Genomic DNA, 57,671 nt, shown 5'->3' on the forward strand with positions numbered 1-57,671 from the left:
CCGCCGTGGCCTGCCTCGCCGAACACGGCTGGGCGGGCTCCACGGTCTCCGTCGTCGCCGAACGCGCCGGCGTCTCCCGGGGCGCAGCCCAGCACCACTTCCCGACCCGCGAGGACCTCTTCACGGCGGCGGTCGAGTACGTCGCCGAAGAACGCTCCACCGCCCTGCGCGCCCTCTTCCCCGACGGCGCCGCCGACCGCCGCGCCGTCGTCGCCGCCCTCGTCGACCTCTACACCGGCCCCCTCTTCCGCGCCGCCCTGCACCTCTGGGTCGCCGCCTCCAACGAGGACCAGCTCCGCCCGAGGGTCACCGAACTGGAGGCCCGCGTCGGCCGCGAGACCCACCGCATCGCGGTCGACCTCCTCGGCGCCGACGAGTCACGGCCGGGCGTGCGCGAGACGGTCCAGGGCCTGCTGGACATGGCCCGGGGCCTGGGCCTGGCCAACCTCCTCACGGACGACGCGGTGCGCCGGGAGCGGGTGGTGGCGCAGTGGGGGGCGCTGATGGAGGAGACGCTCGGCTGAGGCGTCGGCCTCAGGGACTGAGCCGCTCCACCCGCCAGCTGCCGTCCGGCTCCGCCACGTAACGGAGCCGGTCGTGGAGACGGTTCTCGCGGCCCTGCCAGAACTCGACCGCCTGCGGGGCGATACGGAAGCCGCCCCAGTGCGGCGGGACCGGGACCTGCTCGCCCTCCGGGTAGCGGGCGCTCAACTCCGCGTACGAGGACTCCAGCTCGGTGCGGGAGCGGATGACCGAGGACTGGGCACTGGCCCAGGCGCCGAGCTGGGAGCCGTGCGGGCGGGTGCGGAAGTACGCGGCGGTCTCGTCGCGGCCCGTGCGCCGCGCCGTGCCCGTGACGATGACCTGCCGGGCCTGCGGATGCCACGGGAAGAGCAGCGAGACATACGGGTTGGCGGCCAGCTCGCGGGCCTTGCGGGAGTCGTAGTTGGTGTAGAAGACGAAGCCCTGCTCGTCGTACTGCTTCAGCAGCACCGTGCGCGAACTGGGGCGGCCCTCGGCGTCCGCGGTGGAGACGACCATCGCGTTCGGCTCGTGCACGAAACCGTGCACCGCGGCCTGCGCCGCCTGCTTGAACCAGCGGGCGAACTGGTCCATCGGGTGCGGGGCGAGGTCCGCCTCGTCCAGACCCTCGGCGCGGTAGTGCGCGCGCATCGCGGCGGGGTCGTCGGCGATTTCTTCGGCGGCGGCCTCGGCTGCCTCGGCTGCGCGCTGGACGATGGGCTCGGCGGCGGATTCATCCGGGAAGCGGTCGTTCACGCGGTCATCCTGCCGTATGTGCCCCCGCCTTCGGCGGGCGTGTGCTTCATCACTGCGTGGCACTCAGTGCCGCGCACTCTCCCCAAAGGTGGCACTCGGGGATATCGTGCTGCTGCCGTTCCGGTTGGGATGACCGCCAGCCGCACGGGGCATCACCGGGGTGACCGCTTCGGACCGCGAGTCGGCGAGGACCCTTCGAAAGGCTCCCCAGAGTCTTCGAGAGTCTTCGAAAGCGACCGTGGAACCGGACCGGCGGGCGAACGCCCATCGACCGCCACCCACGTCTGACACATGGTCGCGAACACCACGTACACCACGAGCAGCATGTACGCCACGCAACCCCACAACACCATCTGTCGCACACATCACGAGGAGCCGCCTGATGTCCGACTTCGTACCCGGACTCGAGGGAGTCATCGCGTTCGAGACGGAGATCGCCGAACCGGATAAGGAGGGCGGCGCACTCCGGTACCGAGGCGTCGACATCGAGGATCTGGTCGGCCACGTCTCCTTCGGCAACGTCTGGGGGCTGCTCGTCGACGGCGCCTTCAAACCCGGCCTGCCGCCCGCCGAACCGTTCCCGATCCCCGTCCACTCCGGCGACATCCGCGTCGACGTCCAGTCCGCGCTCGCCATGCTGGCCCCCGTCTGGGGCCTCAAGCCACTCCTCGACATCGACGAGCAGCAGGCCCGCGAGGACCTCGCCCGCGCCGCCGTCATGGCCCTCTCCTACGTCGCCCAGTCCGCCCGCGGCCAGGGCCTGCCCATGGTCCCGCAGCACGAGATCGACAAGGCGCAGTCCGTCGTGGAGCGGTTCATGATCCGCTGGCGCGGAGAGCCGGACCCCAAGCACGTGGCGGCCGTGGACGCCTACTGGACCTCCGCGGCGGAGCACGGCATGAACGCCTCCACGTTCACGGCCCGCGTCATCGCGTCGACGGGCGCGGATGTCGCCGCGGCGCTCTCGGGCGCCGTCGGGGCCATGTCGGGCCCCCTGCACGGTGGCGCGCCCTCCCGCGTCCTCGGCATGATCGAGGAGATCGAACGCACCGGAGACGCCGAGGCCTACGTCAAGCAGGCCCTCGACAAGGGCGAACGCCTCATGGGCTTCGGCCACCGCGTCTACCGCGCCGAGGACCCGCGCGCGAGGGTCCTGCGCCGCACCGCCCGCGATCTCGGTGCCCCCCGCTTCGAGATCGCCGAAGCCCTGGAGCAGGCCGCGCTCGCCGAACTCCACGCCCGCCGCCCGGACCGCGTCCTGGCGACGAACGTCGAGTTCTGGGCCGCCATCGTCCTCGACTTCGCCGAGGTCCCGGCCCATATGTTCACGTCGATGTTCACCTGCGCCCGCACCGCGGGCTGGTCGGCGCACATCCTGGAACAGAAGCGCACGGGCCGCCTCGTCCGCCCCTCCGCGCGCTACGTGGGCCCCGGCTCGCGCAGCCCCCAGGAAATCGAGGGCTACGAGGACATCGCGCACTGAGGATCGGTCGCACAGGGAAGCAGGTCGCACCGAGGACCTCGTGGCGCCGAGGACCTCGTGGCGCCGAGGAGAGAGGTCCTCGCCGTACGCCGGTCATCACGCGGGCGTGAGCAGCTCCGCGTGATGACGGGCGGCGACCAGCGGATGCGCCCGCAGTTTGCCCTTCAGCTCATTCCTGCCGTACTCGGCGAAGAGCGGATTCGCCGGATCCGTCGTCACCCCGGGCGCGGCGGACGCGTGAGGGAAGGGCAACGGCTCGATCCGCGCGTCGAGCCGCGGGTTGTAGAAGAACGGCACGGAGAACCGCTCGGTGGCTCCGGCCGGACTGACCACCCGGTGGTTGGTGGCGATCAGATACCCGTTGGTGGCCACTTCCAGCAGCTCACCCAGATTGACGACGAAGGCCCCCGGCAGCGGCGGCACATCGTGGAACAGCCCGTCCTCCCGCTGCACCTGGAGCCCACCCACCTGGTCCTGCAGCAGCAGCGTCAGAAACCCGTAGTCCTTGTGCGCGCCGACCCCCTGATCGCCGCCGTCACCCGCACTCCCCGGGTACCGCACCAGCTTCAGATGCGGATGAGCCCGCTGCCCGAAGACCGGCTCGTAGAAGTCGCCGGGCGCGCCGATGGCGACGAGCAGCTCACGCAGCAGCCGCGCCGCGACGGCACTGAGCCGGTCGATCCAGGCCAGCGCGGCGACCCGCAGCTCCGGCAGGGCGTCCGGCCACTGGTTCGGCCCCTCCAGCCACCAGTACGCGGGCTCACCCGGCCCGGGTGTCCGAGCCGCCCGTTCAGCCCCTATGTCGAGCTGGTCCCGCCAGTCCCGGCTCCCTCCCGTCAGCTCGTCGCCCGTACGCGTATACCCCCGGAAATGCGGCGAGTTCACGTTGTCGATCGCGAGCCGATCGGCTTCGGGAAGCGCGAAGAACCGATGCATGGCACGAAGCAGAGCGCCGGTCTCGGCCTCTGTCACACCGTGCCCGACGAGCTGGAAGAACCCCACGTCGTGCGCGGCGCTGTGCAACTGCGTGTGCAGCAGTGCACGGGCCTGGGGACCGCGGTCGGCCGCGGAGAGATCAATGATCGGAAGCTGCTGGTACTGGTGTGGCTGCTGGTGCTGAGAAGACGTGTTCGTCGTCATGAGTCGCGTCCGCAGGTGTACGGGGCCCGGGCAGCCGCCAAGGGTGGGGCGGGACCACGGGTGCCAAGTGGAAGAGAGAAACGGCGCGAGAAGCGCACAAGGGGGCTGGGTCAGGCAGAACGCCGACAGCCCATGCTCGTGACGCGCACGAAGTCCACGTGACGGCGTCGAACGAGCATCGGAAGCATGGCCCCAGAGTACTGCGGGGCGCCCGTTGCTCCTGTGCCCCACCTCACACCGCACCTGAAACGCAGACGACCCGCGAGCTCGGGTCTCCCCGCCTCACGGCGGAGAAGCCGGCCGGACGTACCGGCGAGCTCGCGGGTCGGGTGACTGCTTGGGATTGGGGCCGGCTGCACGCACGGTTCACGCGCTGGTCCGGCACCGCACTGGATGTGGTGACGGGCCGCTAGCCCGCAGCCACCTCGCGTGTCCGGGATTCATACATGTACCCGATCACCTCCTTTCGGCGTGGGCCACACTTTAGGAACCGATTGGACACGGCTCAACCGATTTTTCGAGACGGTGACGCTACGGACTCTGGCTGAGCGCTGTACCCGTACCCGTCGCCGCGCTGCAAGAGCCGCAGGTTCCAGTGAGAGACGTTGATCCGGCCTTCCGGCGTCGCGAGGCTGTGCTGCCCCCGGGCTCGGACGGAGACGCGTCCAGTCCAGGTGCCTGCCCATTTGCCGGTGGGGATGGTGGCGCGTACAAGATCCCCGGTGACGTATCCGAAGTGCTGCTTTGCGCGGACCCGCCGGAGACGAGGGAACCCGAACCGGTCCGGAGTGGTGCGGGTGTACGAGCCGCGCCCGGTCGCCTTGGCGATGAGGATCTGCTTCGGCAGTCGGGTGATCGTGTCGCCGGTCTCGTGATCCAGGCGTCCGACGCAGAGGGCGTCCAAGGTGTGGGTCTTGTCCAGTCCCATGGCGGTGCGGTTCCACTTCGTGCGGCCGCCTGACCATGCGTGAACGGGTTTGCCGAGGGCACTCAGTGCCTCGGTGAGTCGCCAGCGGGTCGCGTTCATGGCGGCGGCGTCATGGAGGGGCGTCTTGGCTTGTCGAAGGATCTTCGAGAGACGGTCCGGTTGGTGGGCCAGGAAGACGTGTACGGAGGTGCTGCCCTTGGCCTGGTTGCAAGCCACACAGGCGAGGACGAGGTTCGAGATGCGGTTCGAGCCGCCGCGACTGCGGGGCCTGAGGTGGTCGATGTTCAGGGGGACGTCGGTGGCGTCGCAGTAGGCGCAGGCGCGGTTCCACCTGGCGTGGAGGTAGGCGCGGGCTTCTGTCCCGGCGAGCGTGCCCTGCTGGTATTCGGCCTCGGTCAGGTCTCTACCTGCGCTCATGGAGTGGGTGTCGAAGGCGACGCGTTCTACGTGGATCTCCGTGACGGGTGCGTAGCGGCACAGACGGGTGGCGCGGGAGACGGTGGTGTCGACGCGGTGGCGCAAAGAGGGCGGCAGCCAGGCTCCGGGGCGGGTTCGGTTGTCCGAGCGGGAAGCTCGATAGCGGCAGTTGGCAGACCGGCGTCTGCGGCGGTAACCGGCGCGTTGCTGCATGCACAGGTGGATCTGATCGCCGCGGTGCTGGAGTTCGACCGAGACCAGGCCGCGTCGGACGGTGACAGCGGTGCCGTGCTCATCGGTCTCCTTCTTCTCGTCGGTGAGGGAGAGGCCTGTGCCCTTCGAGCCGGGATCGATGCGCAACTGCACGCCGTCGACCTCTGACTCGGCGAGCGGGCGGTCCTTCAGGCGGATGGTGAAGGGGACCTGCCGGACGACCACGGCTCGGCCCTTGTGGAGTAGTTCGCGGGCACGGGCGGGGTGGCAGGGCATGAGCGGCTGCCCGTCCTTGGAGAGGACGAAGACCCTGGATGCGCCGATGCCACCCGCCTACGTGCGTTCGTGTGTGGGAGAGTCACCGCTCCCGTTCTCTGCCGTCCCCACCGCCGCGGCGATGCTTTCGGCGTGACGCCGACGGGGTCCGGTGCCGTTCCCGTCGGTCTCCCCTCGCCCATGTTTCCTGCCGGTGCCCCGCGCGGTGGCGGCGTGTCCGTGAGCCGTTTCGTCCCTGCTCCCAGGGGTGTCTGCTCCCACGGATTCCAGAGCGGGCTGCTGAGGAAGCACAGCCCGGTGGGTCTGCTCGCCTGCAGGAAACGTAGTCGTCGAGGGCACCTCCCTGATCTTGCGGATCGTGATGACTTGGGCTGGCCACTCAGGTTGTCCGCAGTACGGAGTGCGGTCGGGGAGCGAGTGGCCTCCCTTCTCGTGTGCGCCAGCCACGCTAGCGATCAGGGCCCGCTGGACGGCCAACCCCATCCGAATGCACTCATCCGTGCGAATTGATCCAAGATGTCGAACGTCCAGTCGGTGCGGCTGCTATTTCGGCCACTCCAGCACCCTCAGCTCAGGCCACTCCCGCGCCCACCGTCCTGCCTTCGCCTCGTACACCTCCCGCGGTGCGAGCACCGGATTCGGTCGGACCACGAGGTTGAACACGTCGGCCAGCCCATGCGGCGCATAGACCCGCCACCGCCCGTCGGGCTCCAGCCGCACCCCCAGACAGCACGTCGTCGACGCGAAGGAGTCGATGGCGGACTCGACGGAGTCGTGGGGTGGGCAGGGGACGCCGAACTTGTCCGCGTACCAGAGGTGGACTCGGGCCTCGTTGCGTATCTCGACGTCGGCGGGAAGATCGCCGTAGGCCTCGCGGCCGCCGCGGATTGCGGCGTCCTCGGCCTCCCAGGAGAGGTCGGTGTCGTCGTAGTAGAAGACGTCGTAGTCCTTGATGCCGTGGGTCGGGGGTCGGTCCGTGACGACGTTCCAGACGGTCTGGAACAGGCAGCCGGCGGTCACGTACCAGTGGGGCAGGGCCAGGGCGGCGGTGCGTTCGAGGACGGCCAGGAGCACCTCGTTGCGGGAGAGCGTCGTGCGGAGTGCGGTGAGCTGGGCGTCCAGGGGCAGGCGGGCGAGTGGTGGGGGTGTCCTGGGGCGTGGTTCGTGGGGCGGGCGGGGTGGAAATCCGGCGTACAACGATTTCGTCCAATCTTTGGGGAACGAGGTGTGGGCTGGGTCACGTTCGAGTTGAATGATGACGAGTGAGCGAACTGTCGCGTCGTACGTGCGGACGCAGCCTGCAGGGGGTCCAGGTGAGTGCTTCCCGGCGTAGTGGGACCACCGATGAGCTGGGGCCGGATGAGCCCGAGCGGGATGGTTCGGATCTGCTTGCCGCGCTGCTGGACGGGATGGACGCGGCGCTGTGTGCCTTCGATGCCGAGGGGGTCGTGACCCACTGGAATCGGGAGGCCGAGCGGATTCTGGGGTGGACCGCGGCCGAGGCCGTGGGGCGGCAGGGGTTCGCCGGGTGGGCCGTGCGGACCGCGGACGCCGAGGAGGTCGAGGAGCGGCTGCTGTCCGTCATGCAGTCCCCTGGGCGGCAGGTGCACGAGTTCGCCCTGCTGACCAAGGACGGGGGGCGGGTGCTCGTACGGACCCAGTCCGCCGCCGTGCGGGGCCCGGACGGAAAGCCCGCGGGGGTGTACTGCGCCTTCAGCGAGGTGCACGCACAGATCGATCTCGAGCGGTCCATCGCGCTGAGCGAGGCGTTGTTCGAGGACGCCAGCTGGGGTGTGGTGCTCGTCGACGCCGACCTGCGGCCTGCCGTCGTCAATGCGCATGCGGCGCGGGCTCTGGGCACCGGGCGTACCTCGGTGCTCGGGCGGCCTCTCGGGGACCTGCTCTCCCAGGGCGTGGAGGAGCTGGAGAGCGCGCTCACGCATGTGCTCGCGGAAGGCGCGCCGCCCGCGCCCGCCGAGATGTGGGTGAGTGTGCGGACGGCGGAGGGCGAGAAGCGGCGGTGCTGGCGCAGTGGGTTCCTGCGGCTCGCCTCGCCGCTCGCGGAGGAGCCCGTACCGCTGGGTGTCGGGTGGCTCTTCCAGGACGTGACCGAGGCCAAGCAGACCGAGCAGGAGGCGGCGCTGCTGCGCTTCCGGGCCAATCAGCTGCACCGGGCGGCGCGGGCTGCGGCCGAGTGCGAGGACCCGGCGGAGGTCGCCACCGTCCACCTCGACTTCGCGCTCGCCGGTTTCGCCGACCACGCGCTGATCGACCGCGTGGCGGGGGGTTCGGCCTGGGACGGTGAGGGGCCCGTGCGGCTCGTACGGGCCGCCGCCACGCCCTCCGGCGCGCCGGGGCCGAGTGTGCTCACCGGGAAGGCGGGGCTGCCGGTCCGGTACGCGGAGGGACATCCCGCCTTGCAGTGCGTGGAGCGCGCCGGGTCCGTACGGGCCAGCGCGGGAGCCGCCGCTGCCGAGCAGGCGCGTGACTGGGCGGTGGCGCGGCAGTGGCCGCCGGACTCGGTGCACGCGCTGTGCGCGGTGCTGCGGAGCCGGGGGCGGACGCTGGGGGTCGTGACGTTCCTGCGGGGGCCGGGGCGCAGCCAGTTCGAGCGGGCGGACGCGACCTACGCGGAGGACGTGGCCGTACGGATCGCCATGGCGCTGGACCTGGAGGGCGTGCTGGGGCTCGGGTGACGCGGTTGCCGGGGGCCGGGACTGGGGCTCTTTGTGGGGCGGGTGCCGCCCCTGGCGGCGACACGCATGGCCACGGCATACGACCGCTCCAGGCGGGCCGCCGCCGCTCACAGCACGCCTGCTCACAGCACGCCTGCTCACAGCACGCCTGCCCACAGATACGCCGACCGAAGGGCGGCTCGGCGGCGCTGGAAGACGGCGGCTCAGCGGCGGTAGAAGATTCGGTCCCCGTATTCCGTCATCACGCGGCTGTTCCACTCGTGTCCGCCGTCCACGTTGCCCGAGCGGAGGAGGGGTGGCTCGATGCCACGGTGGGCGAGGGCGCCGGCGGCCGTGGCCATGACGGCCTGGAGGAGGGCCGTCGTGACGACGGTGGAGGCGGGGGCGAAGGGGGCCTCGATCGCGTCGAGGGTGAGTTCCGCGTCGCCGACCGCGATCTTCGAGTCGAGGACGATGTCGCAGTGGTCCTTCAGATACGTCCCCGAGACATGCCGGGACTTCGTCTCGGTGGCGTACGCCACCGAGGTGACGCCGATGACCTTCACCCCCAGCGCGCGGGCGTTCACGGCCATCTCGACGGGGAGCGCGTTGCGGCCGGAGAGCGAGATGATCACAAGTACGTCGCCGGAGCGGAGCGGGCTGGAGTCCAGGACGGCGCTCGCGAGGCCGTCGACGCGCTCCAGGGCGGAGCCGAGCGTCGCGGGCATGACGTCGACGCCGACGACACCCGGTACGGCGAGCAGGTTCATCAGGGCGAGGCCGCCGGCGCGGTAGACGATGTCCTGCGCGGCGAGCGAGGAGTGTCCGGCGCCGAAGGCGAAGAGGCGTCCGCCGTCGGCGACGGTGTCGGCGATCAGGGTTCCGGCCGCCTCGATGTCCCCGGCGTCCTCGTCCCGGACCCGCTGCAGCAGGCCGATGGCGGCGTCGAAGAACTGCCCGGCCAGCATGCTGTCGCTCATCGGCGAAGCCCCTTAGAAGTCTCGTCGGCGTCGGGTGGGCGTCGTGTCGCGGATCACGTTGCGGTCTGGACCAGTGCCCTGTCAATACGGCCCGCGGGGGCGACACTGGGCTCGGGGCGCCCCGCCACATCCGCCCCGGCCGGGCCCCGGGCCCGTACAGCCGCAGGGGCACTCGCAGCCGCGTGGTTTTCACGGCGAGGCACGGTTGTCAGTGGTATGCGTCAGAATTGGGTTCAGGGCCAGCGCACACGCCGGTGAGCCATCGAGTCTCCGGCAGAGCTAATCGAGGGGCACGAATGTCCGGACTGATCGACACCACGGAGATGTATCTCCGCACCATCCTCGAGCTGGAGGAGGAAGGCGTGGTCCCCATGCGCGCCCGGATCGCGGAGCGGCTCGACCAGAGCGGCCCGACGGTCAGCCAGACGGTGGCGCGGATGGAGCGCGACGGCCTGGTGGCGGTCGCCAGCGACCGGCACCTGGAGCTCACCGAGGAGGGACGGCGGCTGGCCACGCGTGTCATGCGCAAGCACCGCCTCGCGGAGTGCCTGCTCGTCGACGTGATCGGTCTGGAGTGGGAGCAGGTGCACGCCGAGGCGTGTCGCTGGGAGCACGTGATGAGCGAGGCCGTCGAGCGGCGGGTCCTCGAGCTGCTGCGCCACCCGACCGAGTCGCCGTACGGGAATCCGATCCCGGGCCTGGAGGAGCTGGGCGAGAAGGACGGCGCCGACCCGTTCCTGGACGAGGGCATGGTGTCGCTGGCCGAGCTCGACCCGGGGCACGACGGCAAGACCGTGGTCGTACGGCGTATCGGTGAGCCGATCCAGACGGACGCGCAGCTGATGTACACGCTGCGGCGGGCGGGCGTGCAGCCCGGCTCCGTGGTGAGCGTGACCGAATCGGCGGGCGGGGTCCTCGTGGGCAGTGGCGGCGAGGCCGCGGAGCTGGAGGCGGACGTTGCCTCCCATGTATTCGTCGCCAAGCGCTAGCACCGGCGGCGAGGGGTCGTCGGGCGCCGGCACCTGATCATCGCCGGGCGCCGCTCCCCGTGTGATCGGCACCCGGCACCGGTACCCGCGAGGGGCAGCTCCCGGGCGCCGGCCGTGGGGGCCGGCATTCGCCGTCCCCGCGATCGGTACCCGGGCGCACGCCGTCGGCTTCCACGCCGGCTCCGAGCGCCCGCCGCGCAAGCTCGCCCACGCGACCGGGTGCATGTCAACTCCCGCGACGCCAGAGCAAGTTGTGTTGATTCCGCGACCTCACTGAAACCAAGATTCAGTGTGTGGAATCGCAGCGCCGGGACCGTTTGCGTGCGAGGCTGTCGCGTGAGGCATATGACCTGAGGGCTCTTGACCGTGTCCGAGAGCGATGGTGCGCGGTCGGGGAGGGGGCGGGGAGGATGTGCCGTAGATGTGGAGAGGGCCCCGGCGCCATCCGGCGCCGGGGCCTGTCCTCCCCTGTGCTGACCCGGAGCCCCGAGCTCTCAGGGTCATTCCCCTCGGACCGGTATCCCCGAGCGGTCCGCCTCCCGCTGAAGATCTCCCCTCGGCGGCGGCGGTCAATCCCCGATCATGGTCACTCGAATGAGGGGTGTTGCCGCCAGGAAGGCCATTTTCGAAACCTCATTCGATAACGTGGCGGTGCAGAAGGGGTACACGTAGAGCAGCACCAGTAGCAGGAGCAGCGGTACGACAGCGGTAGGAAGCGGTACGAGTGGACCGGCCGGTTCGAGCGGGAGCGAGCCGGTCCGAGCGAGCTAGGGGGGTGCCATTACCGATGGTGCGTCGCATCGACGTGACGGGAGCAGGCGGCGTACGCCTCGCTGCGTGGGAGTTCGCCGATCCTCCGAAGGCGGATCCCTCCAGGACCGGCGAGGCGGCCTCGGGAGCCCCCGGAGTCCTGTTACTGCACGGCCTGATGGGCCGCGCCTCGCACTGGGCGTCCACCGCCCGCTGGCTCTCCGAGCGACATCGTGCCATCGCCGTCGACCAGCGCGGCCACGGCCAGAGCGACAAGCCGCCGGAGGCGGAGTACACCCGCGAGGCGTACGTCGAGGACGCCGAGGCCGCACTCGAGCAGCTCGGCCTCGCTCCCGCCGTTCTCATCGGCCATGCCATGGGTGCGCTGACCGCCTGGCAGCTCGCCGCGAAGCGACCCGATCTCGTGCACGGACTGATCATCTGCGACATGCGGGCGTCGGCGTTAGGGGCCGCGTCGCAGCGCGAGTGGGAGGACTGGTTCAAGGCCTGGCCGGTGCCCTTCGCCACGATCGCCGACGTACGGAAGTGGTTCGGTGAGGACGATCCCTGGGTGGAGCGGCCGAATCCGTCCCGGGGGGAGTTCTACGCCGAGGTGATGCACGAGTCTGCGGACGGATGGCGTCCGGTCTTCGAGACCGAGCAGATGCTCAAGTCCCGGCAGACCTGGGTGTACGACGCGCACTGGGAGGAGCTCGCCCAGGTGCGGTGCCCCGCGCTCGTCGTGCGAGGGCTGGACGGGGAGCTGGGGCGGGCCGAGTCGCAGGAGATGGTCCGGGTGCTGCCGAACGGGCAGTATGCGGAGGTGGCCGATGCGGGGCACCTTGTGCACTACGACCAGCCGGAGGCCTGGCGCGCGGCGATCGAGCCGTTTCTGGACGGGGTCCTTACGGGGAGCTGAGCGCTGCTTGTGGGGGGTCCGGTGCTCGGGGGTTGTCGTAGGGGGTACCCGCGAAGCCCGGCGCCGGAGGCGCCGTAGGGGGTGGGACGGTGAGCCCGCGCTCACGGGGTGCCACCCTCTGCAGGACGGGTGCCGCTCCAGCGGCATGACTGCCCGCGGGGTGAGCGGGGCAGCGGTGCCGCCCAGCGGCGCGATTGCCCGCGGTGACGCGACCTCACCCTTTGCTGACCGCCGCCAGGATCTCCGGCAGCCGTCGTGCCGTCCGCGGCGCCGCCAGCCGTAGCCCCAGCACCGTGATCAGGGCCCCGTACCCGGCGCCCAGTGGCAGCAGCAGCCAGGTCCACTCGTCGCCGTCCGCCGTGACGTTCCCCCAGATGGTGAGAGCGATGACGGGGGCGGCGAGCAGGGCCGCTGAGACCATGCCGCCGAAGATGGAGATCCAGGCGAGGCCGGTCTGGCCGGGGGCGACGTTCTTGTAGCCCTCCTGGGGGATCGAGTACGGGAAGCGGGCCGAGGACCACGCGCCGGTGGCCAGCATCGCGCCGAGCAGCGCGAAGGAGAGGCCGAGCACCTCGGGCAGCTTGGGCCAGTCGCCGAGCATCGCGGTCGTCAGGACGGTCACGAGGGTCGCGTACGGCAGGGTGATCACCAGGAGTGCCAGCGCGCGCCCACGGAGTTCGACGTATGCGTCCCGGGTGGACGAGATCGTCATCGCGACGATCCAGAACGCGGACGTGTCCTGCCCGAACTGGTTGTACATCTGGATCCCGAGCATCCCCGCCGCGAAGCACGCGAAGTAGATCGAGCCGGTGCCCTGGAGCGCGTTGAAGACCGGCACGATCAGGCCGATGGCCAGCGATGTCACCCACGCCGCCTTGGTCTTCGGGTCGCGCCACACATAGCGCAGGCTGCGCTCCATGACCGTGCCGGTGCGGCCCGAGGGCAGCAGCCGGCCGAGCCCCGAGGAGCCCCGCTCCCGCGCGGCGGGCTCGGCCGCCTGCACGGTGGACCCGTCAGGCGAGGTCATCAGCCGGGTCAGATGACGGGACCACAGCGCCAGCAGACCGACCAACGTGGCCACAGCGAGGACGAGTTGGGCGATGCCCACTCCGTACGACCCCTCGCTGACCGAGTCCACCGCACCGATCGCCGAGGCGGGCGGCAGCCACCGCAGTACGTCCGCCACGGGGTCGAGCTTCGACAGGCCGCCCGCCGAACCGAGCCGCTGCGCGCCGAAGTTGACCAGTTGTGCGCCGATCGCGATCACCAGGCCGCTGAGCACCGCCAGATCGCGGCCCTTGCGGCTGGACAGCAGCCGGATGTTGGCGGCCGCGACGGCCCGTGCGAGGGCCACGCAGACGAGCAGGGCCACGACGACGGCGACCACGGCGGTGACGTACGCCGCCGCGCCGTGTGCCACGGAGATCACGGAACCGATGAGCAGGCACAGGGTGAAGACCGGCCCGATGCCGACCAGCGAGGCCGCGAGCAGCGCCCGTACGAGCGGACGCGGGCGCAGCGGCAGCATCACCAGCCGCGTGGGGTCGAGCGTCTCGTCGCCGCTGGGGAAGAACAGCGGCATCACGGCCCAGCCGAGCGCCAGGACCGCGACGAGCAGCACGGCGACGGCGGTGGCGTGCGCGTTGCCGCGCAGCGCGATCAGGCCGAGCAGCTGGAGGGCGGCGAAGAGCAGGACGAGGACGACGGAGGTGACGTACGCGGCCCGCCGTCCGGCGGACTGCCGCAACCCGTTGCGCAGGAGCGACAGCTTCAGCCGTACGACCACGGGGGTGATCGACACGGCGGAGACACCGGCGTTGCTGCTCATCGCGCGGCCCCACCGCCCAGCCAGTCGAGATCGGCCCCGGCGGTGCGGCCGTGCGCGCCGACCAGCTCGAGGAAGGCCTGCTGGAGGGAGGGCGCGCCGCCGCGCACCTCCGCGAGCGGACCGTGTGCGCGGATGCGCCCCGCGGCCATGACGGCGACCCAGTCGCACAGCGACTCGACCAGCTCCATCACGTGGGAGGAGAAGACGACCGTGGCGCCCGAACCGGTGTACCGCTCCAGGACGCCGCGGATGGTCTGCGCGGAGACCGGGTCGACACCCTCGAACGGCTCGTCGAGGAAGAGGACTTCGGGGTTGTGGAGGAGGGCGCAGGCCAGGCCGATCTTCTTGCGCATGCCGGTGGAGTAGTCGACGACGAGTTTGTGCTGGGCGCCCGCGAGGTCGAGGACGTCGAGGAGCTGGGTGGCGCGCTTGTCGACCTCGGCGCCGTGCAGACCGCGCAACCGGCCGGTGTAAGCGAGGAGTTCGCGCCCGGAGAGCCGCTCGAAGAGCCGCAGTCCCTCGGGCAGCACGCCGATGCGGGCCTTCACCTGCACCGGGTCGCGCCACACGTCGTGGCCGACGACCTCGACGGTGCCCTGGTCGGGCCTGAGCAGCCCGGTCACCATCGAGAGGGTGGTGGTCTTCCCGGCTCCGTTCGGACCGACGAGCCCGATGAACCGGCCCGCGGGCAGCTCCAGATCGATCCCGGCGACGGCGACCTGCTCCCCGAACCGCTTCCACAGCCCGCGCACACGTACGGCGGGCACAGCTTCCCCAGCTCCCTCGGTCATGCAAGCACCCTAAGGGGGAGCGCCCTGCTTTCAGGGGCGCGGGGAACCGTGTGAGCAACCACGGACCCACCGCGCCCCCCCAAAGGACCGGGCCGGGCAGGACGGACCGCTGCGGCTACCGATCCCGCCCGCACGCATAGGCGAGCGGTGAGATCAACTCCTCCGCGTCCGGAAGCCAGCGATTCGCGGGCGTCGGCCGGCAGGCCCACTGAACGGCGCCCCGGGACCCGTACCGCGTGGGGGGCGCCGCCACATACGCCCCCTCCCCGAGGGCGACCAGATCGAGGGCGGCCGGCGGCCACCCCAACTTCCGTACCAGATCGGGAACCTTCGTGGCGGCGCCCGGCAGCACGAAGAAATGCATGCGGCCGTCCGGCGTGCAGGTCACCGGACCGAGGGTCAGCTCCATCCGCTCCATCCGGGCAAGAGCGAGGAACCCGGCCGTCTCGGGCACATCGATCGCATCGAACGTCCGACCCGTGGGCAGCAGAATCGACGCCGCCGGCTGCTTCGACCACATCCGCCGCGCGACGGTCGCACTGCCTGTCGCCTGCGTCACCCAGTCCTCGCGCGCTGGATGCGCGCCGGGCGCGGCGCACGCGGGCTCGCCGCAGGAGCAGTGCTGCACCCCGTCGACGGCTTCCAGCCAGGTGCCCGGGAACACGTCCCAGTGGCGCTCCTCGGCATAGCGCACGGCGGTTTCCTGCAGCGGTTCGCCGCGCTGCTTGGGGATCTGTGCGGTCTCGGTGCCTGCGATGGTCTTTTCCACGCTGAACTCAACTCCCGGGTCCACCTCGGGTTACGGGGGACACGCGCGCGGGGGAGGAGCATCAATTCCGTACGTGGGGCGCATGGATGCACGTGTGGGGGCGCGCATGCGCAACGGCAGCGGGGTGTGGGTAACCAGGGGAGGGGTCGGGCAGCCGCCTTTACCCCGGCAATCCTCATATGTCTCGCATTTTCGGTATGTCGGCGGGGCATTGATCTTCATGGCCAACTTCTTTCGGTGCGGTCGGCCGGTGAAGACACGTCAACTCGGTGCGTGGGCAGGCACCGCAGCCACAGGGGGTACGCCATGGCCGCAAGGCCTCTCGTCGCCAGGCAGCCGAACGAACGGTTGCAGGCGCTCATTCAGGAAGCGGGCTGCTCGAACGCCGGGCTGGCTCGCCGGGTCAACATGTGCGGCGCGGAGCACGGTCTCGATCTGCGCTACGACAAGACGTCCGTGGCGCGCTGGCTGCGTGGGCAGCAGCCACGCGGACGGGCTCCGGCGATCATCGCCGAGGCGCTCGGCCGCAAGCTGGGCCGTACGGTCACGATCGACGAGATCGGGATGGCCAACGGCAAGAACCTCGCGTCCGGCGTCGGTCTCCAGTTCTCGCCGACCGTGCTGGGGGCCATCGAGCAGGTCTGCGAGCTGTGGCGCAGCGACGTAGGCCGCAGGGACTTCCTCTCCGGCTCCTCCGTCGCCGCCTCCGCGCTCGTCGAGCCGAGCCGCGACTGGCTGATCTCCGCGCCGGACTCCCAGGTGGCGCGCTCGGCGGGTCCGCGCGTCGGGCTCTCGGACGTGGCGGCGGTCCGCGCGATGACCCAGGCGCTGGTCGACCTGGACCACCAGTACGGCAGCGGCCATGTGCGCCCGGTCGTCGTGCACTACCTCAACAGCGTGGTCTCCGGGCTGCTCGCGGGCTCCTACCGGGAGGCGGTCGGGCGCGAACTGTTCGCCGCGGTCTCGCGACTGACGGAACTCGCCGGCTACATGGCCATCGACACCGGCCAGCCGGGGCTCGCCCAGCGGTACTACATCCAGGCGCTGCGGCTCGCGCAGGCGGCCGGGGACCGCGGGTACGGCGGATACGTGCTGGCCGCGTCGATGAGCCACCTGGCGGCCCAGCTCGGCAACCCGCGCGAGATCGCGCAGTTGGCGCGCGCGGCGCAGGAGGGGGCGCGCGGGCGGGTGACACCGCGTGCGGAGTCGATGTTCTACGCCGCGGAGGCGCGCGGGCACGCGCTGCTGGGCGACGCGCGTGCCGCCCAGGTGGCGTCCGGGCGCGCCGTCACCGCCCTGGAGTCGGCCGACCCGGCGTCCGGGGATGACCCGACGTGGATCGCGCACTTCGACGAGGCCTATCTGGCCGACGAGTTGGCGCACTGCCACCGGGACCTGGGCCAGTCGGAGGCCGCCGCACGGTGCGCGGAGGAGTCCCTCGCCGGGCACCCCGAGTCGCGGGCCCGCCGCCGGGCGATCGGTTTCGTGCTGCTCGCCACGGCGCAGGTCCAGCAGCGCGAGGTGGAACAGGCCTGCCACACGGGCCTGCGCGCGGTGGAGCTGCTGGGCACCCTCCGCTCCAACCGGGGCGCCGAGTACCTCGACGACTTCCAGCAGCGGCTGGAGCCGTACCGGGACGAGCCGGTGGTGCGGGAGTTCGGGGCGCGCATGGAGTTGCAGGCGGCCGCCTGAGCGCACGGGTGCGAGAGGGCGTGGAAGAAGGTCCGCGCGCGGGCGTGAACATACGACACGCGCAGGTGTGAACGCCGGGCAAACGCGGGCGCCGGGAGGGGGAGGAGGCATATACAGCGCCCCGGGGGACGTTTTTGTTACCCCTGTCACAGGGGGCGGAGGTCACGTCCTGTGCTGCGTGGCACCTGGTTGTCGGGACCCGGTAGCGTGAGCCGACGATTCCGAAGGTCCCCCATTAGTAGGAGTCCCGGTGACGCAGAGTGGACAGGGCGATGAGCCCTCGGCGCAGCCCGCGCGCGAAGGCATCGTGCTGCCCTCCGACGGCGGCGAGCCGCTGCTGCCGGGTACAACAGGCGACCGTACGAGCCCGGCCGGCGGCCAGGCCTGGGGCCAGCCGTGGGGCCCTGAGCAGCCGGCCGCCCCCGCCCCGCAGCCCGACCAGGGCTGGGGAGCGCAGGTGAACGGGGCCCAGCCGTGGGGGGCCGCCGAGCAGCCCCAGTCCACCGCTCCCGCCCCGGACTGGGGCACCCCCGAGGCCTCCCAGGGCTGGGCGGCGCAGCAGCAGCCGGGCGCGGGCGACTATCAGCAGCAGAGCTTCGCGCCGCAGCCGGCGCCCGGTGCCGGTCCGCTGCCGCCCGAGGGCGCCCAGGCGCCGTCGTACGGCGCGCAGGGCGGTTTCGCGCCGGAGGCGCAGGGCGCGCACGCGGGCGCCGGATACGGCGGGTACGCGGCCCAGGGCCGGCAGGGCCAGCAGGCCGCGCACCCCTCGGACCCCGGGAACGCTCTTCCTCAGGCGCCGGACGCGTATGGAACCTCCGGTTCCTCGCCCTCCCTGCCGCCCGCGCCGCTGCCGCCGGCCGCCGATGACGGTGCGACGCAGTTCATACCGCCCGTCCCCGCCCCGGCCGATGAGGGCGCCACCCAGTACATCCCGCTGGTCGGCCCGGGTGCGCTGCCGCCCGAGGTGCCCGCCGACGCGACGCAGTTCCTCGGGCAGGCGCCGCAGGGCGGCCCCGGAGCCGGGCCGCTGCCCGCCGTGGCGCACCCGGACGCCGAGGCCACGCAGTTCATCGCCCCCGTGCCCGCGCAGCCGAGTGCGGCGCCGTACGGCATACGCCCGGGCGGGCCGGAGGACCGGCAGCCCCCCGCGGAGTTCGACAGCCTGTTCCGCAGCGAGCCGGAAGGGCCCGCCTCGACGCAGCAGATGCCGCGCTTCGACCCGTCGGCGCAGGACCCGTACGGCGGTGCGCAAGCCGCGTACGGTGCTCAGGCTCCCTACGGGGCGCACGCCCCCGGCGCGCCGGGAGGCCGGGCCGCCGCACGGCGTGGCGGTGGGTCCGACGGCGACGGTGGCGGCGGACGCGGTGGCCGCAGCGGCTCGCGCGTCCCGCTGATCGCGGCCGTCGGTATCGGTATCGCTGTTCTCGGCATCGGCGCCGGAGCGCTGCTCAGCGGCGGCGACGGGTCCGACAGCAAGAGCGACGGCAGCAAGACCGTGTCGGCCACGGCCCCCACCACTGCGGCCTCGCCGGCCGCCGACCCGGCCAAGGCGCAGGCCGTCGAGCTGGACAAGCTCCTGGCGGACAGCAGCAGCAGCCGCGACTCGGTGATCAACGCCGTGGCGGACGTGAAGACGTGCGACAACCTGGGCAAGGCGGCCAGTGACCTACGTGACGCGGCCAAGCAGCGCGGCGAACTGGTCACCCGGCTCGCCGCCCTTCCCGTCGACAAGCTGCCCAATCACGCCCAGCTGACCACCGCGCTCACCAACGGCTGGAAGGCCTCCGCGTCGGCCGACAACCACTACGCGGCCTGGGCCGACCAGGTCGACGGCAGGAAGGGCTGCAGGAAGGGCCACGCCCGCACCACCCCGCAGCGTCAGGCCGGCGACCAGGCCAGCGGCACGGCGTCCACGGAGAAGGAGAAGGCCGCCAAGCTCTGGAACGCCATCGCCTCCAAGTACGGACTGACGCAGCGGTCGCGGACCCAGCTCTGAACCGTCGCCGGGCTCCTCGGGCACTCCGAGAAGCCCGGCGTCCCTCAGTCCGCGTTCTCCAGGGTCTTCGACACATTGACGAACCCGCGCCGTGCCGACACCAGCTGACCCTGGCGTACGACCTGGAAGGTCACGTCGGCGTTGACCAGGCGCGGGAAGTCGACGGCGGCAATCAGGTCCTCGAAGCGCCAGCTGAGCGTCGGGGTGAGCCCGCCCGTGGTCACCTTGAGGCCGTCGTCGAGGGTGCGCCGGATCGCGTGCGCGGACACCTCGTCGGCGCCGAGCGATTCGATGGCCGCCTTCAGCACGGTGTACGCGATCCAGGTGGTCTGCACTCCGGCGTCCGCGGGGTCGATCCGGTTGTCGCCGAAGGCCTGCTCCTTGATCACCTTGCGCATCGCGTCCCAGCGCGGGTCGTTCGAGTTCGGGTACCAGCCGGTGACGTCCGAGCCCTCGTACGGGCTCGACTTGCCGCCGGTGGCGTCGATCACCGACTGGTCGATGCTGCCGAGGACGGTGCCCGTGCGCACCTTCGCGTAGTCCTCGCGGTCGCGCCGGAAGGAGTCCATGAAGGTGTCGGTGCGGTCGCCGAGCGCGGGCACCACACAGCCCCGCTTGAGCGGGTCGCTGGTCGCGCGCTCGAGCGCCTGCTGGGTCTGCCGCGAGTATTCGGTCGCGTCGTCGGCGGCCCGCTGGTCCGCGGCGGACGTGTGGCCCTCCGACTTCAGGCCGGAGTTGAGCAGGCCGGGGAGCTCGTCGCCCGCGGTGGTGTCGGGGCGGACGAGCGCGACCGGGCCGCAGTCCTTTCCGAGCTGTTCGCCGAGGCCGGCCAGCAGCGCGGGTTCGCCACCGTTCACGGGGTAGGAGAGCGGGCTGGTGAACTCGTCGTCGGTGACGCCGTAGCCGCCGATGTAGGGGATGCCGGCGCTTTCCAGCGGGGCGAGGAATGTCCGGCCGTGCTGGCTGTAGGAGCCGACGACCGCGACGACGTTCTCGTCGACCGCGCGCTGGGCACACTTCGCGGCGTCCACGAAGTCGTTGTGGTCGTTGCAGGTGAGGACCTTGAGCTTGTGACCGTTGATGCCGCCGTGGCTGTTGACCCAGCGGGCGTACGCCTTGGCCATCGCGGGCATGCCGGGTTTGTTCGTCGCGGCCGTCTTCTCGGGCGCCCAGGTCATGACGGTGACGGGGTCGCCCCCGGAGCCCCCCGTGGCACCAGGGACGACCCCGCATCCGACGGCGATCGACGCACACGCGGCCAGCGCGCCCGCGGACAGCAACGTGGCCTTGACGGGCCGGGGGAGGATGGGTGAGCTGGTGCGAGTGCGTCGCCTGCCGGTCATGGACAAGCACGATTCCGTCACATCGCCAACCCAGGAGTGACCCGCGGTCAACGATGGGTGACGTAGAGGTGAATTGCGGGGGTGGATGATCTGTTTTTCACAGGGAACGTACGATCGGTGACCGTGCAAGGTTCGGAGAACTCTTCCCGTCGCGGCCGTCGCTCATCCACCATGGGCGGCATGCCACTGAACGACATGCCGTGGTGGCGCTGGCGCAGCAATGTGCGCTCCGCGCTGCACATGCTCTCCGACCCCGCCTTCCAACGTGACGTCTGGCTCGCCGGTGTCGACGGGTACGGGGACGTCACCGACGCCGTGTACCGCCTGGTCGAGGACACCTGGCTGGACAACTGGTCCGCCGAGAAGTACGTCGGCACGATCTTCCGGGACTCCCAGGAGGCGGCCCTCGTCGACACCGCCGTGCTGCGCGTCCTGCGGATCATGCACCAGGTCGGGCCCGACGCGCCCGTCTCCGCATACCTGGACCACCAGGCCTGGCCGGAGGCCGTCCGCGCCGCCCGTGACGCACACGTGCGCCTGGCGGCGAGCGACGGGGAGGATCCCGACGCTCCGCCGCGGACGCTCGAAGTACTGCGGATCCTGACGCGGTCGGCGTAGCGGCTCTCGGGTGATCGCCGAGGGCGTCCGCGTGGCGGCTCTCGGGCGAGCCCCCAGGGCGTCCGCGTGGCGGGACGGTCGCCCGCCCCGCGCGCCTGGTATGGGACCCTGTCCTGCATGAATGAGGAGTCCGTCCGCGGGGCCGCGCCCGCCGCCGAGCAGTACGTCCTGACCATCTCGTGCCCGGACAAGCCGGGCATCGTGCACGCCGTGTCGAGCTACCTCTTCATGACCGGCTGCAACATCGAGGACAGTCAGCAGTTCGGCGACCACGACACGGGACTGTTCTTCATGCGGGTCCACTTCTCGGCGGAGGCGCCGGTGACCGTGGAGAAGCTGCGCGCGAGCTTCGCGGCGGTCGGTGACTCCTTCCGCATGGACTGGCAGATCCACCGGGTCGAGGACCGGATGCGGGTCGTCCTCATGGTCAGCAAGTTCGGCCACTGTCTGAACGACCTGCTCTTCCGCGCGCGGATCGGCGCGCTGCCGGTCGAGATCGCCGCCGTGGTCTCCAATCACACCGATTTCGCCGAGCTCGTGGCTTCGTACGACATCCCCTTCCACCACATCCCGGTGACGAAGGAGACGAAGGCGGAGGCCGAGGCGCAGCTGTTGGAGCTGGTTCGCGGCGAGAACGTCGAACTCGTCGTCCTCGCCCGCTATATGCAGGTGCTGTCGGACGACCTGTGCAAGCAGCTCAGCGGCCGGATCATCAACATCCACCACTCCTTCCTGCCGAGCTTCAAGGGCGCGAAGCCGTATCACCAGGCGCACGCCCGGGGTGTGAAACTCATCGGCGCCACCGCGCACTATGTGACGGCCGACCTCGACGAGGGGCCGATCATCGAGCAGGAGGTCGAGCGGGTCGCTCACGATGTGACTCCCGATCAGCTGGTCGCCATCGGGCGCGACGTGGAGTGCCAGGCGCTGGCGCGGGCGGTGAAGTGGCACGCGGAGCGTCGCATCCTGCTGAACGGCCGCCGCACGGTGGTGTTCGCGTAGGAGGGTGCGGGGTGCGTTTCGCCCCCGCTGCCCCGCTTGACTGCCTGCCTGCCGCCCCGCTGCCCTTGGCCGCCTGCCGCCCCGGACCCGCACACGCGGGTCGGTCGATCCCGTCAGTGGCTGCCGCCACTAGGGGGTTTCTGATGGATCTCCGCGGCGTCGCGAGCGGCAGTGTTCCGAACCAGCCCTGTATCCCTTGGGCGTTACGTGAGGCGAGGGAAGGCTGGAGACGATGATTGAGCGAAGGAAATTCCTCATGGCCGGTGGCCTGGGGGCTGCGGCCATGCTTCCACAGGGTGTTCTGGGAGCGCGGACGTATGCGGCGACGGCGCACCCGCCGGCAGGGTGTGAGGACCCGGCAGGGACGCCGAACACCCCTCCGCTGAAGAGGTTCGTCGACCCGCTGCCCAGGCCGATGGCGGCCATCCCGGATCGTTCCGTCTATCCGGGCGCCGACTACTACGAGTTCACGATGCGTCAGGGCACGTGGCAGTTCCACCGAGATCTCGGGCCCTCACCGGTGTGGGGTTACTGGGCCGCGAACCCGAACGATCCCCACAAGCCGATCGGCATGGGCTATCTCGGGCCGACCTTGAACACGACCAGGGACCACCCGACGGTCGTCAAGTGGCGCAACGAGCTGCCGACCACCCACATGTTCCAGCACGTGATCGACCTGATTCGCAAGCCGGACCCGGAGCTGACCCCGATCCCTCCGCCTCCCTACAAGTCCGTCCAGCCCTTTCCCGCGGACATCGACGTGTGGAACGTCGTGCACCAGCACGGCGGTTACACAGCACCACAGTCCGACGGCCTGCCGATGCAGTCGTTCAGTCCGGAGGGCTTCCATGCCGAGGGCTACACCACCCTGGACCCGGGCCGGGCCAAGCCCAACGAAGCGATCTACGGCTACACCAACCATGACCATTCGTGCATGCTCTGGTATCACGATCACGCCATGGGGATGAGCGCCATCAACGTCTATGCGGGCCTCGCCGGCCTCTACTTCGTTCGTGACCCCGCCGACGAGCGGCTCGGTCTGCCGCGAGGCGAATTCGAGGTCCCCCTCATCCTGCAGGACCGGACCTTCAACGCGGACGGCTCGCTCGCCTACACCATGACCAACAGGGAAGGCGAGGACACCCCGGTCGTCAACGGGAAGGCATATCCTTTCCTGGAGGTCGAACAGCGACGCTACCGCCTGCGCATTCTCAACGCTTCGAACGAGCGCTTCTGGCGGCTGAGGTTCGACGTTCCCAGAGACGTACTTCTCCAGCCCCAGCTGCCGTTCTGGCTGATCGGCACGGACGGCGGCTTCCGCGCTCCGTTGCAGATGCTGGACTTCCTGATCGGTCCGGCCGAGCGGTACGACCTGATCGTCGACTTCAGCAAGATTCCCGTGAACAAGCACGTCACATTGACGAACTACCCGGGAACGCAGGTTCACTCCCCCGGCATCCCCGGCTGCGGACCGGAAATCGCGGACATCATGCGATTCAAGGTCACCAAGCCACCGTCCGGAGGTGGGGACAGGTCGACGCCGCCCGAGAAGCTCAAGCTGCAGGCGGTCCCGCCCATCAAGCCGAAACCGCACACCCGCCGGCGGGAATGGGTCGTGTACCAGCACCAGCTCTTCAGGACGATGACGTTCAACGCGATGCCGTTCATGGAGCCGTCCCAGGACTTCATCAAAGAGGGCTCGACCGAGATCTGGGAGTACATCAATCCCAACCACGACGCCCACCCGATGCATGTCCACCTCGTCAACTTCCAGGTGTTGAACAGGCAGCCGATCGACGCGGCCGCCTACCAGAAGCAATACGACAAGTGGGTCTACGGTGGCCGCAAACCGGAGGACTACCCGGTGCTGGCCAACTACTTCACCGGCCCACCGATCCCGCCGGACCCGGACGAAGCGCTGTCCTACAAGGACACGGTCAAGGCCCCCGCGCAGATGGTGACCAGGATCATCATCCAGGAGTTCATCCCGCCGACGGATGAGATCGCGTCGATTCCGGGCAGCGGCGCCAAGCTCCCGGCGACGTACATCCACCACTGCCACCTTCTCGAACACGAAGACGACGACCTGATGCGCCCCTGGACGATCGTCCGGGCCGACACCCCTTACGGGACTGGCGTCGCCCATGACCAGCGCGATCTCGGTCAGGCCGCAGGACACGGCGCCGGGCGGCATCCGGGCAGGAGCACGGATCCAAAACCGTGAGCGGGTGAGGCGACGTCCGGTTGGCCCGGTCCGTACGCGACGAACTCTGGTTGGTGCGGGCGACCGCTCAAGTCGCCTGCACCGCCCGGAGCTTCGACGTGCTGCCTGTCTGCCACCGTCTGCCTGATCAAGTCGCCCACCCGGCCGCACCGTGTGCTCACGGATCTGTCGCCCACCCGTCCGCACCGTGCGCTCACGGATCTGCCGCCCACCCGTCCGCACCGTGTGCTCACGGATCTGCCGCAGCGGTCGGCCACGCCGGCCGGTCCGCGACGCCGGTGCGGGAAGCGTCAGGGGGCGCGGGAGCGAGAACCTACATCCGGCTCAACGACGCCGCCGCGAACAGCACCTCGCTGATCGCCTCGCGGTCCCCGTCCTGCCCGGCGGCCGCCTCCTCGGGCGACACATGCCCGGCCGCCAGTCGGCAGAACTCCACCCCGTCCAGCGCGACGTGCGCCACCTCGCGATCGGCGGAGCCCGCCGTACCGGGGGAGTCGAGCGGGATCAGCCAGTCGCCGCCCCCGGAACCCTCGATCTCGAGCCGCAGGCTCCGTCCCGGCGCGCCCGCCGCCACAAGGTGCCGGGTCGGCGCGGTGGAGAGCCCAGCTCGTCGGCGGGCGGCCAGCGACCCCGGCAGCATCCGCGCCGCGAGGTCGATCATCCGGTGGAGATGCCGCGGCGCCGGCGGCTCGTAGGGATAGTCCACCGCGTCCGCGATGTCCCCTGCGTGGACCCAGCACTCGAAGGCCCGGTCCAGCATCGAGTCGCGCAGCGGCAGTTCGAAGCCGCCGTACGGCACGGTCAGCCGGCCGGAACCGCCACCCGCGAACGACACCGTACGCACCAGGTTGTGGCTCTGCTCCCGCCAGGGCCCGCGCACGGACCGGGTGGGCGGGAAGTGCGAGCCGCGCCAGTACGCCTCGGTGCGCCCCTCGGGGGTCGGGTCCTCGGAGGCCGGGCCGGTCGGGCCGAGCGGGTCATCCAGGCCCAGCGCGAGGGCGACCAGCCCGTCGACGCTGAGCAGATGCGCGATGACTCCCGCGACCGTCGTACGACGGCTCACGGGCGTGGCGCCGTCGAACCAGCGCAGCCGCACGGGCGCGTGCCACTCGGCACCGCCTATGTCCTGCAGCAGGGCGTCGAGACGTGCGGTCTCCGCGTCGTACGGAGCCGCCCACTCGGGAACCGGAATCCTGGGCGGGCGCCGGTCGAGGCAGCCCTCCAGCACCCGGGTGCGCAGCGTCGGGTCGAGGTCGAGGCTCTCGGGCGGGTGCAGCAGCCCGACCGCCCCGCGCAGCCGCAGCGCCTCGTCCGCGCAGGACCCGCAGTCCCCGAGGTGCTCCTCGACGGCCGCGGTCTCCTCGGCCGAGCAGGCGGCCAGCGCCCACGCGCCGAGCAGTGACTTCAGCACCCGGTGTTCGAGGACGAGCGGCGTCGGCGTCGGCGCCGGAGCGGCGGCCGGCTCGGGCAGAGGCCGCCCGGTGTCCTCTACGGAGGAACGCGGCGGCGGTATCCGCGGCGGCTTCCCCGGCTCCTCACCGTTGCCCTGGTCGGACCCGCCCGGCCCCTCCGGTCCCCGGGGTCCCTGGGGACCTCCAGGTCCCTGGGACCCTTCGCCTCCGTCGGCCGAGACCTCCTCCGGCTCTACGCCGCCATCCCCGGCGCCCGCCTGCCCCTCGTACGCACCGTCCTTCTCGTACCCGTCCTTCTCGTACCCGTCCTCTTCGTACCCGTCCTCCTCGTACCCTTCATGCCCCTGCTCCTCATACCCGTCGCGCTCTCCGAGCGCCACGAACCGGTCCGCTCCTCCGTTCACCGCGCACCCCCGTATTCGGGCGGTGCGCCGGCGGGGCCGGCGTCGTGGGCGGTGGACAGGAGCTGGAGGCCGAGGCGGAGCCGGCGGCGGGCCTCGTCCTCGGTGACGCCGAGGTCGGCGGCGGCCTGACGGTAGTCACGGCGCTGGAAGTAGGCGAGCTCCAGGGCGGCGCGCAGCGGGGCGGGCATGGACGTGACGATGTAGTCCGCACGGGCGGCGACGGACGCGCTGCGCACCTTCCGTTCCAGCTCCTCGGTGGTGCCGTGACCGCCACGGGCGAGCGCGGCGGTCTCGGTCGCGCGCAGCCGCTGTACGGCGAGGCGGTGGGTCAGCGTGGCGACCCAGGAACGCATCGGGCCCTGCTTGGGGTCGTAGGCGTCGGCGTTCTCCCAGATGTGGGCGAACACCTCGCGGGTGATGCCGTCGGCGGCCCGCTCGTCCCCGAGCACGCGGTGGGCGAGGCCGTGCACGAGCGACGCGAACCGGTCGTAGAGCTCACCGAGCGCGGCCGCCTCTCCGCGTGCGAGCCGCTGCTGCATCCTGCGGTCCCAGCGGGGCGGTGCGTCCTTCTTCGCCATGCGGCCCCCTCACCCCTGGTCGTGCCCGGCGCCTGTCCCTGTGCTCGGCCTCTGTGGTGCTGTACAGCCTGTGCGCACTACTGCCTCGAATGTAGTCGGCACGTCTGACAGCGCACGCCCCTTTACGTCATTGCGCGCCCCCGGACAGGCCGTAGATGGTAGAAGCCCATCGTCTTCCCCATCGAATCCGATCGAATCAGACCGTACGAGTCCGAAACAGATCGCTCGCTACACAATTTCGACCGTGGACCGACGTTTCTTCGTTCGCGGACCGGTGTTTCATGGAACGACGGCGGGGCAGCCGCGCTGGAGGGAAGCGTAGGGACTGCTTCCGTTTCCGGTGGGTGAGGCGAGCGAGAGGCGTAGCGGTGACGCTCAAAATGACCGACGGCGAAGAGGGCGGGTGGGCCGTGCTGCGGGTGTCGGGCGAGCTGGATCTCGTGACGTCCCCGGTGCTGCGCCAGCGAGTGCATGACGCGGTGGCCGACGGACGCCACAGCCTCGTCCTCGACCTCTCCGAGGTCCTCTTCTGCGATTCCAGCGGTGTCGGCGTGCTCATCGCCACCCGTCGGCTCATCCGCTCGTGCCAGGGTCGGCTGCGGCTGATCCTGCCCGCCCAGGGCGCGCTCGACGGCTCCCACGTCAATCGTGTCCTCGCGGCCCTCGGCGTCCGCCGCCTCTTCGACGTGTACCCGGACGTCCCCACGGCCGTCGCCGACGAGTCGAGCCCCCTCTCGGCGTGACGTCTCCCACACGCCCCGCGACACATCGCCACACAGTTGTCCCAGAATTCCCGCAGTCTTGGTACAACCGTCGTTTTCCCGCTCCCGCGACGGCCGCGGCGTCGTACGCTCCGTGCCAGATGAACCCCCAGTCCGGCGGAGAGACCGGCTGAGATGTGAGGCGGTCCGAACACACCATGGTCAACACCGAGTACGAGCGCAGGATTGCCGCGCGGTTCGCCGGCTTCGACCAGGACGGCAATGGCTACATCGACCGGGAGGACTTCAACGCCGCGACCAAGGCGGTCCTCGCCGAGTTCGGTACGACGGCCCGGTCGGACAAGGGGCAGGCCCTGTATGTCGGCGCCGAGGCGTTCTGGCAGGGCATGGCCGGGATAGCGGACCGGGACGGCGATCAGCGGATCACCCGCGAGGAGTTCGTGAGCGGCGCGGTGAAGCGGCTGCGCGACAACCCCGAGCGGTTCGCCGAGATCGCCCGCCCCTTCCTGCATGCCGCCCTCGCCGTCGCGGACACCGACGGGGACGGCGCGGCCACGGTCGAGGAGACCGAGCGTGTCCTGAGGGCCCTCGGTGTGCGCGACGAGATCGCCGCCGTCGCGGCCGCCGCCCTCGATACGGACTCCGACGGCCGGATCGGCGAGGCGGAGATCGTGAGCGCGTTCGCCCGCTACTTCACGGTGCCCGAGTGAATCACTACTTCACGGTGCCCGAGTGAATCACTGTGAATAGCGCTCCCTGAGCCGGTACTTGAGCACCTTGCGCAGGGTGTCGTTCCGCGGAAGGGCGTCCACCACCTCCAGCTGCTCCGGCAGCTTGTGCACGGACAGCCCTTCGGCGCGCAGATACGACGTGATCGCCGACAGGGTCAACTCATCGCTCCCCGGCGGCTGTTCGACCACCGCGCAGACCCGCTCCCCGCGCTCGGCGTCGGGCAGTCCGATCACGGCCGCATCCCCGACGTCCGGGTGCCGGTGCAGCAGGTCTTCGATCTCCTTGGCCGAGATGTTCTCGCCCTTGCGGATGATGATGTCCTTCAGGCGGCCGGTGAGGACGAGGTGCCCGCTCTCCGTCAGATGCCCGACGTCCCCCGTGATCAGGAACCCGTCCACGTCGAAGGCCTCCGCCGTCTGCGCCGGATCCAGGTACCCCTGACAGACGGCCTCCCCGCGCAGCCGTACTTCGCCGTCGACGCCGTACGGCTGCGACGCCCCGTCCGCGTCCACGATCCGTATGCTCATGCCTTCCGGGGGCCTGCCCTCCGTCGTCGCCAGGTTCTCGACCGTGTCGTCCGGCGACCCCATCGTGATCATCGGGACCTCGGTCATCCCGTACCCGTGGGTGAGCTGCACACCCATCTCCCGTACGACGCAGTGGTAGACCTCCGGCGGCTTCGGCGCCCCGCCACCCGCCAGGAGCCGCAGAGTCGCGATGACCGGCTCGCCCGGCTGCTTGCGCTGTTCGGCGAGGAACATCGAGTAGAAGGCCGTCGAGCCGCCCGCCACCGTCACCGCGTGCTTGCGATAGCCCTCCAGGGCGGCCGGCAGCGCGAAGTGCTCGAACATCACCGCCGGGAAGCCGTACAGCAGCAGCATCACCGTGTAGTCGGGCCCGGCGATGTGCGCGTACGGGAAGGCCATCGAGCCCACGTCGTCGGCCGTCAGGTGCAGCGCGTGCGCCAGGCACGAGCCGCCCGCGATCAGCGAACGGTCCGTGTGCAGTACGCCCTTGGGGTCGGAGGTGGTCCCCGAGGTCCAGTAGATCCAGCGGACGGAGGTGCCGTCGGCGGGCGGAGCGGGGAGCACGGCGGGATCGCCGTCCGGCAGCGTGTCGTACGCCTCGAACACGCCCCTCGCGCCGAGCCGACGCGCCATCGCCGTGTGGTCGAAGCCGCGCCACTCGCCCGGTACGGCGAAGTACTCCGCCTTGGACTCCCGTAGCGCGAAGCCGACCTCGCGGTCGCGGTAGAAGGGGATCACCGGGGACTGCACGGCGCCGAGGCGGGCCAGCGCGAAGGACAGCAGCGCGGTCTCGATCCGGGTGGGCAGCTGCCAGGCGACCACCGTGCCGGGTCGTACGCCCATGTCGTACAGGCCCGCCGCGACCCGTTCGGCGCGGTCGCGCAGTGCGCCGAAGCTCAGGGAGCGGTCGTCCTGGAGGAGGACGGGTCGGTCGGGGGTGAGGTCGGCGCGGCGCGCGACCAGTTCCCAGAGCGTGCGCGCGAAACTCAGGGTGTGTGCGGTGTCGTTCACTTCGACCCCCTGTAACTGACGGACTGTCAGATCGTGGGCAGAGCGTAGGGCTCGCTGCCTTGTCGGTCCATAGGTGCGGGGCTAGCCTGCTTGTGCAGATGAATCTGACGGGTCATCAGAAACGTACGCCAGGCGGAGGGGAACCATGACCGAACTGCCCCGCATCATCAGCGTCGACGACCATGTGATCGAGCCCGCGCACCTCTTCGAGACCTGGCTGCCGCAGAAGTACCGCGAGCGCGGGCCGCAGCCCCTCACCGCCGGAATCGGCGAACTCGCCTACGTCGGCGGCAAGTACCAGATCACGATGGACCCGGAGGGGCCGCCGACCGACTGGTGGATCTACGAGGACCTCAAGTTCCCGTACAAGCGCAACATCGCAGCCGTGGGCTTCGACCGCGACGAGATGACCCTGGAGGGCATCACGCGCGCGGAGATGCGACGCGGCTGCTGGGACCCCGCCGAGCGCCTCAGGGACATGGACCTCAACCATGTCGAGGCCAGCCTCTGCTTCCCCACCTTCCCCCGCTTCTGCGGGCAGACGTTCGCCGAGGCGCACGACAAGGAAGTGGCCCTGGCCTGCGTGCGCGCGTACAACGACTGGATGGTCGAGGAGTGGTGTGGCGACAGCGGTGGCCGGCTGATCCCGCTGTGCCTGATCCCGCTGTGGGACATCGACCTCGCGGTCGCCGAGATCCGGCGCAACGCGGCCCGTGGCGTGAAGGCCGTGACCTTCTCGGAGATCCCCACCTACCTGGGACTGCCTTCCATCCACTCCGGCTACTGGGACCCCTTCTTCGCGATCTGCCAGGAGACGGGCACGGTCGTGAACATGCACATCGGGAGCAGCAGCCAGATGCCCGCCGCCTCCCCGGACGCGCCCCCCGCCGTCCAGGCGTCGCTGTCCTTCAACAACGCGATGGCCTCGATGATGGACTTCCTGTTCAGCGGGGTCCTCGTGAAGTTTCCGCGCCTCAAACTCGCCTACTCCGAGGGGCAGATGGGCTGGATCCCGTACGCCCTGGAGCGCGCCGACGACGTCTGGCAGGAGCACCGCGCCTGGGGCGGGGTCCGCGACCTGATCCCCGAACCCCCGTCGACGTACTACTACCGGCAGATCTTCTGCTGCTTCTTCCGCGACAAGCACGGCGTCGCGTCCCTGGACGTGGTGGGGCGCGACAACGCGACCTTCGAAACCGACTACCCGCACGTCGACTCGACCTTCCCGCACACCAAGGAGGTCGCCCTCGACCATGTGAAGGGCCTCGACGACGAGACGATCCACAAGCTGATGCGCGGCAACGCGATCCGGATGCTGGAACTGGACCTCTAGTGGACAGGGGCCTGTAGTGGACCTGGCGTACACCCCGGAAGAGGAGGAGTTCCGCGCACGGCTGCGCGAGTGGCTCGCCAAGGTGCTCCCCTCGCTGCCCCCGAAGCCGTCCCCCGACGACTGGCCGGGCAGACGGACCTACGACCTCGGCTGGCAGCGGATGCTGTACGACGCCGGGTACGCGGGCCTGCACTGGCCCGTCGACGCGGGCGGTCGGGGCGCCACCCCGACGCAGCACCTCATCTACCTGGAGGAGACGGAAAAGGCGGGTGCTCCCTATGTAGGGGCCAATTTCGTCGGGCTGCTGCACGCCGGGCCGACCATCGCCTCCGAAGGGAGTGCCGAACAGCGGGCGCGCTGGCTGCCGCCCGTGCTGCGCGGCGAGGAGGTCTGGTGCCAGGGCTTCAGCGAGCCGGACGCCGGCTCGGACCTCGCGGCGCTGCGCACGCGCGCGTGGCGGGACGGCGACGACTACGTGGTGAGCGGGTCCAAGATCTGGACTTCCCACGCGGAGGTCGCGGACTGGTGCGAGCTGCTGGTCCGCACCGACGCCACCGCCCCCAGGCACCGCGGCATCTCGTGGCTCGCCATGCCCATGGACGCGCCCGGGATCACCGTCCGGCCGCTGCGCACGCTCGCGGGCTCCGCCGAGTTCGCCGAGGTCTTCCTCGACGAGGTGCGCATCCCGGTCGCCCACCGCGTCGGCGCCGAGAACGACGGCTGGCGGGTGACCATGGTGACGCTGTCGTACGAGCGCGGTACCGCCTTCGTCGGAGAGGTCGTCGCCTGTCGGCGCGTGCTGGGCGAACTCGCCCGCGAGGCGCGAAAGAACGGCCGCTGGGACGATCCCGCGCTGCGCCGTCGGCTCGGCCGGCTGAACGCCGAGTTCCGCGCCCTGTGGCGGCTCACGCAGTGGAACGTCAGCGAGTCGCAGCGGACCGGGGGAGTGCCCGGAGTCGGCGGCTCGGTCTTCAAGCTGCGGTACTCGCACACGCGCCAGGAGCTGTACGACGCGGCCGCCGAGGTCCTCGGTCCCGAGGCGCTCGACCTCGGGCGGGAGTGGACTTTGGACCGGCTCTCGTCACTGTCGTACACCATCGCGGCCGGTACCTCGCAGATCCAGCAGAACATCGTGGCCGAGCGGATCCTGGGCCTTCCCAAGGGGCGGTGAGCTCTCCGAAGTGGACTTCCAACTCACGGATGATCAACGGGCGTTGAAGGCGGGTGTGCGTGAGCTGCTGACCGCGCGCTTCGGCCGGGAGCGACTGCGGGCCGGTGCGGACGACGGGCCGCCGGGGCTCGACCGGTCGCTGTGGCGCGAGCTCGGGGAGGCGGGGCTCTTCGCACTGCGGCTGCCGGAGGCGGACGGCGGGGTCGGACTCGGACTGCCGGAAGCGGTGCTGGCCTTCGAGGAGGCGGGGCGGGTGCTGCTGTCCGGCCCGCTGATCGCGACGTACCTCGCGGCCGGCACGGTGGACGGGGCGGCCACCGGCGAGACCGTGGTGGCCGCCGTCGACGGGGTGCTGGTGGAGTGGCTGGCCGAGGCCGATGTCGTACGAGGGGACGCGACCGGCGCCGAGCCGCTGCGGTCGGTCGATCCGCTGACGCCGCTGCACCGGGTGCCTGCGCCCGGCGTATCCCTGGGGGCCGACCCCGACGCCGCACTCCTCACCTCGCTTCTCACCGCCGCCGAACAGCTCGGCGGCGCCGCCCGCACCTGCGAGCTGGCGGTGCAACACGCCCGGACGCGGGAGCAGTTCGGGCAGCCGATCGGGGCCTTCCAGGCGATCAAGCACCTGTGCGCGCAGATGCTGGTGCGCGTGGAGGTGGCGCGCGCGGCCGTCTACGCGGCCGCCGTGACCGCCGACCCGACGGATGTCGCCGCGGCCCGGCTGCTCGCCGACGAGGCCGCCGTGCGCGGCGCCCGCGACTGCCTCCAGGTGCACGGCGGCATGGGCTTCACCTGGGAGTCCGACGTCCATCTGTATCTCAAGAGGGCATGGGTACGGACGCAGCGTGCGGGTGGAGTAACACAGAGTGAGGGCATGTTGGCGGACGATCTCTTGGCCGGAGCGGACTGAAGGGGCTCTGTGCAGGCACGACGCGAGAAGGGCTCGCACGAATGTCGCGGATCGTGGCATACCGGAATTACAGAGCGTTGATACCGGGTTGTGTCCTAGGCGTGACTTGTCACGGCCTGGAGTCGGCGCCGGGCTCGGGTACCTTGTGTGGGATGCGAGTGGTTCTGAGGCTGAGCCATCCCGGTGTTGCCCCTGAGGCGGCGCCGGACCCGGCGTTGCGTGCCGCTCGCGAGGCAGGACGGGCCCCCGTGCCTGCCTGTTCGACTCCCCGTGGCGAGCGTCGCACAGTATGCCGCACGCGTACTCCTTCGCGCTGGAATATGCCCGAAGCGCTTGTTGGGGTGACTGTACGTCAACCATGCTGTCTCGCAAGGGAATCACGTTCCGTGATCCTTGTTCTGGCCATGCAGAAAATGGCTACGATCGTGGCCCTTGTGAGGCGCGAGGCGATGTGTCCGCCGGTTCGGATGGTGTGAGCGGTGCAGGTGCTTCAAGTGCAGCTGGAGATCCGGCCCGACCCGGCAGAGGTGGGGCGAGCCCGGAGGTGGGCCCGTTCGCGGCTGGCCGGGTCCGGGATAGGGGCCGACGAACCGCTCGCCGAGACACTGATCCTGCTCGTCTCCGAACTCGTCACCAACGCCGTGGTGCACACCGGCTGTCCGGCTGTGCTGCGGCTGTCCCTGCCGGGCGGGGCCGAGGCCGCCACCGTCCGCCTGGAAGTGGCCGACTCCAGCGCCCGGCCCCCGTGCCCCCGGCACGCCGAGGGCGACGAGACCAATGGCCGCGGCCTGGAACTCGTGGACGGCCTCGCGGACCGCTGGGGCTGGAACCCTGAAGGCGCCGGCAAGCGCATCTGGTGCGAGGTGGACCGCTGTGCGCCCGAAGCTTTGGGGCAGACCGCGTATCCGGCGTACGAGGACTTCGCGTACGAGGCGGTCTAGGCCGCAGATTCTGTGGTGGGCGCACGGGTTCGCGCATGTATGCACGAACCTCGTGAACAGAACCTCGGTTGTGGCTGAATGCGCCGGGGAGTGCTTCTGTACGCGCTGTCATAAATGGGACGTAAACTGATAATTCCCCGAACGGGTGTTGACGTGACGTGTCCGTTTGATCACGCTTGTGTTCAGCGATTCGCCGCGAGGGGACGGCGAGGGTTTCGGTGACGGGAGCCCTCGGCGAGTGTGGGTCGCGATTCGGCGTCGGCTCCTACAGGGCCAGGAGGAGCAGGGCGGGTACGCCGGAGCCGGATGGCGGCGCGCGGTGCCGTGCTCGGGGCGAGCAGTGACGCGCCGCCAGCCGACCCTCTCCTGGACGGGCTTGTCCCGTGCCCCCTGCCCCGGGTGGGCTTTTGGGCGCTCTCCTCTTGCGCGGGCTTGTGCGGCAGGGCTTCTACAGCAGGGCGACCGGCGCCACCGGTGTGCCCGTGCCGCCTACGAAGGGTTCGGGCATCGCCGACAGCAGGAAGGTGTAGCGCCCTTCTTTTCCACAGGCTGTGGACAACCCTTCGAGATTCCAGTTCTGGCCCTGCAGCATCCCCATCTCGACCAGGTCGAGCGCGTGCACGGGCAGCCAGAGGTCCTCGATCTCGGGCGGAAAGATCTCGAAGGTGAGGGTGTCGTTCGCGACCGCCGCGACATCGCGCGCGTGGAACCACTCCGGGGTACGGACGGACAGCCCGGGTGACGGATATCCGTACCCGTCCTTGTCGCCCGCGAGATACACCTGGATCTGCCCGGTCCGTACGAGGACGATGTCGCCCGCCCGTACTCGTGTCCCGGCCAACTCCTCGGCGGCGTCCAGGTCTTCGGGTGTCACGGCATGCCCGCCGTCCAGCCGGTCCTTGCCCCGCGCTCGCGCGACGTCGAGCAGTACGCCGCGCGAGACGATGTGCCGCGGCTTGTCGATCCCGCTGAATTCGGCGCCGCCGTGCGGGGTGATCGTGTCGGCCGGGCGGCCGTTGTAGAGCTTCCCGGAGTGTGAGACATGGGTCAGCGCGTCCCAGTGGGTCGCCGCCTGGAGCCCCATGGTCACGGCGTCGTCGCTGCAGGCCACGGTGCCCGGCCCGAAGAGCTCCTGATTGATCTGCACCATGGCGTGCAGCGGATTGACGCGCCCCGGGATCATGCCGGTCTGTACGCCGTCCTGCCGGAGGGGGAGGGCGAGGGGGACGCGGCGGCCACTGCGGACGCAGCCGGCGGCCTCCCGTACGACGTCGTCGGTGATGAGATTCAGGGTCCCGATCTCGTCGTCGGCCCCCCATCGCCCCCAGTTGTTGACTCGCTTGGCGATCTCGTGGAACTCGGCCGGCAGTGACATGAGTCCTCCCCGGGGGCTTGTCTCCAGGTATCTGACGGGTCGTAGAATCCGAGTTGAATCTAACGGACCGTCAGAAACTGCGGGAAGGGGCCGGGCGTGGGGAACTTCTTGGCAGGCAAGGTCATCGCCGTCACGGGGGCGGGGCGGGGGATCGGCCGTGCCGTCGCCCTCGCCGCGGCGGCCGAGGGCGCGCGCGTCGTGGTCAACGACTACGGCGTCTCCATCGAGGGCGCGGAGCCGACGAGTTCGGTCGCCGACGCCGTCGTCAAGGAGATCGAGGCGGCGGGCGGCGACGCGGTCGCGGTGGCCGACGACATCTCGACGATGGCGGGCGGGCAGCGGGTCGTCGACGCTGCGCTGACGTCGTACGGGCGCATCGACGGAGTGGTGTGCGTGGCCGGCATCCTTCGCGAGCGCATGCTCTTCAACATGTCCGAGCAGGAATGGGACCCGGTGGTCGCCACCCACCTCAAGGGCACGTTCACGCTCTTCCGCGCCGCCTCCGCGGTGATGCGCAAGCAGGGCTCCGGGACGCTGATCGGTTTCACCAGTGGCAATCACCAGGGGTCGGTGTCGCAGGCCAACTACAGCGCCGCGAAGGGCGGAATCATCTCCCTCGTCCGGAGCGCCGCGCTCGGCCTGCACAAGTACGGGGTCACGGCGAACGCGGTCGCCCCCGTCGCGCGGACGCGCATGTCGGCGAACGTCCCCATGGAGCTGAAGGAGATCGGCGAACCGGAGGATGTGGCCGCGCTGGTGGTCTACCTGCTGTCGGACCGCGCTCGGGAGGAACGGATCACCGGGCAGGTGTACACCATCGCCGGCCCCAAGATCGCGGTGTGGGCCCAGCCCCGGGAACTTCGCGCCGGATACGCCGAGGGCACCTGGACCGCCGAGAAGATCGCGGACTTCCTGCCGGGGACCGTGGGGGTGGATCCGATGCCGCTGCTGGAGCGGGTGGAGGCGATGGCCCGAGCGGCGGCTTCCAAGGAACGCCCGAACGCCTAGGGGTTTCGCCGGGCCGCGCGATCCACCCCTCGCTCGGCCCGAACCCCGGGTACCCAGGCAAGCGACATCCAGTCGGCCAACGTGGAGGCGGCAACCGTGGAGTTCGGATTCGGCCCGGAGGACGAGACGTTCCGGGGGGAGGCACGCGCCTGGCTGGAGGCGCACCTCACCGGTGCCCCCGCCCGTCGGGACTGGGAACGTGAGCTCGGCCGGGACGGCTGGATCGGCCTCGGCTGGGACGAGTCCGGATACGGCAACCGGCGCGGCAGCCTGACCCAACAGGTCGTCTGGGCCGAGGAGTACGCCCGGGCGAAAGCCCCCGCCCGCTCGGGCCACATCGGCGAGAACCTCCTGGCGCCAACCCTCATCGCCCACGGAACGCAGGAACAGAAGGCCCGCTTCCTGCCTCCCGTCGCCCGGGGCGAGGAACTCTGGTGCCAGGGCTACAGCGAGCCGGGAGCCGGCTCGGACCTGGCGGGCGTGCGCACCGCTGCCGTACGCGACGGCGACTCCGGCTCCTACCGGGTCACCGGCCAGAAGATATGGACGTCCCTCGCCCACGAGGCGGACTGGTGCTTCGTGCTCGCCCGTACGCAACCGGACTCCACCCGCCACCACGGCCTGTCCTTCCTTCTCGTCCCGATGGACCAGCCGGGCCGCATCGAGGTCCGCCCGATCCGCCAGCTGACCGGCACGAGCGAGTTCAACGAGGTCTTCTTCGACGGCGCCTCGGCCCGTGCCGAGCACGTGGTCGGCGGCGAGGGGAATGGCTGGGGTGTCGCGATGAGTCTCCTCGGCTTCGAGCGAGGCGTGTCGACGCTGGCCCAACAGATCGGCTTCGCCGAGGAGTTGGGGCGCGTGGTGAAGACGGCCGCCGCGACCGGCGCGGTCGCCGATCCCGTCGTACGCGACCGGCTCGTACGCCAGTGGGCCGAGCTGCGCACGATGCGCTGGAACGCCCTGCGCACGCTGGGGAGTTCCGGAATCCCTGGAGATGCCGGGGCGCCCAGCGTGGCGAAGCTGCTGTGGGGTGGCTGGCACCGGCGGCTCGGTGAGCTGGCGGTGCAGGTGCGGGGGGCGGGGGCGGCGGTGGGCCCGGCGGACTGGTCGGCGACGGCACCGTACGAACTCGACGCCCTCCAGCACCTGTTCCTGTTCAGCCGGGCCGACACGATCTACGGCGGTTCGGACGAGATTCAGCGCACGATCATCGCCGAGCGCGTGCTCGGCCTGCCTAGGGAGCCCAAGGGCTGAGGGAGTCGCGATGCGAGGCGTGATCTTCGACGGGAAGCAGACCCAGGTCGTGGACGATCTGGAGATACGGGATCCGGGGCCGGGGGAGGTACGGGTCGCGATCTCCGCGGCCGGGCTGTGCCACAGCGACCTCTCCGTGGTGGACGGGACCATACCGTTCCCCGTTCCCGTGGTGCTCGGCCATGAGGGCGCGGGTGTGGTGGAGGCGGTGGGCGCCGGCGTCACTCATGTCGAGCCCGGCGACCATGTGTCGCTGTCCACGCTCGCCAACTGCGGGGCCTGCGCCGAGTGCGACCGGGGACGGCCGACGATGTGCCGCAAGGCCATCGGAATGCCGCAGCAGCCGTTCGCGCGGGACGGACGGCCGCTGTACCAGTTCGCCTCCAACTCGGCTTTCGCGGAACGGACGTTGGTGAAGGCGGTCCAGGCGGTGCGGATCCCGAAGGACATCCCTCTGACGTCGGCCGCGCTCATCGGCTGCGGCGTTCTGACGGGCGTCGGCGCCGTCCTGAACCGTGCCCGCGTGAACCACGGCGACAGCGTCCTGGTCATCGGCACCGGCGGCATCGGCCTCAACGTCATCCAGGGCGCCCGGATCGCGGGCGCCTTGAAGATCGTCGCGGTCGACTCCAACCCGGCGAAGGAGTCGGTGGCACGCCAATTCGGCGCGACGCACTTCCTGGCCTCGACGGAGGGCGTGAAGGACATCCTCCCCCTGGGCGCGGACCACGCCTTCGAGTGCGTCGGACGGATCGAACTCATCCGCCAGGCCATCGACTCGCTGAACCGCCACGGCCAAGCGGTCCTCCTCGGAGTCCCGCCGGCGACGGCCGAGGCGTCCTTCCTCGTCTCGTCCATGTACCTGGACAAGTCGATCCTCGGCTGCCGCTACGGTTCGTCGCGCCCACAGCGTGACATCGCCCTGTACGCGGACCTGTACCGGGAGGGCCGCCTGCTCCTGGACGAACTGGTGACGGCCACCTACCCGGTGGAGGAATTCGACAAGGCGGCCCAGGACGCGCATGAGGGGAGGGTGGCGAGGGCGGTGCTGACGTTCTAGCGGCGGCCCGGCTCCGAGCGTGGGTGCGGTGCGGCGAGGGGCGGACAGTTGTCCACAGGGCGGGAAATCTCATGGGCCCCTGTCGGACCCGCCCCGTACCGTCATCGCATGACCTACCGAGACGTCGCCTCCAAACAGGCCCTGGCCTGGGCCGTCGTGGCCATCGGCGCCCGCATGCCGGTGGCCATGGCCCCCTTGGCCCTGGTGTTCCTGACCCGCGAGCGCCCCGGCGGCTACTCTCTCGGCGCGGCCCTGGCAGCGGCGTACGTGATCGGTGAAATCGCGGGCGCCCCCTTCCTGGGCACCCGCATGCGCCCCCACAGAGCCCGCCCGCAACTGGCCGTGGGCCTGGCGGGAGGCGCCACCGGCTTCGCGGGCCTGGCCGCGTTCCCGCACGCGCACCCGGCGATACTCGCTGCGTTCGCCGCCCTCGCCGGCGCCGCCCCCTCCGCCGCTCCCGGCGGCCTGCGCGCTCTGCTCACCGCCATGGTCCCGAAGCGCGCCGTGGCCCAGGCCCTGTCCGCCGAGTCGATGCTGACGTTCGGCATATGGTCCCTGACCCCGGCGGCGGTCACCGGCCTCGCGCTGGGCGTCGCCCCCAGGATCCCGCTGCTCCTCGCGGCCGCCCTGATGGCGTCGTCGGTCGCCGGCCTGTGGATGCTGCCCGCGGGCTGGGCCGCGGACGAGGCGGATCGCGACGGCGAGTCGATGGCACGGATCCTGTCGAGGGCCTGGCCGGCGTACGTGACGGGCGCGGCCGGTCTCTCCCTCCTCGCCCTCGCCGAACTCGTCCTGCCCGCCCTCCTCGAACAGCGCGGCACGGGTGTCGGCTGGGCGGGCCCGCTGCTCACGGGACTGTCGCTGGGCTCGGCGGCGGGTGCGTTCCTGTACGGGCTGCGCGACTGGCCGGGCCGACTGCGGACCCGAAGCGTGCTGCTGCTCTGCGCGATGTCCGCGTGCGTGGCGCTGGTCGCGCTGATACCGGCCCTCGCCTGGATGGCGGCGGCGCTCGTCCTCGCGGGAGTGCTGCAGGCGGGCGCCATGCTCACCCGCAACCTGTCGCTGCGCGAGATCCTCCCGCCGAGCGCGCTGGCCGCGGGCTACTCGGTGATGTACGCGGCCGTGGGCGCGGGTTACGCCGCGACCGGCTCCCTCGCGGGAGCCCTGCTCCACTTCGTGGCGCCCTCGACCGCGATCCTGGCCGGAGTCGGGCTCACCCTGCTGCTCACCGCTGTGGGCGCGCTGGGGGAGAGCCGCCGGACGGCGAGCGTGGTGAGCGCGGGTGAGCGCTCAGCCTCCAGAGGAGACAAGGGAGTTGTCGAAAGCCCCGCCGGCCCCGGACCGGAACGTGCGCCGATATGCAGTGGGAGTGACACCGAGCGCCGCCTGTAGGTGCTGCCGCATCGACTGGGCCGTGCCGAAGCCGGCGTCCCGCGCCACGTGGTCGATCGACAGGTCGCTGGACTCCAGCAGGTGCCGGGCCCGTTCGACGCGCTGCTGGGTGAGCCACTGCCCGGGGCTGACGCCGACCTCCTCGCGGAAGCGGCGCGTGAAGGTGCGTACGGACATGGACTCCTGCTCGGCCATGTCGCGCAGCTGGATCGGCTCGTGGAGGCGGCCGAGCGCCCAGGCGCGGGCGGCGGTCGTGCCGGCCGCCTGCGCGTCCGGCACGGGGCGCTGGATGTACTGCGCCTGGCCGCCGTCGCGGTGCGGTGGTACGACGGTGCGGCGGGCCACCTCGTTGGCGACGGCGGCGCCGTGGTCGCGGCGTACGAGATGGAGGCACAGGTCGATACCGGCCGCGACACCGGCGGAGGTGAGGACGTCCCCGTCGTCGATGAAGAGCACATCGGCGTCGACGTTGATCCGGGGGAAGAGCTCCTGGAAGTGCTCGGCGTGCATCCAGTGCGTGGTGGCCGGGCGGCCGTCGAGACAGCCGGCGGCGGCGAGGACATAGCCGCCGGTGCAGATGGAGACGAGGCGGGTGCCGGGGCGGATGTGGGCGAAGGCGGCGGCCAGTTCGGGGGTGAGCACGCCTTCCTCGTAGACGGGGCCGAGTTCGTACGAGGCGGGGACGACGACGGTGTCGGCGGTGGCCAGCGTCTCCGGGCCGTTCGCGACGAGGACGGCGAAGTCGGCGTCCGTCGCGACCGGGCCGGGCGGCCGGACCGAGCAGGTGACGACGTCGTACAGGGGCCGTCCGTCCGCGTCGCGTGCCTTGCCGAAGATGCGTTGCGGGATGCCCAGCTCGAAGGGCAGCAGCCCGTCGAGGGCGAGGACGACGACGCGATGGCTGGAGGGCACCTGCTGCCGGGAGGCTGCTGCCGGTGCGGGTGCCTGCTGCGAGGGCGCCGTGTGCGAGGGTGCCGTCTGCGCGGGTGCCGTGTGCGCGGGTGGCTGCTGCGAGGGCGCCGTCTGCGCGGGTGCGGTGTGCGAAGGTGCCTGCTGTTCGGCCATGGCCCGATCCTAGCGAATGCTGTCCCTTGGGCCAGTGGTTCGCCGGGGCCCGATCCCGGAAGCTCTATGACGTGACCCAGACAACCGATGCCATCACCCCCACACAGGAGCCCTCCGTCCCGGGCCGCCCCCGTATCCACCGCGCATGGTTCGTCGCCGCCGTCACCTTCGTGACGATCATCGGTGCGGCGGCCTTCCGTTCGCTGCCGGGGCTGCTGATCGATCCGCTGCACCAGGAGTTCCACTGGTCGCGCGGCACGATCGGCGCGGCGGTCTCGATCAACCTCGCGCTGTACGGACTGACGGCGCCCTTCGCGGCCGCGCTGATGGACCGCTTCGGCATCCGGCGCGTGGTGGCCGTCGCCCTGACGGTGATAGCGCTCGGTTCCGGGCTGACCGTGTGGATGACGGCCGCCTGGCAACTCCTGCTCTGCTGGGGCCTGCTGGTCGGTCTGGGCTCCGGCTCGATGGCGCTCGCGTTCGCGGCGACGGTCACGAACCGCTGGTTCACCGAGCGGAAGGGCCTGGTGACGGGCATCCTGACGGCGGCCTCGGCTTCCGGCCAGCTGATCTTCCTTCCGCTGCTCTCCTGGATCGTCACGGAGCACGACTGGCGTCCCGCCGCGGTGACGGTGGCCCTGGCGGCCCTCGCGGTCGTTCCCTTCGTATGGCTGCTGCTGCGGGACCACCCGGCGGACGTGGGTCAGAAGCCGTACGGGGCGAAGGAGTTCGTGCCGAAGCCCGAGCCGGTGCAGGGGGCCGCCCGGCGCGCGGTGACCGTCCTGCTCTCCGCGGTCCGTACCGGCCCCTTCTGGCTGCTGGCGGGGACGTTCGCGATCTGTGGCGCCTCCACGAACGGCCTGATCCAGACCCACTTCGTGCCCGCGGCCCACGACCACGGCATGCCCGTCACGGCCGCCGCCTCGCTCCTCGCGGTGATCGGCGTCTTCGACGTGGTCGGCACGGTCGCCTCGGGCTGGTTCACCGACCGCTTCGAGCCCCGCCGGCTGCTGGCGGTGTACTACGCGCTGCGTGGCATCTCGCTGCTCTTCCTTCCGATGCTCCTGGCCTCGACCGTGCACCCCCCGATGATCTTCTTCATCGTCTTCTACGGCCTCGACTGGGTCGCCACGGTCCCGCCCACCCTGGCCCTGTGCCGCGAGCAGTACGGCGAGGACAGCGCCATCGTCTTCGGCTGGGTCCTCGCCTCGCACCAGGTCGGCGCCGCCCTCGTCGCCTTCCTCGGCGGCGTCGCACGGGACACGTTCGGCTCGTACAACGTCGTCTGGTACGCCTCGGGCGCATTGTGCGCGGTGGCGGCGCTGATGGCGCTGGTGATCCGGCGGCGACCGGTTCGGATGGCGACGGCCCTGGCCTGACCGAGGCCGACGGGATGAAGCAGGCCTGGTCGACCGGATGAGGGGCGTCCGGACAGGTCCTAGATGAAGCGCCCCTTGTGGAACAGCAGTGGCGTCATGTCGTCGGCGCCGTCCCCGGTGCCGAGCGCGTTCACCCGCCCCACCACGATCAGGTGGTCCCCGCCCGTGTGCACCGCGTGGATCGTGCAGTCGATCCAGGCCGCGGCGTCCGCGAGGCGGGGTGAGCCGGAGACGGGCGCCGCGTCGTACACGACCCCGGCGAACTTGTCCGCGCCGCTCACCGCGAAGCCGCGGCACAGTTCGCCCTGGTGGGCGCCGAGGACGTTCACGCAGAAGACGCCCGCGCGTGCGATCCGCGGCCAGGTCGTCGACGTACGGCCGACCATGAAGCAGACCAGCGGAGGGTCGAGGGAGAGGGAGGAGAAGGACTGGCAGGCGAAACCGGCCGGGCCCGTCATGTCTTCGCCGTCGCCGGCCGGTGCGGTCACCACGGTCACGCCGGTGGCGAAGTTCCCCAGCACGCGGCGGAACTCGGCCGGATCGACCGGCGCCCGTTCGTCGTCGCCGACCGCGCGCAGATCCGGGCGCGGCAATGCCTCGACGGGCCCCGCGACGGTGGGGGCCCCGGCCGACCTGAGGTAGCGGACGGCGGCGGCCGCCATCCCTGCGTGTCCCATCACATCAACCATTGAAGCTGACGGATCGTCAGATAGGAAGGGGTGCGACCCCGCGCCCCCTGCCCCGCCCCTCCCGTGTCCCTGCCCCGCCCCTCCCGTGTCCCTCCCCCGTACCCCCCACGTATCTTTCGCCTCATGGGGTGGGGAGACACATGGCGGTCCAAGCGCTCAGGGCTGGGCTGGGCGAACGCCGAACTGAACGTTGCCGCGGCACTCTGCGCGGCGCAGCTGGCGGTGTCCTGCGCGATCTGGTGGGTCGGGACGTTCGACGACGACGCCCACGGCGCGGGGTCCGGCGGTGGACTCGCCGCCGCCGGTCTGCTGTGCATGCTCGTCTTCGGCCCGCTGCTCCTCGCCGTCCTGGGCCTGTTGCACGCGGCCGCGCACACCATGCCGGCCGCCACGCTCGCCCGCCTCGCGACCCGGCGCGTCGGCGGCTCCGAGGAGGCCTGGCACCTGGCGTTCGTGGCCGTACTCGGTGTGCTCTGGGCGGCCGTGGCCGTCGTACTCGGCGTCCCGCCCACCGGCACGATCGCCCTGCTCATCGCGGCGTCCGGTGTCGTGCCCGCGCTGGGCGTCAGGTACGTCCGGCGGCGGGAGCGCGCCACCGGCCGCGCCCCGCGCAGCCACCGCATCTGGGTCCGCTCGGCGCTCGCGTCGTTCGGAGCGTGCGTGCTGGTTGCCGGCGTGGGCCTCGTGGGCCTTTCCACGGGACTCATCAAGGAGTACGAGCCCCCGAAGCTGTCCGCCGAGCAGCTCGCGGGAGTCTGGCGGGGCGACGGTGGCGCCGTACTGCGGCTGCGCGCCGGCGGCCGGGCCGAACTCACCGCGCTGCCCGCCCAGCCCGAGTTCGGAGACGTGACGACCAAGGAATTCACGCGGTGCGACGGGACGGGGAGTTGGTTCCTCGACACCGAGGGCCGCTACGACCCGTACGTCGACACAGGTGATTCTTCGGGGCGCGACGGCGTCGTCGTACGCATCGAAGACTGCGGCCACGACACGTACTGGACCATCGGCGGCAGCGAGGCCCGCCCCGAGCTGTTCGTGCTGTTCGGCGACCCCGACTCGGGGGACCTGCGCATCTTGAAGCGGGACTGACCCGGCGGCCGCCCGGCCGACTCAGCGGCCCTTGTACCGAGGGCTGCGCCGCTCAACGAAACTTGCGACCCCCTCGTTGGCGTCGGCCGTCGTCATATTGATCTCCTGAGCGGCCGCCTCGGCGGCGAAGGCGGTCGCGCGGTCGGTGTCGAGGGAGGCGTTGACCAGCTGTTTGGTGAGAGCGAGGGCGCGGGTCGGGCCGGTGGCGAGGCGCTCGGACCACTCACGGGCGGTCTTCTCCAGTTCGTCCGGCGGCACGACCCTGTTGACCAGGCCGATCCGTTCCGCGTCCACGGCCGTCAGCGCGTCGCCGAAGAACATCAGCTCCTTGGCGCGCTGCGGACCGATGAGGCGGGGCAGCAGATAGGCCCCGCCGCCGTCGGGGACGAGCCCGCGCCGCACGAACACCTCGATGAACTTGGCAGGCTCCGCCGCGAGTACGAGGTCGCAGGCGAAGGCGAGATGCGCGCCGATCCCGGCCGCCGTCCCGTTGACCGCCGCGATCACCGGTTTCTCGCAGTCGAGGACGGCGGCGATCAGGCGCTGGGCGCCACGGCGGATGGTGCGGGCGACGTCGCCGGGCACCCGTTCCCCGGCCGGCGGTCCGCCGCGCAGGTCCGCGCCGGCGCAGAAACCGCGGCCCGTCGCCCTGATGACGACGGCCCGTACGTCCGGGTCGGCGGACGCCTCCGCGAGCAGCGCGATCACCCGTTCCCGCTGGTCCCAGGTGAGGGCGTTCATCGCCTCGGGGCGGTTGAGGGTGATCCACGAGACGGCGTTGTCAGTGGCGTGAAGTATCAATGAGTCGAGGGACTTTTCTGCGGATGCGGGGGATGCGGGGGATGCGGGGGATGCGGGGGATGCGGGGGATGCGGGAGCTGCACGGGATTCGGCGGATTCAGCGGACTCGCGGGGTTCAGGGGATTCGCGGGATTCAGGGGATTCACGGGGGGAGTCGGACATGGGGGTACTCCGTTTCGTACGGGGAGTGGCGGGCCTCTTGCTCAGGAGGCGTGGAGGTGCGGATGACCGCTCAGCGGCACACCACCAGCGCGTCCAGCGCGACGGCTCCCTGCCCCCTGGGCAGCACCATCAGTGGATTGATGTCCAACTCCGCGATGTCGTCCCCCAGCTCGAGCGCCATGCGCTGCACCCGGATCACGACCTCCAGCAACGCGTCCACATCGACCGGCGGCCCCCCGCGGACCCCGTCGAGGAGCGCCCGCCCCCGCAGCTCGGACAGCATGGCCCGCGCCTGGTCCTCGCCGAAGGGCGGCACGCGGACGGCCGCGTCCCGCAGCACCTCGACGAGGACGCCGCCGAGTCCGACGGTCACGGTCGGTCCGAAGAGTTCGTCGTGCGTGACGCCGACGACCATCTCGACGCCCCGCTCGACCATCTGGCACACGAGCACCCCGTCGAGCGAGATCCCTTCGTAGCGCGCGATGTCGGTCAGCTCGCGGTAGGCGTCGCGGACCTGGCTGGCGGAGGTCAACCCGATCTTCACCAGGCCGAGTTCGGTCTTGTGGGCGATCTGCGCGCCGGAGGCCTTCATGACGACGGGGTAGCCGACCTGGCTCGCCGCCCGCACGGAAGCCGCCGCGCTGGTCACCAGCTGCTCGCGCGGCACGCGGATCCCGTACGCGCGCAGCAGCTGCTTGGCCGCGTGCTCGCTCAGCTGCTGCCCGGGACGCATCAGCGCCTGCGCCTTGCGGAAGGAGGGCGAGGGAGTGCGCGGTGCCTCGTCGAAGGGGGAGCGGTACGCGGAGACGAACCGGTGATGGTCCAGGTAGGCGCGCACGGCGGTGATGCAGTTGGCGAAGGTACGGAAGGTGGCGACCCGGGACGACCCGAGCAGCGTCTCGCGGTACGCGGCCTCCGTACCGACCGGCGACCCCCACACCACACACACCAGCTTGTCCGTCTGCTCCGCGGCGTCCACCAGATCCTGTGCGAGCTTGTCGCTCATGGGCGGGAAGGGCCCGGTGATGGGGCAGATCAGCACCCCGACGGCGGGATCGGCGAGGATCGCGTCGATGATCTTCCGGCCGCGCCAGTCGCCGACGGGGTGGCCGCCGTTGTCGACGGGATTGGCGACGTTCAGGTACTCGGGTATCCACTCGTGCAGCTCGGTCTGCTTGTCGGACGACAGCGTGGGCAGGGACAGGCCCGCCTCGCTCGCCAGGTCCGCGAAGTGCGCGCCCGTGCCGCCCGAGATCGAATAGACGACGACACCGTCGGCCCGGGGGGCGCGGGCGCGCGCCAACAGGGCCGCGGTGTCCTGGAGTTCGTCGAGTCCGTCGACGCGGATCACGCCGTACTGCCGCATCGCCGCGTCCACCACCGTGTCGGCGCCGGTCAGCTTGCCGGTGTGTGAGGCGGCGGTACGGGCGCCGGTCTCGGTGCGGCCGACCTTGACGGCGACGACGGGCACCCCGCGCCGCGCGGCGCGGTCGGCGGCGAGCATAAAGGACCGACCGTCCTTCAGTCCCTCGACGTAGCAGGCGATGGCGCCGACCTCGGGCTGTTCGGAGAAGTAGGAGATGAAGTCGGCGGTCTCCAGGTCGGCCTCATTGCCGGTGGGTGCCCAGTGGGAGAGCCGCACCCCCAGTTCCTGCATCGCGAACACCGGCCGTCCCTGGTGGCCGGACTGGGTGATGAGCGCGATCGCTGGACCGTCGAGGTCGTCGCGGAACCTCTCGAAGGCGTTGAGGTTGGTGTTGGGCCCGAGCAGCCGCAGGCCGGAGCGGCGGACAGCGGTGGCGAGGCGGGTCTGAGCGGCGGCGCCCTCGGCTCCGGTCTCGGCGAACCCGGAGGCGAACGCGACGGCGAACTTCACCTTGGAAGCGGCCAGTTCCTCGATCACGGGAAGGGGGTCGCCGACCAGGAGCACAGCCAGGTCGACCTGCTCGGGCAGGTCCGCGACGGAAGGGGAGCAGGGTATGCCGAAGACGGACTGACGGGTGGGGTGTACGGGGTGCAGCCGGGCACCGACCCGCTCGGCCCAGGCGATCAGCTGCCGGGTGATGCCGGTGTTCGGCCGTCCCTCGGCGTCCGAGGCGCCGACGACGGCCACCGACTCGGGACGGAAGAAGCGGTCCAGGTCGGGTACGTCGGCGTACAGCGGACGGCCGCTGACGTCCAGGTCGTCGACCTCGGCCGGCCGGCCGTGCACGACCGGTGAGGGTTGCTCGCCGCAGGCGATGACCCGGGCCCGGCGGGAGTCGGTGGTGAGGGTGCCGTGGGTTGATCCAAGCATCGGTCCGCCCGCTCCTGTGTGACAGCCAACTTCTAACTGACGCAGTGTCAGATTAACTAACTGACGCCGCGTCAGGAACCGTTGTGCAGGCAAAGACCTGTGGCGGGCACCTTGGCGGTACCCGCCACACGGAAGTCAGGAACGCCGTACGGAGGCAAGCGACCCGTCACAGCGCCGCCAGGACCTCCTTCGCCACCCGCTCGCCGGAGCGGACGGCGCCGTCCATGTAGCCGTTCCAGTAGGTGGAGGTCTCGGTGCCGGCCCAGTGGATGCCGCCGGCCGGTCTGCGCAGGGCCGGGCCGTACTCGGTGAGGACGCCGGGCGGGGCGTAGGCGACCGGGCCGCCGCGGGAGAAGCCCTCGTTGTCCCAGCGTTGGAGTACGAAGGAGGTGGGGGACTTGGCCTTGTCGCCGAAGTAGAGGGCGTAGTCCTTGAGGACGGCAGCCTTGACCTCGTCGACGGAAGAAGCGTCGAACGCGCGCATCTCGTCGGCCTCGATGAAGCCCATCAGGGCGCCGTAGGAGGCGTCGGGCGGCGAGTTGTCGAAGGTGGAGCGGACGATGCCGGTATCGCTGACGACCTGGCCGTTGAGACCGTCGGCGCGCCAGAACGGGGTGTCGTACACGGCGATCGCCTTGCCGATCGAGCCCATCGGCAGCCGCTGGCTGAGCTGGTCGCGGTCGGCGGGCAGCAGCGGGTCGTACGTGATGCGCGCGGCCAGCGGTGGCGGCAGGGCGACGACGACGCGGCGGGCGGTCACCGTGATCCCGTCCGCGGCCACCAGGTACTTGCTGCCGGACAGGGTGATGGAGCGGACCGGGGCGCCGAGCACCACACGGTCGCCGAGGGTCGCGGCGAGCTTGATCGGCACCTGCTGGGAACCGCCGACGAAGCGGTTCTCCTGGGCGCCGGCGGCGGTCTCGGTCAGTCGTTCCAGGGTGCCGGGGGTCGAGGCGTTGCCGGCGGCGGCGATGTAGAAGAGGACGTGGAGGAGGGAGAGTTCGCGGGGCTGTGCCGAGAAGATGGACGTGCAGGCCACGTCGAAGAGGAACTTGGCGGAGGGGATGACGGCGTTCGCCCTGAGCCAGGTCTCGAAGGTCTGCCGGTCCCATTCCTCGGCCTTGGCGGCGGTCCAGGGCGCGTCGACCGGCACCTTCGTGGCCATGTCGTCGAGCAGGGCCTGGACGGCGGCGGCGTTGGCGAGTCCGGCGACGTCGATGGGCGGGACCGAGCCGAGGAGGCCGTCGGTGGCGTAGGGGGTACGGGTGCCGTCCTTGTAGAGCAGGTTCTTTCCGGTGTTGTACGTGGCGAAGGTCGCCACGCCCAGGGAGTCGGCGAGGGCCTTGATGCGGTCCTGGGTGGGGCCGATGAACTCGCCGCCTCCCTCGGTGAAACCGCCGTTCGCCAGCTTCAGGTTGACTACTCGGCCGCCGACGCGGTCGCGGGCCTCCAGGACGACCACGGACCTGCCGGCCGCCACCAGGTCACGGGCCGCGGTGAGTCCGGCGAGCCCGCCGCCGACGACGGCGACGTCGGCCTCGCGGGCCTCGCGGGCGGCGGAGGCTGCGGAGGCGGTGGTGCCGGTGAGGGCGACCCCCGCGAGCCCGGTCGCGGCGGCGCCGCCGAGTATCGAGCGCCGGGAGAGCTGTCTTTCTCGTGCCACGTTCATCCTCCGTCGAATGCGAGAGGTTGGGTGGAGCTGGAAAGTGAGCAGGGCTCGCATTCTGGCCCCCATGGCCGGATCGGTACAGCACTCTCGCCACATCTGACGCACGCGTAACACAGGTGCTACGTCAGGAAGTTGAGAGTTTCTACGCCGGACGCCGCCGAAGTCAGCGCGGGACGGGCGACGGTTTCCGCGTCATGGAGCGGGCCACCGCCTTCGCTATCTTCTCGGCGTCGAGGGCGAGTTCGCGGAACATGCCGCTGATGGGGTTGGTGAAGCCGGTGAAGTACAGGCCGGGGGCGTTCCTGGGGGTGCGGGCGCCGTGCACGACGGGGCGTCCGCGGTCGTCGAGTACGCCGAGGTGCCCCACGACCCCCTCCAGCGCACGGACGTAACCCGTCGCGGCGATCACGACGTCCGGGCCGATGCGGTTGCCGTCGGCGAGGACGACCTTGCCGTCCTCGAATCCGTCCACCGCGGCCACGATCTCCACCCGGCCCTTGCGGACGGCGTCGATGAGGCCGACGTCCTGGACGGGGATGGAGCCCTCGTTGACGCGGGAGTAGAGCCCGGTGTCGGGGCGGGGCAGCCCCTGGGCCGACAGGTCCGGCACGCTCAGCTTGGCCATCGGCCCGGCGAGTCGGTCGACGAGGCGCACCGGCAGCCGCCGTACGAGAACCCCGGTGAACTGGGCGGCCCAGCCGGCCGTCGAGCGACGCACGATGTGCGGGGCCGTGCGGACCGAGAGCCGTACGCGTGAGGCGCCGCCCTCGATCAGGTCCACGGCGATCTCGGCGCCCGTGTTGCCGACGCCGACGACGAGGATGTCGCGACCGGCGTAGGGGGCGGGGTTGCGGTACTCGCCGGCGTGCAGGAGTTCGCCGGTGTAGGTGGCGCGGCCGGACCAGTCGGGCAGGTGGGGCGTGTGGTTGTAGCCGGTGGCGACGACCACCGCGCTGCCGGTCAGCTCGCGGCCGCCGGTGGCGTGCAGCAGCCAGCCGTCGCCGCCCGGCGCGGGCTCGATGCGCGAGACCTCGACGCCCGTGACGATCTCCAACTGGTGGTGTTCGGCGTACTTCTCCAGGTAGCGCACCACGTTGTCACGTGACACCCACCGCCCGAACGAGCGTGGCATCGCGAGGCCCGGCAGCGCGGACAGCCGTCGCGTCGTGTGCAGGTGCAGCCGGTCGTAGTGGCGCCGCCAGGACGCCCCGACCTTGTCGGACTTCTCCAGCACGACGGCCCGTACGCCCTGGGCGCGCAGCGCGTAGGCCGCCGCGAGTCCACCGGGGCCGCCGCCGATCACGTACACGGGGCGGTCTTCGTGGGTCGGCACCGTGCGGGGCGTCGAAGAAGCAGTCGAGTCGGCCATGAGCGCGAGCGTAATCACGCCCCTGCTTGATAGGTCTCGGTCAAGACCGGAATCGGTTGCGAACTGATCACGGGTGTAGGAGGAGTGGGTGGGGCCGGTGGCGTAGGTCACTTGGTTGTGCGTGGGGTGTGCAGAGGCGACTGGCTCCCGCCTCTTGCGTAGGCCTGCTCCGTACGCTGAACTGACGTACCGTCAGATTTGGTAAGTGCGGCAGGAGGTTCGGCCATGGACACGATCTGGCTCAGCGGGGCGGAGTGGCTGGCCGTGCTGCGGATCGGGCTCGGGCTGTGGTGGCTGGAGAGCTGGCGGCACAAGGACAAGAAGGGCTGGTTCGAACGCGGGACCGGGATCGCGTGGGCGGCGGACGTCGCGGCCAAGCATCGGTGGAACGCGGTGCGCGCGGGCTTCGACGTGGTGGTCGCGCCGCGCCCGCGGACGATGGCGTACGTCGTCGTGTACGCCGAATTGGCCCTCGGGCTCGGCCTGGTCGCCGGACTGCTGACGCCGATATCACTGGTCGGGGGGCTGCTCCTGAACGTCCTCTATCTCGTCCTCATGATCCACGACTGGGCCGAGCAGGGGCAGAACTCGATGATGGCGCTGATCTCGGTGGTCGGGCTGTTCGGAATGTCGTGGCAGACGTGGTCGCTGGACAGCGCGATCGGACTGTTCCAGTGAGCGCGGGGTTCGACGTGCCCGAGGTGGACCCGTTCACCCGCCCCTACTGGGACGGAGCGGCACAGGGGCGGCTGCTGGTACGGCGCTGCGGTGGGTGCGGGCGGGCCCATCACTATCCGCGGGAGTTCTGCCCGTACTGCTGGAGCGAGGACGTGGAGTGGGAGCGGGCGAGCGGCCGGGCCTCGCTCTACACCTGGTCCGTCGTCCACCGCAACGACCTGCCGCCGTTCGGCGAGCGTGTGCCGTACGTCGCGGCCGTCGTCGATCTCGCGGAGGGCCCCCGGATGATGACCGAGGTGGTGGAGTGCGCGGAAGACGCGCTGGGCGTCGGGATGGAGCTGGAGGTCGCCTTCCGCGCGGGGGTGCCGGTCTTCCGGCCCCGGACGCCGCTTCCCCCGGGCTCGCCGGGCGTGAGTCCGGCGTGAGCCGACGGTGCGGGGTCCCCCCGGGGTGGGCCCCCTACGGCCGACGCGTTTCAATGGCCGGATGGCTGATGTCCATGAGCACCACGCGACCCATCCCTCCCCCGAGCTGAGCGGTCACGGTCTGCGGCTGCGCCTCTGGAACGCGGCGTCCGACGCCGACGTCGCGGCGTATCTGCGCGGGCTGTCCGACCCGGAGTTCCAGCGCTGGAACACTCCGCTCAGGATGATCCGGGACCTCGACGGCGCGCGGGAGTCGCTCCGCTCGCGCACCGAGAGCACGGCGGACGGTACCGGGTTCCCCTTCTGCGTCGAGGACGCGGACACCGGAGCGATCCTCGGCCACATCGGCGTCAACGACATCAACCACGTCATGAGCCGTGCCATCGTCGGCTACTGGGTCCTCCCCGAGGCCCGCGGCCGCCAGGTCGCCACCCGCGCCCTGGCTCTCGCCGCCCGCTACGGCTTCACCGACCTCGGCCTGCACCGTCTGGAACTGGGCCATGCCGTCGGCCACGAGGTGTCCTGCCGCGTCGCCGAGCGCTGCGGATTCCGGTACGAGGGGACGCTGCGGGGCTCGATGTTCGAGGCGGGGCGGCATGACGCGTTCCGTGACGAGCATCTGCACGCGCGGCTGGCGACGGATCCCGAGCCGCACCTGGGGCTGCCGGAGGTGTCATAATGCCGCATCCGGGACTGCCGGAGCGCCGTAATGCCGCATCCGGGACTGCCGGAGCGCCGTAATGCCGCATCCGGGACTGCCGGAGCGCCGTAATGCCGCATCCGGGACTGCCGGAGCGCCGTAATGCCGCATCCGGGACTGCCGGAGCGCCGTAAAGCCGCACCCGGGACTGCCGGAGGCGTGGTAAATCGGAGGCGCGGCGCGGTGGGCCCACGGGATCATGGGACATGGACTCTGGTGCGTACGACTGGCAGCTCACCCATGACCTGGACGCCTTCCTCGGACGGGCCGGGGAGTTCCTTCGCTCGCGGCCCGCGGAGCACACCGTGGCGCTGACGGTGACGGACGCGTTGCGCCGGCGCGGGCCGCACGGGTTCGGGGAGGGGACGCCGGTCTTCGGGTTCCTGGAGCGGGAGGGTTCCGTACGGGCGACCTTCTTCCGGACACCGCCGTACCAGCTGAGCGTCACACCGCTGTCCGAGGAGGACGCGGACGCCCTCGCCGCCCGGCTCGCGGACGCGGGGCACAGCCCGCCCGGGGTCTCCGCCGACCGCGCCACCGCCACGGTCTTCGCCGAGGCCTGGCAGCGGCGGGCGGGAGCCACGGTCACGCTCCGGCGACAGGAGCGGCTGTACCGCCTCGGCACCCTGACGCCGCCCGAGCCCGCGCCGCCCGGCCGGGCCAGGGTCGCGACCGAGGCCGACCGGGACCAACTCGCCCGCTGGTGGGCGAAGTTCACCGAGATCATCGGCGATCGCAGCTCGCGCGACGCCGGCGCCTGGGCCGACGACCGGATCTCGTACGGCGGCGTCACCCTCTGGGAGACCCCCGACGGCACCCCCGTCTCCATGGCCGGCGCGACCGCGCAGGTCGCCGGGCAGATCCGCGTCGCCCCCGTCTACACCCCGGCCCACCTTCGCGGCCACGGTTACGCGGGCGCCGCCACCGCCGAGGTCAGCCGCGTCGCGCTCGCCTCCGGAGCCGAGGAGGTACTGCTCTTCACCGACCTCGCCAATCCCACCAGCAACGGCCTCTACCAGCGCATCGGCTACCGCCCGGTCTCGGACTTCGCGACGTACGACTTCACGGCGTAGGACTGCGGGGGGCGTGGGACTGCGGGCACATGAGACTGCAGGACGTGGGACTGCAGGACGTACGACCGCGGGACGTGGGACTGCAGGACGTGGGACTGCAGGACGTACGACCGCGGGACATGCGACTGCGGGCACATGAGACTGCGTGACATGCGACTGCAGGACCTACGACCGCGGGACGTACGACGTCAAGGCCACAGCAGCTCCTTGAGCCAGCCGGCGGCGTCCGCGTCGCGGCGGTATGTGAGGCGTACGTGCCGCCGCCGGGCGTCGCCCTGGAAGAACTCCACCTCGTCCGGCTGGAGGCGGTAGAGGTTCCAGGTGGGGGCGGGTGCATCCGGCTCCAGCCGGGCCCGTTCCCACGCCGCGTCCGACGCCCGCGCCAACTCCTCCCGCGACGGCAGGACTTCGCTCTGCCGGCCGACCAGCGCGGCGGCCAGCGCACCCGTGGAACGGGCGTGCAGGTCGGCCTGGCCCTCCTCCGGCGGCGCGACGGCGACGGGGCCACGCAGCCGGACCTGTCGCCCTTGCGCGGGCCAGTAGAAGCCGAGGGCGGCATAAGGGCGGGCGGCCAGCTGCCGCCCCTTGCGGCTCGTCGCGTGCGTCGCGAACGACCAGCCGTCCGCGTCCGCGCCGTGCAGCATCACGATGCGGACGTCGGGCAGGCCCTCCTCGTCCGACGTCGCCAGCGACATCGTGTGCGGCTCCGGCTGCCCGGCCGCCACGGCCTCCGCGAACCACCGCGTGAACAGGGCCAACGGCTCCTCCGGCGCCACTTCCGGCTCGAAGCCGGGCAGCTCCGTGTCCCACACCCGCAGCGATCTCAGCAGCTCATGAAGATCCGGTTCCATGCCCCGAGTATCACTCGCGGGTCCGGCACAGCTGTCCGACACAGCTGTCCGACACAGCTGTCCGACACAGCTGTCCGACACAGCTGTCCGACACAGCTGTGCCGGCGGCTCCCCGGCAGTTCCACGTCCAGGTCTGCAGGGCCCGCCGCAGTTGATGAGCACGGAGGAAGGCCGCAATCCGGTCTTCGTCGAGAACCGGGGAGGCAGTACGTTGATCTCCGAGCCGGAGCAGGTCCACGGACTTCTTCGATCTGTTCGGCATGCTGCCTGCCCAGGCACTCACGCCTGGGGAGTCCGCAGAAGTCGCAGAAGTCATCGAGAGGAAAGCGGGGCGACTGTGAACGCGACCGAATTCGCCTGGTTCAAGTCGAGTTGCAGCACCAACGAGGGCGGCGCCTGCTTCCTCCGCACCGTCCGTTGAGGCCCAGGCCCATAACGGGCGCCGCACTCACCGGCGCCCTCCTGCTCGGCCTCACCGCATGCGGCGTCGGGAAGCCGTCGCCCTGGATCACCGCGCCCGAGGTCTTCTATCTGCGTCCCCTCGGTGACAAGTCCGGGCCCTCGGACAAGGAGCCCTTCCATCTCAGGGCCGAGGACGGCAGAGGCGCAGGCGGTCGTCGGCTTACCGCGGACGTAGTGGGCGGCTCGGAACATGCTGTCCGGCTGCGCGGGAGCGGCGGCTGCAAGGGTGGTGCCACGCACGTCACGTGTGAGGTCGGCGCCGAGTACAACAACTGGGCGGACTTGGCGCGCGTCTCCCCGGTCGCCGCCAAGGGCAGCAAGCCCGGTGACACGGGCGTCGTGCGCTTCACGTACACCACGAAGGACGGGAAGAGGCTCACCGCACGTACCCGGTTCGTGGTCGGTGAGCCCGTGGTCGAGGCGCTCGTCCCCAAGTTGCTGGAGCACGTCAGTCCGGGCGCCGAGGTGACCAGCCCCGTCGTCGTCCGGAACACCGGCGAGGTGCCGGTCGTGGGGCTGGGACTGGAACTCAGCTCCGGCGGGCTGGAGTTCGAGAAACAGTATGCCAATTGCCGCTACCCGGAGATCAGCCACCACCACATCGCGGTGTGCCGTTTCCCGGACCTGCGGATCGCGCCGGGGGAGGCCGTCGTCCTCAGGCCGGCCCTGCGGCTGCGCGCCCCGAAGACGCAGATGTACACCTCCTTCGGCCGCGACGTCTGGGCCCTGGACATGGGCCCGGGCCAGTACGGCAGCTATCCGAAGGGCGGCGACCACGGCGACGGCCCTACCCTCGAGGCCGAGGTCACCAAGGACACGAAGGGCACCTTCGGGAAGGGCGGCGGTCCCACGTACCTGGCCCTCGACACCCACGCCGACTACGAGGTCTCCGACGTCGACCTGCACGGCGCCCCCGGCACCAAGCGCACGCTCCGCCTCACCGTCCGCAACAACGGCCCCGCCGACTCCGGTTCCTCCACCCAGCTGGTGTTCAGCCCTCCCTTCGGTCTGACCCTGCTGAAGCAGCCCATGGAGGAGTACGACGACGACGTCTTCAGGCCCTACTGCGAGAGCAATGGCTTCGCGTACACCTGTGACGTCGGCGCACTCGGGCCGGGAAAGTCCCGCACCTTCGAGTTCACCGTGCGCCTCGGCGACCCGGGGGAGGGGACTGTCGGCCTCCTGGACAAGGACCCGCCCAGCGAGTTCGACTCCGGCCGCCACGACCCGAACCCGTCCAATGACGAGGCGACCATCACGGTAGGGCCCTAGACCCGCTCAGCCCCGGCCCAGCACCACCGTCCCCGACGAGCAGAACCAGCCCCCGGTGCCGGAGGCCACGGCCAACTGCGGCAGCCCCCCGTCCGGCCTCCGCACCTGCCGCCCCTCGCCCGCCTCCCCGCGCAGTTGACGCACGGCCTCGACGATCAGGAACAGCCCGCGCATCCCGGGGTGTTGGGCCGACAGCCCGCCCCCGTCGGTGTTCACCGGCAGCTCCCCGCCCACCAGCAGACGCCCCTTCCCGGCGTCCACGAACGCACCCCCCTCGCCCTTCGCGCAGAAACCGAGATCCTCCAGGGTCACGAGCGTCATGTAGGTGAAGGCGTCGTAGATCTCGGCGAGGTCGATCTCCTCCGGGCTCACCCCAGCCCGCTGGAACGCCAGCCGGCCGCTCACCGCCGCCGGGGACACCGTGAAGTCCTCCCACTCGGACATGGTGGTGTGCGAGACATGCTCGCCGGTGCCGAGGATCCACACCGGGTTCGTACGGCAGTCGCGTACGTACTCCTCGGCCGCGAGCAGCACCGCCGCGCCGCCGTCGGAGCGGATGCAGCAGTGCAGCTTGGTGAAGGGGTCCGCGATCATCGAGCCCGACAGGACGTCGTCGACGGTGATCGGGTCGCGGAACATCGCCTCCGGGTTCGCCGCCGCGTTCGCGCGTGCCTGGACGGCGACCGAGGCGAGCTGTTCCGGCGTCGTGCCGTACTGGTGCATGTGGCGGCGCGCGGCCATCGCGTACTTGGCGATGAGCGTGTGGCCGTACGGGACCTCGAATTGCAGCGGGCCGCGCGCGCCGAAGGAGAGGTTTCCCGTGCGCCGACCCGCCTTGACGTCCGCGCGAGCCGTCGAACCGTAGACGAGCAGCACCGCGTTCGCGTGGCCCGCCGCGATGGCGTCCGCCGCGTGCGCCGCCATGACCTCCCAGGTGGAGCCGCCGACCGAGGTGGAGTCGACCCACGTGGGCTTCAGGCCCAGGTATTCGGCCACCTCTATGGGGGCCAGGGTGCCCAGGCCCGCCGACGCGAAGCCGTCGATCACCGACCGGTCCAGACCCGAGTCGGTCAGCGCGCGGCGGGCCGCCTGGGCGTGCAGGGCGTACGGGGTCGCCTCGTCCACCCGGCCGCAGTCGGAGAGGGCTATGCCGACGACGGCGACCTTCCGCTGTCCTGTCCGCTGTCCTGGAGTCATGAATCTGACGGTACATCAGATAAGTCCTCCGCCGGGAGGTGGTCGCACCCCTGTGCATCTGCCACCCCTCGCCCTAACATGACGGCCCGTCAGATCCGGGAGGAGCCCACCCATGGACGCCCGTTTCACCGCCGAGCAGGACGAGATCCGCCGCACTGTGCGGGAGCTGCTGGTCAAGCGCTGCGGCCCGGACGAGCTGCGGGCCGCAGCGCGGACCTCCGCCGGTTACGACCCGGCGCTGTGGGAGGCGCTCGCGCAGCAGCTCGGGCTGCCCGGGCTCGCCCTTCCCGAGGCGTACGGCGGTGTCGGCTGCTCGGTGACCGAACTCGCCCTCGCCTGCGAGGAGTCGGGGC

General features: G+C 71.0%; 49 protein-coding genes (2 of these 49 cut by a window edge). 28 read left to right on the top strand and 21 right to left on the bottom strand.

Translation table 11 applies throughout. The features are described 5' to 3' along the window. Positions 1–524, top strand: the 3' portion of a protein-coding gene (locus IEY95_RS13515; RefSeq protein WP_189186230.1) for a TetR/AcrR family transcriptional regulator. The gene continues 103 nt to the left of window position 1, outside the view; the window shows 524 of its 627 coding nt (coding positions 104–627); the start codon falls outside the window, past its left edge; its stop codon occupies positions 522–524. A 10-nt stretch (positions 525–534) separates the two neighbouring features. Here IEY95_RS13515 and pdxH read toward each other — a convergent pair whose 3' ends face one another. Beyond that, complete coding sequence (gene pdxH / locus IEY95_RS13520; protein ID WP_189186494.1) at positions 535–1,173, bottom strand: pyridoxamine 5'-phosphate oxidase; 639 nt, start codon at positions 1,171–1,173, stop codon at positions 535–537. 487 nt (positions 1,174–1,660) lie between these two features. Here pdxH and IEY95_RS13525 point away from each other — a divergent pair, with 487 nt between their 5' ends. Continuing rightward, positions 1,661–2,761 carry a citrate synthase 2 gene (locus IEY95_RS13525; protein WP_189186231.1) on the top strand — a complete coding sequence of 367 codons (1,101 nt, stop codon included), beginning with the start codon at positions 1,661–1,663 and terminating at the stop codon, positions 2,759–2,761. A gap of 96 nt (positions 2,762–2,857) precedes the next feature. Here the strand turns inward: IEY95_RS13525 and IEY95_RS13530 are convergent, their stop codons facing one another. From IEY95_RS13530 to IEY95_RS13540, 3 genes are all read right to left on the bottom strand, one after another. Continuing rightward, positions 2,858–3,901, bottom strand: coding sequence for an isopenicillin N synthase family dioxygenase (locus tag IEY95_RS13530; protein ID WP_189186232.1), 1,044 nt, complete (start codon positions 3,899–3,901; stop codon positions 2,858–2,860). 505 nt (positions 3,902–4,406) lie between these two features. Continuing rightward, positions 4,407–5,783 (bottom strand): RNA-guided endonuclease IscB, encoded by a 1,377-nt coding sequence (gene iscB / locus IEY95_RS13535; protein ID WP_268240463.1) that lies wholly within the window; start codon positions 5,781–5,783, stop codon positions 4,407–4,409. 495 nt (positions 5,784–6,278) lie between these two features. Beyond that, the gene (locus IEY95_RS13540) at positions 6,279–6,932 is read right to left on the bottom strand and encodes a nucleotidyltransferase family protein (RefSeq protein WP_189186234.1); all 654 of its coding nucleotides are present in this window, start codon (positions 6,930–6,932) and stop codon (positions 6,279–6,281) included. A gap of 116 nt (positions 6,933–7,048) precedes the next feature. Between IEY95_RS13540 and IEY95_RS13545 the strand changes: the two genes are divergently transcribed. After that, a complete protein-coding gene (locus tag IEY95_RS13545; RefSeq protein WP_189186235.1) occupies positions 7,049–8,431 on the top strand; it encodes a PAS domain-containing protein in 1,383 nt (460 codons plus the stop codon). Positions 8,432–8,634: 203 nt separating this feature from the next. On the opposite strand, the gene IEY95_RS13550 is transcribed toward IEY95_RS13545, so the two are convergent. Continuing rightward, positions 8,635–9,390, bottom strand: a complete 756-nt coding sequence (locus IEY95_RS13550) for an SIS domain-containing protein (protein WP_189186236.1) — start codon at positions 9,388–9,390, stop codon at positions 8,635–8,637. A 296-nt stretch (positions 9,391–9,686) separates the two neighbouring features. On the opposite strand from IEY95_RS13550, the gene IEY95_RS13555 reads away from it, so the two are divergent. Together IEY95_RS13555 and IEY95_RS13560 are read left to right on the top strand one after the other, a co-directional pair. Next, positions 9,687–10,379: an iron-dependent transcriptional repressor DtxR gene (locus tag IEY95_RS13555; RefSeq protein ID WP_189186237.1), complete on the top strand. Its 693-nt coding sequence runs from the start codon at positions 9,687–9,689 to the stop codon at positions 10,377–10,379. Between the two features lie 787 nt (positions 10,380–11,166). Further along, entirely contained in the window at positions 11,167–12,048 is an 882-nt protein-coding gene (locus IEY95_RS13560) for an alpha/beta fold hydrolase (protein ID WP_189186238.1), read from the top strand. Positions 12,049–12,262: 214 nt separating this feature from the next. Here IEY95_RS13560 and IEY95_RS13565 read toward each other — a convergent pair whose 3' ends face one another. The 3 genes from IEY95_RS13565 to IEY95_RS13575 form a co-directional block, all read right to left on the bottom strand. Continuing rightward, the gene (locus IEY95_RS13565) at positions 12,263–13,876 is read right to left on the bottom strand and encodes a transporter (protein WP_189186239.1); all 1,614 of its coding nucleotides are present in this window, start codon (positions 13,874–13,876) and stop codon (positions 12,263–12,265) included. Continuing rightward, positions 13,873–14,667: an ABC transporter ATP-binding protein gene (locus IEY95_RS13570; RefSeq protein ID WP_189186240.1), complete on the bottom strand. Its 795-nt coding sequence runs from the start codon at positions 14,665–14,667 to the stop codon at positions 13,873–13,875. The genes IEY95_RS13565 and IEY95_RS13570 overlap by 4 nt, the downstream gene beginning before the upstream one ends. A 115-nt stretch (positions 14,668–14,782) precedes the next feature. Beyond that, on the bottom strand, positions 14,783–15,436 hold the full coding sequence (locus tag IEY95_RS13575; RefSeq protein WP_189186241.1) for a bifunctional DNA primase/polymerase: 654 nt from the start codon (positions 15,434–15,436) through the stop codon (positions 14,783–14,785). A 306-nt stretch (positions 15,437–15,742) separates the two neighbouring features. Between IEY95_RS13575 and IEY95_RS13580 the strand changes: the two genes are divergently transcribed. Together IEY95_RS13580 and IEY95_RS13585 are read left to right on the top strand one after the other, a co-directional pair. Beyond that, complete coding sequence (locus tag IEY95_RS13580) at positions 15,743–17,128, top strand: NsdA family TPR-like regulatory protein (protein WP_189186242.1); 1,386 nt, start codon at positions 15,743–15,745, stop codon at positions 17,126–17,128. A gap of 250 nt (positions 17,129–17,378) precedes the next feature. Further along, the gene (locus IEY95_RS13585) at positions 17,379–19,124 is read left to right on the top strand and encodes a hypothetical protein (RefSeq protein WP_189186243.1); all 1,746 of its coding nucleotides are present in this window, start codon (positions 17,379–17,381) and stop codon (positions 19,122–19,124) included. Positions 19,125–19,168: 44 nt separating this feature from the next. On the opposite strand, the gene IEY95_RS13590 is transcribed toward IEY95_RS13585, so the two are convergent. Further along, positions 19,169–20,467 (bottom strand): ABC transporter substrate-binding protein, encoded by a 1,299-nt coding sequence (locus IEY95_RS13590; RefSeq protein WP_189186244.1) that lies wholly within the window; start codon positions 20,465–20,467, stop codon positions 19,169–19,171. 117 nt (positions 20,468–20,584) lie between these two features. Here IEY95_RS13590 and IEY95_RS13595 point away from each other — a divergent pair, with 117 nt between their 5' ends. The 3 genes from IEY95_RS13595 to IEY95_RS13605 all read left to right on the top strand — a co-directional run bounded on the left by IEY95_RS13595 (position 20,585) and on the right by IEY95_RS13605 (position 24,311). After that, a complete protein-coding gene (locus IEY95_RS13595) occupies positions 20,585–21,085 on the top strand; it encodes an SCO4402 family protein (protein ID WP_189186245.1) in 501 nt (166 codons plus the stop codon). A gap of 117 nt (positions 21,086–21,202) precedes the next feature. Next, positions 21,203–22,087 carry a formyltetrahydrofolate deformylase gene (gene purU, locus IEY95_RS13600; RefSeq protein WP_189186246.1) on the top strand — a complete coding sequence of 295 codons (885 nt, stop codon included), beginning with the start codon at positions 21,203–21,205 and terminating at the stop codon, positions 22,085–22,087. A gap of 256 nt (positions 22,088–22,343) precedes the next feature. Then, positions 22,344–24,311 carry a multicopper oxidase family protein gene (locus IEY95_RS13605; RefSeq protein WP_189186247.1) on the top strand — a complete coding sequence of 656 codons (1,968 nt, stop codon included), beginning with the start codon at positions 22,344–22,346 and terminating at the stop codon, positions 24,309–24,311. A 313-nt stretch (positions 24,312–24,624) separates the two neighbouring features. Here the strand turns inward: IEY95_RS13605 and IEY95_RS13610 are convergent, their stop codons facing one another. Both IEY95_RS13610 and IEY95_RS13615 read right to left on the bottom strand, forming a co-directional pair. Further along, on the bottom strand, positions 24,625–26,103 hold the full coding sequence (locus tag IEY95_RS13610) for a maleylpyruvate isomerase N-terminal domain-containing protein (RefSeq protein WP_229702874.1): 1,479 nt from the start codon (positions 26,101–26,103) through the stop codon (positions 24,625–24,627). 20 nt (positions 26,104–26,123) lie between these two features. Then, complete coding sequence (locus tag IEY95_RS13615) at positions 26,124–26,705, bottom strand: sigma-70 family RNA polymerase sigma factor (protein WP_189186248.1); 582 nt, start codon at positions 26,703–26,705, stop codon at positions 26,124–26,126. A 380-nt stretch (positions 26,706–27,085) separates the two neighbouring features. Between IEY95_RS13615 and IEY95_RS13620 the strand changes: the two genes are divergently transcribed. Further along, a complete protein-coding gene (locus IEY95_RS13620; RefSeq protein WP_189186249.1) occupies positions 27,086–27,448 on the top strand; it encodes an STAS domain-containing protein in 363 nt (120 codons plus the stop codon). A 176-nt stretch (positions 27,449–27,624) separates the two neighbouring features. Beyond that, complete coding sequence (locus IEY95_RS13625; protein WP_189186250.1) at positions 27,625–28,137, top strand: EF-hand domain-containing protein; 513 nt, start codon at positions 27,625–27,627, stop codon at positions 28,135–28,137. A gap of 27 nt (positions 28,138–28,164) precedes the next feature. Here the strand turns inward: IEY95_RS13625 and IEY95_RS13630 are convergent, their stop codons facing one another. After that, positions 28,165–29,697 (bottom strand): class I adenylate-forming enzyme family protein, encoded by a 1,533-nt coding sequence (locus IEY95_RS13630; RefSeq protein WP_189186251.1) that lies wholly within the window; start codon positions 29,695–29,697, stop codon positions 28,165–28,167. A 145-nt stretch (positions 29,698–29,842) separates the two neighbouring features. Here IEY95_RS13630 and IEY95_RS13635 point away from each other — a divergent pair, with 145 nt between their 5' ends. From IEY95_RS13635 to IEY95_RS13650, 4 genes are all read left to right on the top strand, one after another. Next, the gene (locus IEY95_RS13635) at positions 29,843–31,030 is read left to right on the top strand and encodes an amidohydrolase family protein (protein WP_189186252.1); all 1,188 of its coding nucleotides are present in this window, start codon (positions 29,843–29,845) and stop codon (positions 31,028–31,030) included. 16 nt (positions 31,031–31,046) lie between these two features. Further along, entirely contained in the window at positions 31,047–32,201 is a 1,155-nt protein-coding gene (locus IEY95_RS13640) for an acyl-CoA dehydrogenase family protein (protein WP_189186253.1), read from the top strand. Between the two features lie 10 nt (positions 32,202–32,211). Next, a complete protein-coding gene (locus tag IEY95_RS13645) occupies positions 32,212–33,111 on the top strand; it encodes an acyl-CoA dehydrogenase family protein (protein ID WP_189186254.1) in 900 nt (299 codons plus the stop codon). Positions 33,112–33,590: 479 nt separating this feature from the next. Continuing rightward, on the top strand, positions 33,591–34,052 hold the full coding sequence (locus IEY95_RS13650) for an ATP-binding protein (RefSeq protein WP_189186255.1): 462 nt from the start codon (positions 33,591–33,593) through the stop codon (positions 34,050–34,052). 448 nt (positions 34,053–34,500) lie between these two features. Here IEY95_RS13650 and IEY95_RS13655 read toward each other — a convergent pair whose 3' ends face one another. Further along, positions 34,501–35,427 carry a cyclase family protein gene (locus IEY95_RS13655; protein WP_189186256.1) on the bottom strand — a complete coding sequence of 309 codons (927 nt, stop codon included), beginning with the start codon at positions 35,425–35,427 and terminating at the stop codon, positions 34,501–34,503. Positions 35,428–35,523: 96 nt separating this feature from the next. Here IEY95_RS13655 and IEY95_RS13660 point away from each other — a divergent pair, with 96 nt between their 5' ends. From IEY95_RS13660 to IEY95_RS13675, 4 genes are all read left to right on the top strand, one after another. After that, positions 35,524–36,435, top strand: coding sequence for an SDR family oxidoreductase (locus IEY95_RS13660; protein ID WP_189186257.1), 912 nt, complete (start codon positions 35,524–35,526; stop codon positions 36,433–36,435). A gap of 96 nt (positions 36,436–36,531) precedes the next feature. Beyond that, positions 36,532–37,689 (top strand): acyl-CoA dehydrogenase family protein, encoded by a 1,158-nt coding sequence (locus tag IEY95_RS13665; RefSeq protein WP_189186258.1) that lies wholly within the window; start codon positions 36,532–36,534, stop codon positions 37,687–37,689. Between the two features lie 10 nt (positions 37,690–37,699). Beyond that, positions 37,700–38,749: a Zn-dependent alcohol dehydrogenase gene (locus IEY95_RS13670; RefSeq protein ID WP_189186259.1), complete on the top strand. Its 1,050-nt coding sequence runs from the start codon at positions 37,700–37,702 to the stop codon at positions 38,747–38,749. Positions 38,750–38,857: 108 nt separating this feature from the next. After that, the gene (locus IEY95_RS13675) at positions 38,858–40,141 is read left to right on the top strand and encodes an MFS transporter (RefSeq protein WP_229702876.1); all 1,284 of its coding nucleotides are present in this window, start codon (positions 38,858–38,860) and stop codon (positions 40,139–40,141) included. Here the strand turns inward: IEY95_RS13675 and IEY95_RS13680 are convergent. Continuing rightward, complete coding sequence (locus IEY95_RS13680) at positions 40,040–41,206, bottom strand: GlxA family transcriptional regulator (RefSeq protein WP_229702879.1); 1,167 nt, start codon at positions 41,204–41,206, stop codon at positions 40,040–40,042. The two genes, IEY95_RS13675 and IEY95_RS13680, sit on opposite strands and share 102 nt — an antisense overlap. Positions 41,207–41,277: 71 nt before the next feature. Between IEY95_RS13680 and IEY95_RS13685 the strand changes: the two genes are divergently transcribed. Then, positions 41,278–42,585: an MFS transporter gene (locus IEY95_RS13685; protein WP_189186260.1), complete on the top strand. Its 1,308-nt coding sequence runs from the start codon at positions 41,278–41,280 to the stop codon at positions 42,583–42,585. 59 nt (positions 42,586–42,644) lie between these two features. Here IEY95_RS13685 and IEY95_RS13690 read toward each other — a convergent pair whose 3' ends face one another. Then, complete coding sequence (locus IEY95_RS13690; RefSeq protein ID WP_189186261.1) at positions 42,645–43,262, bottom strand: flavin reductase family protein; 618 nt, start codon at positions 43,260–43,262, stop codon at positions 42,645–42,647. 135 nt (positions 43,263–43,397) lie between these two features. Between IEY95_RS13690 and IEY95_RS13695 the strand changes: the two genes are divergently transcribed. Continuing rightward, positions 43,398–44,363, top strand: a complete 966-nt coding sequence (locus IEY95_RS13695) for a hypothetical protein (protein ID WP_189186262.1) — start codon at positions 43,398–43,400, stop codon at positions 44,361–44,363. Positions 44,364–44,384: 21 nt separating this feature from the next. Here the strand turns inward: IEY95_RS13695 and IEY95_RS13700 are convergent, their stop codons facing one another. From IEY95_RS13700 to IEY95_RS13715, 4 genes are all read right to left on the bottom strand, one after another. Beyond that, the gene (locus IEY95_RS13700) at positions 44,385–45,326 is read right to left on the bottom strand and encodes an enoyl-CoA hydratase/isomerase family protein (protein WP_189186263.1); all 942 of its coding nucleotides are present in this window, start codon (positions 45,324–45,326) and stop codon (positions 44,385–44,387) included. 70 nt (positions 45,327–45,396) lie between these two features. Then, positions 45,397–47,622 (bottom strand): acetate--CoA ligase family protein, encoded by a 2,226-nt coding sequence (locus tag IEY95_RS13705; protein WP_189186264.1) that lies wholly within the window; start codon positions 47,620–47,622, stop codon positions 45,397–45,399. Between the two features lie 166 nt (positions 47,623–47,788). After that, positions 47,789–49,285 (bottom strand): flavin monoamine oxidase family protein, encoded by a 1,497-nt coding sequence (locus tag IEY95_RS13710; RefSeq protein WP_229702881.1) that lies wholly within the window; start codon positions 49,283–49,285, stop codon positions 47,789–47,791. Between the two features lie 169 nt (positions 49,286–49,454). Then, complete coding sequence (locus IEY95_RS13715; protein ID WP_189186266.1) at positions 49,455–50,660, bottom strand: flavin-containing monooxygenase; 1,206 nt, start codon at positions 50,658–50,660, stop codon at positions 49,455–49,457. 225 nt (positions 50,661–50,885) lie between these two features. On the opposite strand from IEY95_RS13715, the gene IEY95_RS13720 reads away from it, so the two are divergent. From IEY95_RS13720 to IEY95_RS13735, 4 genes are all read left to right on the top strand, one after another. Then, complete coding sequence (locus tag IEY95_RS13720) at positions 50,886–51,338, top strand: DoxX family protein (protein WP_189186267.1); 453 nt, start codon at positions 50,886–50,888, stop codon at positions 51,336–51,338. After that, positions 51,335–51,763 carry a Zn-ribbon domain-containing OB-fold protein gene (locus IEY95_RS13725; RefSeq protein ID WP_189186268.1) on the top strand — a complete coding sequence of 143 codons (429 nt, stop codon included), beginning with the start codon at positions 51,335–51,337 and terminating at the stop codon, positions 51,761–51,763. The genes IEY95_RS13720 and IEY95_RS13725 overlap by 4 nt, the downstream gene beginning before the upstream one ends. Positions 51,764–51,824: 61 nt before the next feature. Next, positions 51,825–52,442, top strand: a complete 618-nt coding sequence (locus tag IEY95_RS13730) for a GNAT family N-acetyltransferase (protein ID WP_189186269.1) — start codon at positions 51,825–51,827, stop codon at positions 52,440–52,442. Positions 52,443–52,669: 227 nt separating this feature from the next. Beyond that, complete coding sequence (locus IEY95_RS13735; protein ID WP_189186270.1) at positions 52,670–53,536, top strand: GNAT family N-acetyltransferase; 867 nt, start codon at positions 52,670–52,672, stop codon at positions 53,534–53,536. A gap of 188 nt (positions 53,537–53,724) precedes the next feature. Here the strand turns inward: IEY95_RS13735 and IEY95_RS13740 are convergent, their stop codons facing one another. After that, positions 53,725–54,387 carry a pyridoxine/pyridoxamine 5'-phosphate oxidase gene (locus IEY95_RS13740; RefSeq protein WP_189186271.1) on the bottom strand — a complete coding sequence of 221 codons (663 nt, stop codon included), beginning with the start codon at positions 54,385–54,387 and terminating at the stop codon, positions 53,725–53,727. A gap of 417 nt (positions 54,388–54,804) precedes the next feature. On the opposite strand from IEY95_RS13740, the gene IEY95_RS13745 reads away from it, so the two are divergent. After that, a complete protein-coding gene (locus IEY95_RS13745) occupies positions 54,805–56,121 on the top strand; it encodes a COG1361 family protein (RefSeq protein ID WP_229702883.1) in 1,317 nt (438 codons plus the stop codon). Between the two features lie 6 nt (positions 56,122–56,127). Here the strand turns inward: IEY95_RS13745 and IEY95_RS13750 are convergent, their stop codons facing one another. Further along, positions 56,128–57,318 carry a thiolase C-terminal domain-containing protein gene (locus tag IEY95_RS13750; protein ID WP_189186272.1) on the bottom strand — a complete coding sequence of 397 codons (1,191 nt, stop codon included), beginning with the start codon at positions 57,316–57,318 and terminating at the stop codon, positions 56,128–56,130. Positions 57,319–57,430: 112 nt separating this feature from the next. Here IEY95_RS13750 and IEY95_RS13755 point away from each other — a divergent pair, with 112 nt between their 5' ends. Beyond that, positions 57,431–57,671, top strand: the 5' portion of a protein-coding gene (locus tag IEY95_RS13755; RefSeq protein WP_189186273.1) for an acyl-CoA dehydrogenase family protein. Its footprint extends 947 nt past the window's final position; 241 of the gene's 1,188 nt are visible here — the first part of the coding sequence; the start codon lies at positions 57,431–57,433; the stop codon falls past the right edge of the window.

The organism is Streptomyces albiflavescens, assembly GCF_014645835.1.
In the GTDB taxonomy this organism is placed as follows: Bacteria; Actinomycetota; Actinomycetes; order Streptomycetales; family Streptomycetaceae; genus Streptomyces; species Streptomyces albiflavescens.

Coding starts and splice junctions, on each gene's coding strand:
- IEY95_RS13565 (WP_189186239.1), bottom strand. CDS start 13,876: ATGAGCAGCAACGCCGGTGTCTCCGCCGTGTCGATCACCCCCGTGGTC.
- IEY95_RS13580 (WP_189186242.1), top strand. CDS start 15,743: ATGGCCGCAAGGCCTCTCGTCGCCAGGCAGCCGAACGAACGGTTGCAG.
- IEY95_RS13550 (WP_189186236.1), bottom strand. CDS start 9,390: ATGAGCGACAGCATGCTGGCCGGGCAGTTCTTCGACGCCGCCATCGGC.
- IEY95_RS13695 (WP_189186262.1), top strand. CDS start 43,398: ATGGGGTGGGGAGACACATGGCGGTCCAAGCGCTCAGGGCTGGGCTGG.
- IEY95_RS13555 (WP_189186237.1), top strand. CDS start 9,687: ATGTCCGGACTGATCGACACCACGGAGATGTATCTCCGCACCATCCTC.
- IEY95_RS13670 (WP_189186259.1), top strand. CDS start 37,700: ATGCGAGGCGTGATCTTCGACGGGAAGCAGACCCAGGTCGTGGACGAT.
- IEY95_RS13720 (WP_189186267.1), top strand. CDS start 50,886: ATGGACACGATCTGGCTCAGCGGGGCGGAGTGGCTGGCCGTGCTGCGG.
- pdxH (WP_189186494.1), bottom strand. CDS start 1,173: ATGCGCGCGCACTACCGCGCCGAGGGTCTGGACGAGGCGGACCTCGCC.
- IEY95_RS13635 (WP_189186252.1), top strand. CDS start 29,843: ATGACCGAACTGCCCCGCATCATCAGCGTCGACGACCATGTGATCGAG.
- IEY95_RS13715 (WP_189186266.1), bottom strand. CDS start 50,660: ATGGCCGACTCGACTGCTTCTTCGACGCCCCGCACGGTGCCGACCCAC.
- IEY95_RS13620 (WP_189186249.1), top strand. CDS start 27,086: ATGACCGACGGCGAAGAGGGCGGGTGGGCCGTGCTGCGGGTGTCGGGC.
- IEY95_RS13590 (WP_189186244.1), bottom strand. CDS start 20,467: ATGACCGGCAGGCGACGCACTCGCACCAGCTCACCCATCCTCCCCCGG.
- IEY95_RS13560 (WP_189186238.1), top strand. CDS start 11,167: ATGGTGCGTCGCATCGACGTGACGGGAGCAGGCGGCGTACGCCTCGCT.
- IEY95_RS13680 (WP_229702879.1), bottom strand. CDS start 41,206: ATGGCCGAACAGCAGGCACCTTCGCACACCGCACCCGCGCAGACGGCG.
- IEY95_RS13655 (WP_189186256.1), bottom strand. CDS start 35,427: ATGTCACTGCCGGCCGAGTTCCACGAGATCGCCAAGCGAGTCAACAAC.
- IEY95_RS13625 (WP_189186250.1), top strand. CDS start 27,625: ATGGTCAACACCGAGTACGAGCGCAGGATTGCCGCGCGGTTCGCCGGC.
- IEY95_RS13730 (WP_189186269.1), top strand. CDS start 51,825: ATGGCTGATGTCCATGAGCACCACGCGACCCATCCCTCCCCCGAGCTG.
- IEY95_RS13735 (WP_189186270.1), top strand. CDS start 52,670: ATGGACTCTGGTGCGTACGACTGGCAGCTCACCCATGACCTGGACGCC.
- IEY95_RS13570 (WP_189186240.1), bottom strand. CDS start 14,667: ATGACCGAGGGAGCTGGGGAAGCTGTGCCCGCCGTACGTGTGCGCGGG.
- IEY95_RS13525 (WP_189186231.1), top strand. CDS start 1,661: ATGTCCGACTTCGTACCCGGACTCGAGGGAGTCATCGCGTTCGAGACG.
- IEY95_RS13700 (WP_189186263.1), bottom strand. CDS start 45,326: ATGTCCGACTCCCCCCGTGAATCCCCTGAATCCCGCGAATCCCCTGAA.
- IEY95_RS13690 (WP_189186261.1), bottom strand. CDS start 43,262: ATGGGACACGCAGGGATGGCGGCCGCCGCCGTCCGCTACCTCAGGTCG.
- IEY95_RS13740 (WP_189186271.1), bottom strand. CDS start 54,387: ATGGAACCGGATCTTCATGAGCTGCTGAGATCGCTGCGGGTGTGGGAC.
- IEY95_RS13705 (WP_189186264.1), bottom strand. CDS start 47,622: ATGCTTGGATCAACCCACGGCACCCTCACCACCGACTCCCGCCGGGCC.
- purU (WP_189186246.1), top strand. CDS start 21,203: ATGAATGAGGAGTCCGTCCGCGGGGCCGCGCCCGCCGCCGAGCAGTAC.
- IEY95_RS13530 (WP_189186232.1), bottom strand. CDS start 3,901: ATGACGACGAACACGTCTTCTCAGCACCAGCAGCCACACCAGTACCAG.
- IEY95_RS13750 (WP_189186272.1), bottom strand. CDS start 57,318: ATGACTCCAGGACAGCGGACAGGACAGCGGAAGGTCGCCGTCGTCGGC.
- IEY95_RS13615 (WP_189186248.1), bottom strand. CDS start 26,705: ATGGCGAAGAAGGACGCACCGCCCCGCTGGGACCGCAGGATGCAGCAG.
- IEY95_RS13605 (WP_189186247.1), top strand. CDS start 22,344: ATGGCCGGTGGCCTGGGGGCTGCGGCCATGCTTCCACAGGGTGTTCTG.
- IEY95_RS13675 (WP_229702876.1), top strand. CDS start 38,858: ATGACCTACCGAGACGTCGCCTCCAAACAGGCCCTGGCCTGGGCCGTC.